The organism is Streptomyces sp. HNM0645 (genome assembly GCF_030056615.1).
Classification (GTDB): Bacteria; Actinomycetota; Actinomycetes; order Streptomycetales; family Streptomycetaceae; genus Streptomyces; species Streptomyces marianii.
The window spans coordinates 54,939-110,646 of record NZ_JASHLT010000010.1 but is presented as its reverse complement, the minus strand read 5'-3'; the positions used below and the strand labels follow the sequence as shown (position 1 = coordinate 110,646).

Genomic DNA, 55,708 nt, shown 5'->3' with positions numbered 1-55,708 from the left:
AGCACCAGTTCGCCGCGCAGCGTCCGCCATGCCTCGTCAAGTCGCGCGTCCGCGCCCGCGGCCGCCTCGATCTCCGCCCGGAACGCCTCCAGGGACTCCGGCTCGCGGGCGAGCGCGCGGAGCACGTCGAGGGCGTTGACGTTGCCCGAGCCCTCCCAGATGCCGTTCAGCGGAGCCTCGCGGTACAGCCGCGGCATGCCGGACGCCTCGTCATAACCGTTGCCGCCGAGGCACTCCAGCGCCTCCGCGACCGCCGCGGGCTGCCGCTTGCAGACCCAGTACTTCCCGACGGCCGTGGCCAGCCGGAGGAAGGCCCGCTCCTGCGCGTCGCCGCGCTGCGCCCGGTCCGCCGCGCCCGCGACCCGGAGCGCGAGCGTCGTCGCGGCCTCCGACTCCAGCCCCAGGTCGGCGATCACGTTCCGCATGAGCGGCTGGTCGATCAGTTTGGCGCCGAAAACGGCCCGGTGGCGTACGTGGTGTGCGGCCTGCGCCAGCGCCGCACGGGTCCCCGACGCCGAGCCCAGGATGCAGTCGAGCCGCGTCATGGTCACCATGTCGATGATCGTCCGTACGCCCTGCCCCTCCCGACCGACCAGCCAGGCGACGGTGTCGTCGAACTCCGGCTCGCTGCTGGCGTTGCTGCGGTTGCCGAGCTTGTCCTTCAGCCGCTGGATGCGGAAGGTGTTGCGCGAGCCGTCCGGCAGCACCCGGGGGACCAGGAAGCAGGACAGCCCTCCCGGCGCCTGCGCCAGCACCAGGAACAGGTCGTTCATCGGAGCGCTGGTGAACCACTTGTGCCCCCGCAGCCGCCAGCTGCCGTCCGGTCGTGCGGTGGCCGTGGTGGTGTTGGCGCGCACGTCCGTGCCGCCCTGCTTCTCGGTCATGCCCATACCGGCGAGGAGTCCCCGCTTGCCGCCCGGCGCCCGCAGACCCGGGTCGTACACCCGGCTGGTGAGCAACGGCTCGTAGACGGCGGCGAGTTCGGGTGCCGACCGGAGAGCCGGCACGACGGCGTACGTCATGGACACCGGGCAGCCGTGGCCCTGTTCGGCCGAGCTCCACACCATGAAGCCCGCGGCACGGGCGACGTGTGCGCCCGGCCGGTCGTCCGCCCACGGCGCCCCGCCCAGGCCCTCGCGGATCGCCACGTCCATCAGCGAGTGGTACGAGGGATGGAAGTCGACCTCGTCGATCCGGTTGCCGTAGCGGTCGTGCGTGCGCAGTTCCGGCTCGTGGCGGTTGGCCTCCTCGGCCCAGCGCAGCACCTGCTCCGATCCCGCGAGTCTCCCGAGTCGGTGCAGGTCGTCGGCGTACCAGCCGGCACCCTCGCGCCGCAGTCCCTCCAGCAGTACGGGGTCCTCGGCGACGTCGTGACCGGTGAGCGGCGGCGGCTGGTTGGTCACCTCGTGCGTGCGGGCGGTGGGGTTGCTGAGCGGGGTCGCGTCCGTGGTCGCGGTCATGAAGGTCCTCCGTCGTCGTCGCGCCATGCCGCGGGCCGGGCGCCCGCACAGCGCAGGGACATCGCCACCAGTTCGTCCACCAGCCGGCCGGCCTCGGGCCCCTCCGCCGGAGCGGCGAGCGGGTCCACCAGCACCTCGCCGATCGCACCGGTCAGTGCGGCCGCGGTGATCTCCGGGTCCTGGCGGGGGAGCAGCCCGGCGTCGACGCCCTCCCGGACGACCTCGGCGAACACGGCGCGGTAGCGGCGCCGGAACTCCAGTCGCTCCCGGCCGACGGCCGGCTCGGCCGGTGCGGCGAGCAGCGCGTGCGCCAGTCCGCGCCGCTCCATGGCGCGGCGCGCGAAGACGCTGACACCGAGGGCCAGCCGCTCCACCGGGTCGCCGCTGCCCTCCCGGAGCACCTCGCCGAGGACGTCGACCTCGTGGCCCGAGGCCCGGCGGAACACCTCGACGGCCAGCGCCTGCTTGGAGGGGAAGTGCTGGTAGACGGAGCCGACCGACATGCCGGCGGCGGCGGCGACCGCGGTGACGGACGCGTTCGCCCATCCGGCCTCGGCGACCACGGACGTGGCGCGTTCGACCAGATGCTCCCTGGCGGCGGCCAGACGGTCCTCGACGGCGGGCGTCCTGCGGTACGGCATGGAAACAGTGAACCACTGTTCAGTGCTTCGTGCCAGACCTGCCGGACGGGGCCGGGGCGGGTGTGCTCCGCAGGCTGCCCGGCCGTGCCGTCCGGGCCGGCGGGACCCGCGCTCCTCGCCGGTCGCCGGGACGGTGGCCCGGCGACCGGCGACCGGGAAAACATCGAACGAGCGGGAGTGTCGGCCTCACTCGAAAGCCCCGTGAGGCCCGAAGTGGTCACCCGGCAGGCGGCTCCAGGTGCTCGGGCGGCGGGTTTCGACCGGCGTCTTCCGGCCGGGTGCGCCGCGGACGCCCGCCCGCGGCGCACCCGGGCCCTTCAGTCGCCCGCTCGCCCGGCCCGCGCCGTGACGTCCGCGAGCACGGCCTCGATCCGCCGCCACGCGGCCTCGTCCCTCGGGACGGCGGGCAGTTCGCGGCCGCGTCCCGTACCCCACGCCGTCGCGACGGCCACCGGGTCCCGCCCGTTCGCCGCGCCCGCTGCGAGCGCGGCGGCTCCCAGCGCGACGAGTTCCTCCGACTCCGGGATCAGTACGGCGCGGCCCGACAGGCGGCGCACGGTGTCGACCCAGAACCGTCCCCGCGCGCCGCCCCCGATCAGTCTCAGGGGCCGCTCGTGCGCGCCGGAGCCCTGCGGACCGCCGCTCGCCGCCCCGTCGCCGAGGGTGGTTTCGTCGAGGGGGAGCCGGTCGAGGGCGTGCAGCACCGTGAACACCGCGCCTTCGTAGGCCGCGCCCAGCAGTTGCCGCGGTGTGGTCGTGTGCCGCAGTCCGGTGAGCAGCCCCGAGGCGTGCGGGAGGTCGGGGGTGCGCTCGCCGTCGAGGTACGGCAGCAGTACCGCCTCGCCGCCCGGTTCGGCGTCCTCGCGGTCGAGCCCGAGCAGGGCGGCGACCTTGTCGACGGCGAGCGTGCAGTTGAGGGTGCAGGCGAGCGGCAGATGGCCGCCGTCGGTGGTGGCGAAGCCGGCCAGTGCGGGCGACGAGGGGCGGGTGCGGGTGGCGGCGAAGACCGTGCCGGAGGTGCCGAGGCTGACCACCGGGTGGTCGAGCAGCCCGGTGCCGCCGAGGCCCAGCCCGACGGCCGCCGCCATGTTGTCGCCCGTTCCCGCGGCGACGGCGATGCCCTCCGGCAGTCCCAGTGTCTCGGCCGCGGAGCGGGTCAGGGATCCGATCCGATCGGCGCCGCTCGCGGCGACGGTCGGCAGCAGCGCCGGATCGAGGCCGACGAGGCCGAGAAGTTCGGGGTCGTATGCGCCGGTGGCGACCGAGTACCAGCAGGTGCCGGAGGCATCGCCGGGGTCGGTCACGGCGGTGCCCGCGAGCCGCTCGGTGAGGAAGTCGTGGGGGAGCCGTACGGCGGCGGCGGCGTCGGCGGTCCGTGGTTCGTTCTCGCGCAGCCACTGCCACTTGGTCGCCGTCATGGAGGCGACGGGTGCCGAACCCGTGCGGGCCGCCCAGGCGTCCGCGCCCCCGAGGACGCGGGCAAGGGCGGCGGCCTGCGGGGCGGACCGGGTGTCGTTCCAGAGCAGTGCCGGACGCAGCGGGCGCCCCGCGGCGTCCAGGGCGACGAGTCCGTGCTGCTGTCCGGCGACCGCGATCGCCGTGACGGCGGAGGCCGGGGTCCCGGACGCGTCCAGGGCCGAGGCGACGGCCTCCCGGAGCGCCCGCCACCACACCTCGGGATCGGTCTCCCGCGCCCCGCCCTTGCCCGTGACGGTGTGCGGCGAGCGCCCTGCGGCGAGCAGACGGCCGGAGTCGGCGTCGATGACGACGGCCTTCGTGGACTGCGTGGAACTGTCCACGCCGATGACGACGGGCGATGACGGCACTGCGCACCTCACTGGCCAATTTTGACTGTCGTAAAAACAAAATATGTCGAGGCCGTCAGGAGACGTCAAGCCCTGTGCAACGGGGTAAGCGCGGCCTCCCGACCCATGGGGTGGGTCTTGGCAGAGGGCGAGCTCTGAGGTATTGGTTAGAGGGAAAACAAATTCCTGACAGTCGTCTCCCAAGGGGCAGCACCATGTCGGAGAAGTACGCTCCCACCGCGCAGGACAGGTTCACCTTCGGTCTGTGGACCGTCGGCTGGCAGGGTCGGGACCCCTTCGGCGGGGCGACCCGCCCGGCCCTCGACCCGGTCGAGTCCGTCGAGCGGCTGGCGGCGCTGGGCGCTTACGGCGTGACCTTCCACGACGACGACCTGATCCCCTTCGGCGCCGGTGACGCCGAGCGCGAGGCAGCCGTCAAGCGCTTCCGCTCCGCCCTGGAGCGCACGGGCCTGGCCGTGCCCATGGCGACCACCAACCTCTTCACGCACCCCGTGTTCAAGGACGGCGCCTTCACCGCCAACGACCGCGACGTCCGGCGCTTCGCACTCCGCAAGACGATCCGCAACATCGACCTCGCCGCCGAGCTGGGCGCCACCACCTATGTCGCCTGGGGCGGCCGGGAAGGCGCCGAGTCCGGCGCGGCGAAGGACGTGCGGGTCGCCCTGGACCGGATGAAGGAGGCGTTCGACCTGCTCGGCGAGTACGTCACCGAGCAGGGCTACGACCTGCGTTTCGCCATCGAGCCGAAGCCCAACGAGCCGCGCGGCGACATCCTGCTGCCCACCATCGGCCACGCCCTCGCCTTCATCGAGCGCCTGGAGCGCCCCGAGCTGGTCGGCGTCAACCCGGAGACCGGCCACGAGCAGATGGCCGGGCTCAACTTCCCGCACGGCATCGCCCAGGCGCTGTGGGCGGGCAAGCTCTTCCACATCGACCTGAACGGCCAGTCCGGAATCAAGTACGACCAGGACCTCCGCTTCGGCGCCGGCGATCTGCGCCAGGCGTTCTGGCTCGTCGACCTCCTGGAGACCGCCGGTTACGAGGGCCCCCGCCACTTCGACTTCAAGCCGGTGCGCACCGACGGCTTCGACGGGGTGTGGGAGTCGGCGAGGAACTGCATGCGGAACTACCTGATCCTCAGGGAGCGCGCCGCCGCCTTCCGCGCCGATCCCGAGGTCGGGCGGGCGCTGGCCGCGTCCCGGCTCGACGAACTCGCTCGGCCCACCGCAGCCGACGGTCTCCGGGGCCTGCTCGCCGACGCCTCCGCCTACGAGGAGTTCGACGTGCGGGCGGCGGCCGAGCGGTCCATGGCGTTCGAGCGTCTCGACCAGCTGGCGATGGAGCACCTGCTCGCCGTGCGGTGACGGCGGGATAGGTTTCCCTGTCGCCCTTTGACGAGCCGAAGTCCCCCGCCGGAACCACACGGCCGGGGCGGATGGGGAGCGTGAACGTGTCACAGAGCGCCGCGGGAGCGGCCGCCCGCGGCCCGGGCCGGGCACCGGCCGACCAGATGGCGGTCCGCCGGGCCAACCTCGTCCGCGTCCTCGGCGAGGTACGCTCGGCCGGTCCGCTGTCCCGGGCGGCCGTGGCCCGGCACACCGGGCTGACACGGGCCACGGTGTCCAGCCTCGTGGCGGAGCTGATCGAACGCGGGCTGCTCCGGGAGACGGACTTCCAGCAGGACGGGAGTGTCGGGCGTCCCGGGCGCCGTCTGGAGATCGACGGACGGGCGGTCGCCGCGCTGGGGCTGGAGGTCAACTCCCGCTATCTCGCGGCCTGGTCGACGGATCTCGCCGGCGGCACCCGGCAGGAGCGGCGCCTCGTCCACGACGCCACCCGTGAGGGCCCCGAGCGCACGATCCGCGCACTCGCCGGGATCGCGGCCGAACTGCTCGACGAGGCGCGGGCCGCGGGAGCGCACACGGCGGGCGTCGGCGTCGCCGTGCCCGGTCCGGTGGACGCCGCCGACGGTTCGGTGCGGGCCGCGCCGAATCTCGGCTGGCGGGACGTTCCCGTCGCCCGGCTGCTGCGCGATCTCCTCGGACTGCCGGCCGAGGTGCCCGTTGTCGTCGACAACGAGGCCAATCTGGCGGCACTGGCCGAACGCGGCCGCGCCGGCTCCCGCGCCGCCGATCTGGTGTACGTCACCGGCGAGGCGGGCATCGGCGCCGGCATCGTCGCGGACGGCGGGCTGCTGCGCGGTGCGGGCGGCTTCAGCGGCGAGCTGGGCCATCTGCAGGTGGACCCGGCGGGGGAGAGGTGCGCCTGCGGGCGAACCGGCTGTCTGGAGACCAAGGTCGGGCTCACCGCCGCGATCCGCACCGCCGCGCCGGATCTGGCGGCGGACGGGCCGGGGGGCGCGGGCGCCCTCGACCCCAAGGAGCTCGCGGCGGAGTTGCTGCGACGGGCCACCGAAGGGGACCCGCGGGCGCTGGGCGGGCTGGACGAGATCGGCCGCTGGCTCGGCATCGGCCTGGCCATCCCGGTCAATCTGCTCAACCCCGAGGTGATCGTGCTCGGCGGCTACTTCGCGACGGTCGCCCCGTACCTGCTGCCCGCCGCGATGCGGGAGCTGAGGGAGCGGGCCGTGGCCGGCGACCCCGCGGTCGCCCGGGTCACCGGATCCGCCCTGGGCTTCACCGCCGCGGTGCGCGGAGCCGCGGGCGTCGTCGTGGAGGAGGTCTTCGCCGACCCGGCCCGCCTGATGCCTCCTGCTGCCGGGGCGGCGGTTCCGGGCCCGCAGGGCTGATGCCGGGGACGGCGCCGGACCGGTCGGTGGGCGGCTCACCAGGAGGCAGGCGGCGGCGTCCGAACGCATGTGCGCCCGGACGTCGCACCGGTGCCCCGCGGGTCGGTCAGCCCCTGATCGGCCGGCTCGGCCGCCGGGTGCTCCGCCGGCGGCCCGTCTGCCCGGAGGTCCCGTAGCGGCCGGCCCGCAGGCGCCGGCCGCGCGGGCACGAAGCCCCGTGCCGGCAGCCGAAACGTCCGCGGTCCCGGGGGTGGTCCGTCCGGCGGGTGGCGAGTTCCCGGCACCGGACGAAACGTCAGGTCCGTTACAGCCGCGGCCCCTTGGGAGGACGTCCGGCCGAACTCCGGGCCGGCCCGCCCGCGCCGCCCGCCGTGCCGGCCGTATCCGGGCCCGCGGACGCTTCGGCTGCCGTACCGGCCGTATCCGGCCCGCCCAGGACCCCGGTATCCGCGTCCGGCCGGGAGATATGGGCGTTGCGCTCGTCGGCCCAGCTCTGCAGGGCGGTCATGCACGCGTGGTCCAGATGGCGCACCCCGGAGAGGTCGAGCTCCACTTGGCGCCGCGGCAGGGCGTCCAGGGTGTCCAGGATGCGGGGCAGCCGCAGGAACGTGGCGTTGCCGCTGAGCCGGACCCGGACCGGCCCGGTGCCGCTGTCGGACACGGAGATGTGGACGTGGGACATGGCCCAGGCCGTCTTGACGACGGCGAGGAGCAGACCGATGAGCACGCCCTCGAACATGTTCGTCGTCACGATCGCCGTCGCGGTGACGACCAGGATGACCGCCTCGCCGCGGTGGTCCCGCCACAGCGGCCCGATCTCCTTCACCGGGATCAGCTTCCACCCCGCGTGGATCAGGACGCCGGCGAGCGCGGCGGTCGGGACGTAGGAGAGCGCCTGCGGGAGGAAGGCCGCGAACAGCAGCAGCCACACGCCGTGGAGCACCCGGGAGAGCTTGGTGCGCGCACCGGCCCGGACGTTCGCGGAGCTGCGCACGATCACCGCGGTCATCGGCAGGGAGCCGAGCAGACCGCAGACGCTGTTGCCCGCACCCTGCGCCATCAGCTCCTTGTCGTAGTCGGTGCGGCGGCCCGAGTGGAGCCGGTCGACGGCGCTCGCGCTGAACAGGCTCTCGGCCGAGGCGATCAGCGCGAACGCCACGACCGTGGCCGCGAGTCCCACGTCGGCGAGCCGCGTGGCGTCGGACAGGCCGGGCGGCTGGATCGCGTGCAGCAGCCCCGTGACCTCGACCCGTGCGATGGGCAGGTCGAACAGGGCGGTCAGAGCGGTCGCGATGCCCACCGCGACCAGCGCTCCCGGCACCACCCGTGCCCGTCCCGGGACGCGCGGCCACACGGCGATGAGCCGCGCCGTTCCCACGCCCACGGCGAGGGCCAGAAGCGCGTTCTGCGAGGTGACGGTGGCGAGGACGAGCCGCGGCAGACCCGCGAGGTCGGCCAGTCCGCCACCCGGAGCCTTGGCGTCCGCCAGCGCGTAGAGCTGGCCGGCGATCAGGACCAGCCCGATACCGGCGAGCATGCCCTGGACGACGGCCAGGGAGATCGCGCGGAACCACCGGCCGAGCCGCAGGGCGCCGAGTACGAGCTGGATCAGCCCGGCGCCGAGCACGATCACGCCGAGGGCGGGCAGCCCGTAGTCGGACACCGCCGTGAAGACGAGGACGGTCAGTCCGGCGGCGGGGCCGCTGACCTGGAGGCTGCTGCCGGGCAGCAGCCCGGTGACCAGACCGCCGACGATGCCGGTGATGAGGCCGAGTTCGGCCGGGACGCCGGAGGCGACGGCCACGCCCACGCACAGCGGCAGGGCGACGAGGAAGACGACGAGGGAGGCGGTGACGTCGGCGCGGAGGGTGCGCCGTTGCTCTGCAGTGATCAGGGGCATGGCGTTCTTTCAGGAGGTGAGGAAGGAACGTCGTGGGCGTCCGGGCGGGAGCGGCGGGCGCCACGGTGCGTGCGGCCGCCGGCGCCGATGGCCGGGGTGTCGGCCCGGATCACAGGGGCCGGAAGGTGCGGCCGTCCGCCGCGCAGGCGAGGACCTCGCCGGACTCGACCGTGTAGAACCAGGCGTGCAGCCGCAGCCGGCCCGAGTCCAGCCGCCGGGCGACGCAGGGGTAGGTCCGCAGATGGCCGAGCTGGGTGAGGACGTGCCGCTGCACGGCGGGCGTCAGTTCCTCGTCGGTGGACGGCGCCGGCGTGTCGTGCCCGGTGCGGTGGCCCGCCCTGGTGAGCCAGCGCCGCACCAGCGGCATGCTCCGGACGTCCTGCTCCCGCAGCAGGCCCTTGACGGCGCCGCAGTGCGAGTGCCCGCACACGACGATGTCGGGCACCTCCAGGGCCTCCAGGGCGAACTCCAGGCTGCCCCCGACGGCGCAGGCCGCCTGCGGCCGCCAGGGAGGGACGATGTTCCCGGCGGTGCGGACCTCGAACACGTCGCCGGGCCGGGCGCCGGTGATCAGCGAGGGGATCACCCGGGAGTCGGAACAGGTGATGAACAACGCCTGGGGCCGCTGCCCCCGCGCGAGCGCCGCGTAGGCGTCCTGCTGGCCGGCGATCCGCGCGGGGAACTGCCGGGCGTGCTCGATGAGTGACTGCATGGTCGTACCTCGGTCTCTTCGATGCGGAGCGGGTCTGCCTGGTCGAAGAGGGGTGCGCCGCGGCGGCCCTGACGCCTCGTGACGACGGCGCCGGCCCGCACCGGACGTCCGTCCCGGCGCTCGCCGGGGCTGTGCCCTGGCGGCTCGGGGATGGGCGGTGTCCGGTGGCGCACCTGCCGGTCAGCAGCGGAACGACTGCAGGGTGCTCAGGGTCGGCGCCGGTACGGCGCCCGGGTTCCGGCTGTGTCTCGCGGTCCCGGCCGACGTGCCGCGCGGAGGGCCCGTCGTCTCGTTCGGGGCGCCGCCGCCGTGGCCCGTGTTCCCGTAGCCGGGGCCGGCGGGGCCCTGGGCGCCGAGAGGGGTCAGCCGCGAGGGATGGTTGCGCGGGTCGTACTCGTCGTGGTGGAGTCCGGCGCCGTCGGCGCGGACGACCACGGCCGCGGTGTGGGGGGTCCTGTTCTCGGTCGAGACGACGGCCGCCTCGGCCCGGGGCGCGTCGGGGGTGGCGCACAGTGGAGTCACCACGTGCAGCAGCACCGCGCAGATCAGCAGAATGCCCGCTGACACACGTGAGATCACCGCCGGACTCCTTGGATGTCAGTGCTGCGCCGGGCCGAACATTACCGTTCCTTTGCCTCGTTTTCCGGTTGATTACTGCGTCTTTTGCAGTATGTGGTGTTATCAGCCTGGTTCGCCCGGTGTTCGGGTGCCACCGGTGGGCGTCCGTTCGCGTTACGGCCGACGGCCCTTCGTGGTCCCGGCCGAGGGGCGTGACGGGCCGTCCGGGCCGCCGGATCCGGACGCGGCGTGGACACGGCGCGGGATTCTGCGATGATGTCCGCCGTAAAAGGCGACGGCGGAACGAGGAAGCCGGTGTGAATCCGGCGCGGTCCCGCCACTGTGATCGGCGAGCGGACCCCGAACGGACCACTGCCCGGATGCGGGTGGGAAGGCCGGGGCGAGCGGAGACCCGAGAGCCAGGAGACTCACGCGGTCGCCTCCTCGAGCTGACTGGGGCGGATTTCCCCGGAGAGGAGAGCTTGTCGTCGTGCCCAGGGGACCAGTGGACACCGGCCCGGTGCCGTGCCGGATCGTCGTGTGCCGGGACTGCTGCTGCGGCAGTCCCAAGGTGACCGGAGTCGACCACGCGCAGCAGACCGCGCGTCTCGCGGAACAGGCGCCGGTGCGGATCTCCGACTGCCTGGACGTGTGCGACCAGGCGAACGTCGTCGTCGTGCAGCCGTCGGCCGAGGGCCGGGCCGCGGGCGGGCGTCCGGTCTGGTTCGGACTGGTGAACGATCCGGCCGCGACCGAGGACGTGGCCGCGTGGGTACGCGCGGGCGGGCCGGGGCTCGCCGAGATGCCGGACATCCTCGGGCTGTACGCCTTCACCCCGCCACGGCGCGTCCGTTCCGGGCGGCTCCGTGACGCCGGCTGAGCCGGCGGGCCCCTCGCCTCACGAGCGCGCCCTGCTGACGTACGACCGCGTCAGGCGGCGTACGCACGCTTCCGACTGACGTCCCACCACTTCCGCCGACCGTACCGACCGTTCCTCCGGAGCGGCGCCGGCAGCTCCTCCTCGGCGGTCCAGCGCGACTGCGCCCGGACCCGCCGGGGCCCGGCCGCCCTCCGGCTCCTTACCGCGGTGAGAGGACCCACTCCCATGATGGGCATACGCCCTGAGTTCCTGCTGTCCGCCCTGGCGGCGGCCCTGCTGGTGTCCGGCTGCGGCGCCCCCGGTGCCCGGGAGGACGCCGCCCCGGCGGGTCCCGCCGCCGAGGGGTTCCCGGTCACGGTGACCAACTGCGGGGTGAGGACGACGTACCAGCGTCCGCCCCAGCGGGCGGTCTCGCTGAACCAGCACGCGACCGAGGTCATGCTGGCCCTCGGTCTGGAGAAGTCCATGGTGGGCACCGGTTACCTCGATGACCGGATCTTGCCGGAGTACCGTCCGGCCTACGACCGGATCGAGGTGCTGGCCGAGGAGTACCCCTCCTTCGAGACCCTCCTCTCGGCCGAACCGGACTTCGTCTACGGCGGGTTCGCCAGCACCTTCGACGAGAAGGAGGGCCGCAGCCGCGCGGCTCTGGCGAAGGCGGGGATCGACTCCTACCTGAACGTCGAGGAGTGTCCGGCCGGGCCGGTGACGATGGCCGCGATGGATCAGGAGATCCGCAACGTGGCCCGGATCTTCGGTGTGCCGGAGCGTGCCGAGCGGGAGTTGGAGCGGCTGCACGCCGTGCTCGACCGGGTCGAGGACCGGCTCTCCGGGGTGAAGCCGGTCGAGGTCTTCGTGTACGACAGCGGCGACAAGACCGCGTTCACGGCGGGCGGGGCCGGGGTCGGCAACGAGATGATCAGGCGGGCCGGCGGGGTGAACCTCTTCGCCGATCTGGACAAGGCGTTCGGTGATGTGTCGTTCGAGCAGGTGGCCGAGAGGGCTCCCGAGGTGGTGGTGATCTACGACTACGGGGACCAGTCGGTCGAGGAGAAGAAGCGGTTCCTGCTGGCGCACCCGGCGCTGAAGGACGTGCCCGCGATCCGGGACAAGAGGTTCGCGGTGCTGCCGTTGTCGTCGACGGTCCTGGGGGTGCGGGTGCCGGCAGGCGTCGACTCCCTGGCCCGCCGGCTCCACCCGGAACGCTTCAAGTGACCGGCACGGGCACGAGTTCGGGTCCGACGGCGACCACCGGGCCCGCCCGGGGCGGGGCCGGCACCGGGAGCACGGCGAAGGCGACCGCCGGCCAGGTGCACGACGGGGCTCCCCGGGCCCCGGGCCGGCGCAGGGCTGCCGTCCCGTACGCGCTCGTGCTCGCCGCGCTGGGCGCGCTGGTCCTCGGGGCGGTGACCTTCGGCATCGCCGTGGGATCCATCGGCGTACCGGCCGGACAGGTATGGGGCATCCTGCTGCACCGGGTGCATCCCGCACTGGCGGAGCCCGACTGGACGCAGGTCCGCGAGACCATCGTCCTCGAGGTCCGGCTGCCCCGCGTGCTGCTCTGCGCGGTGGTCGGAGCAGGCCTCGCCGTCTGCGGGACGGCGCTCCAGGCGCTCGTGCGCAATCCGCTGGCGGACCCCATGCTGCTGGGGGTGTCGTCCGGGGCGTCCGTGGGCGCGGTGACGGTCGTCGTCTTCAACGTGAGCCTGTTCGGGGTGTTCTCGCTGCCCGTCGCGGCGTTCCTCGGCGCGCTCGCCGCACTGGTGGCCGTCTATCTCCTGGCTCGCTCCGGCGGGCGGATGACCACGGTGCGGCTGGTGCTGGCCGGGGTGGCCACGGCCGAAGTGCTGTCGGCGGTGGCGAGCTTCCTCGTCGTCACCTCGAACGACCCGCGCAAGACCCAGTCGGCGCTGCGCTGGATGCTCGGCGGCATGGCGGGCACGACGTGGACGACGGTGTGGATTCCCGCCGGGGCCGTGCTGCTCGGCACGGCCGTGCTGCTCGGGGTGTGCCGCTCGCTGAATCTGCTGCTGGCGGGGGAGGAGGCGGCCGTCGCGCTCGGCCTGGACGTGCACCGCTTCCGCGCCTCGCTGTTCACCCTCGTCGCCCTGATGATCGGCACGATCGTCGCGGTGAGCGGGCAGATCGGCTTCGTCGGACTGATCATGCCGCACGTGGTGCGGCTGCTCGTCGGCGCCGACCACCGGCGCGCACTGCCCGCCGCCGCACTGCTCGGCGCCGCCTTCCTCATCGTCACCGATCTGGCCGCCCGTACCCTCATGAGTCCCGAGGAGATCCCCGTGGGCATTCTCACCGCCCTCGTCGGAGGGCCGTTCTTCCTGTGGCTGATGCGCCGGAGGACGGCATGACGGGGACCGGAGCCGTGGGCGCGCCGGGAAGTCTGACCGTGGAGGACGTCTCGGTGGTCCTGGACGGCAGGGCACTGGTGGAGGGCGTGTCGCTGAGTGCGTCCCCCGGCGAGATCGTGGGCCTCGTCGGCCCCAACGGCGCGGGGAAGTCGACCCTGTTGCGCACGGTCTACCGGGCGCTGCGCCCCACCACGGGGCGGGTGCTGCTGGACGGGGAGGACGTACGGCGGATGCCGGGCAAGCACCTGGCGCGCCGACTGGCGGCCGTACTGCAGGAGTCCCCCGGGGAGTTCGGGCTCACCGTGTACGAGGTGGCGGCCATGGGCCGCACCCCGCACAAGCGGGCCTTCGAGGGGGACACCCCGGACGACCGCGCCGTCGTCATGGCCGCGCTGGCGGAACTCGGCGCCGCCGGACTGGCTTCCGCGCCGTTCGGACGGCTGTCGGGCGGAGAGAAGCAACGGGTGCTGATCGCCCGGGCCCTGGCCCAGCGCGCGGGGACGATGGTGCTGGACGAGCCGACCAACCATCTGGACCTGCGCCACCAGCTCGACGCCCTCGGGCTGGTCCGGCGGCTGGGCGTCACCGCCGTCGTCGCCCTCCACGACCTCAACCTGGCGGCGGCGTTCTGCGGCCGGATCTGCGTGATGGCCGGCGGCCGCCTCGTCGCCCAGGGGACACCGCGGGAGGTCCTGACCCCCGCCCTCCTGGCCGAGGTCTACCGCGTGGAGGCGGACGTGACCGAACACCCCCGGACCGGCGTACCCCACGTCACCCTGCTCGCCGGTTCCGAACGGCCGCGTGCGGAGCGGTGAGTCGGGACCACCCGGGGCCGGTACGGCGCCCGCACGGGGCCCCGCGCGGTAGTGGGGGGCGGGGTGGGCGGAGGAAGGGGACCCCGCGCGCCTCGCGCCGCCGGTTCCCCGTCCCGGCCGGCCGTGCCGCGGGGAGTGCGGGCAGCGGTGCCCGCGGCCGGGCCGGGCCCGCCGGAATCCCGTGCGGACCGCCTCAGCCGTCCACCGGAAGTCCCCGGGCTTCCTTGATGCGCTTCATGATGATCTGGGAGTTGACCTCGGTGACGCCGGACAGCGCCGTCAGCTTCTCGATCCACAGCCGTTCGTAGGCTCGGAGATCGCTCACCGCGATCCGCAGCAGGCACCCCGGGCTGCCGAACAGGCGGTACGCCTCGACGACGTCCGGGATGTCCTGAAGGGCCGCCTCGAAGGACTCGACCACCTCGCGGTCGCGCGCCACCTCGATGGAGACCAGCACCTCGAAGCCCCGGTCGACCGCATCGGGGTCGACCACCGCCCGGTAGCCCTGGATCACGCCGTCCTGCTCCAGCTGCCGTACGCGGCGCATGCAGGGCGACGGGGTGAGGCCGACGCGCTGCGCCAGCTCCTGGTTGCTCAGCCGGCCGTCGTTCTGGAGCTCGCGCAAGATTGCCCTGTCGATCTCATCCATGGCGCAATTATCCACCACGTCTCTCGGGTCGGCAGGGCTGAAGTGGCGATCAAATTGCGCCCCACAACTCCTATGATTGCGTCGACTGCTCCGGCCACCCCCCGGAGTCAGCCATGGGGCGCTGCCCGGCCGGAGCCATGAGCGAGGCCGGGCCGCGTGCCCCGTCGGAGGAGCCGCCCCACTGCGGCACGACACGGTATGAAGGAGGACGCACCGTGGGACGCTTGGTCGTCATCAGCACCGGAGGGACGATAGCCAGCCGCTGGCAGGGTTCCGGTTTCGCCGCCGACGCGAACGGCGGAGAGGTCATGGCCACCGCCCCGCTGCCGGAGGGCGTCAGCGTCGAGGTCGTGGACCTCTTCAGTGTGAACAGCCCCCGGCTCACCACCCACCACCAGCTGACCCTCCTCCGCACGGTCCACGAGGTGCTCGCGGATCCCGGCGTCGACGGAATCGTCGTCACCCACGGCACGGACACCCTCGAGGAGTCCGCCTTCCTCGTGGACCTCCACCACGACGACCCGCGACCGGTGGTCTTCACCGGCGCGCAGCTCCCGCTCGGGGCGACGGACGGCGACGGTCCCGGCAATCTCCACGACGCCCTGCTGACCGCCGCGACGACCCGCGGTCTGGGCGTCGTGATCGCCTTCGACGGCAAGGTGCACCCGGCCCGCGGCACGGTCAAGACGCAGACCCTCGCCCCCGACGCCTTCGCCGACCCGTCCGGCACCCGCCTCGGGAGCGTCGGCTTCGGCCGGGTGTCCGTACTGCGCCGGCCGCAGCGCCCCGCCGCGCTCGCGCTGCCCGCCTTCCCGGAGACGGCCCCCCGCGTCGACATGGTCATGCACCACTGCGACGCAGACGCCCTGCTGTTCAACGCCGCGCTGGACGCGGGGGCCCGGGGCGTCGTCCTGGTGGCCACCGGGGCCGGGAACGCGACCCCGGAGATCGCCGAGGCCGTCGCCGCCGCCACCTCCCGCGGCGTGCTCGTCGCCCTGACCACCCGGGTCCAGGCCGGCCCGGTCACCGAGATCTACACGCACGGCGGCGCAGTCGACCTGGTGGCCGCAGGCGCCGTGCCGACCGGCACGCTCCGGGCCGGGCAGGCCCGGATCGCCGTGCTGAGCGCGCTGCTCGCCACCGCGGACCCCCAGGAGCGGGGACGGGTGCTGCGCCACGCGCTCGGCGAACCGGCGGCCGCGGACGTCCGGCCCGCGGACCTGGCGCGGGTGTAGCACCCGTGCTCGCCCGCACCCCGAACCGCCCCTCCCTCGCCCCCTCCCCCGCGTAGTCACCCGACACGAAAGTCCCCAGCGCCATGCCCACGCACGACCAGGCCCACCCCGACGACCCGCGCGACGAGGCCCCCGGCGCGTTCCGCCGCGAGCACGATCTGCTCGGCGACCGCGACGTCCCCGCGGACGCCTACTACGGCATCCACACCCTGCGGGCCGTCGAGAACTTCCCCATCACCGGCACCACCGTCTCGGCCTACCCGGACCTCGTCACCGCCCTCGCATCCGTCAAGCAGGCCGCGGCACTCGCCAACCGTGAACTCGGGCTCCTGGACGCCGCGAAGGCGGACGCGGTCGTGGCGGCGTGCGAGGAGATACGGGCCGGGAAGCTGCACCGCGAGTTCGTCGTCGACGTGATCCAGGGCGGTGCCGGCACCTCGACGAACATGAACGCCAACGAGGTCGTCGCCAACCGGGCCCTGGAACTCCTCGGCCACCGCAAGGGCGAGTACGCCCGGCTGCACCCGCTGGAGGACGTCAACGCCGGCCAGAGCACCAACGACGTCTACCCCACCGCCGTGAAGATCGCCCTCGACCTCGCCGCCCAGCGGCTGCTGGACGCCATGGAGGTGCTGCGCGGGGCCTTCGACTCGAAGGCGGCGGAGTTCGCGGACGTCCTCAAGATGGGCCGTACGCAGCTCCAGGACGCGGTCCCGATGACCCTGGGCCAGGAGTTCGCGACGTACGCGGTCATGCTCGGCGAGGACCACAAGCGGCTCACCGAGGCCCGTGAGCTCATCCGGGAGATCAACCTCGGCGGCACGGCCATCGGTACCGGGCTCAACGCCCACCCGCGGTACGCGGCGCTGGCGGCCCGGAACCTGCGAACCATCACCGGCCTGCCGCTGACCGTCGCCGAGGACCTCGTCGAGGCCACCCAGGACGCCGGCGCGTTCGTCCAGCTGTCCGGCGTCCTCAAGCGGATCGCCGTCAAGCTCTCCAAGACCTGCAACGACCTGCGGCTGCTGTCCTGCGGCCCGCGGGCCGGCTTCGCCGAGATCAACCTGCCGCCGGTGCAGGCGGGTTCGAGTATCATGCCCGGCAAGGTGAATCCCGTGGTCCCCGAGGTCGTCAACCAGATCGCCTTCGAGGCCATCGGGAACGACATGGCGGTGACCATGGCGGCCGAGGCGGGGCAGCTCCAGCTCAACGCCTTCGAACCGCTGATCGCCCACAGTCTGCTGAAGAGCCTGACCCATCTGCGGGCCGGCTGCCTGACGCTCGCCGAGCGCTGCGTCACGGGCATCACCGCCAACCGGGACCACCTCGCCGCCCTCGTCACCCGCTCCATCGGCCTGGCGACCGCGCTCAACCCGCACATCGGCTACGAACAGGCCACCGCCGTCGCCCGGGAAGCGCTGAGCTCCGGCCGCAGCGTGCACGAACTCGTCCTCGCCAAGGGCCTGCTGACGGAGGAGCAGCTCCGGCTCGTCCTGCTGCCGGACAACCTGGCCCGCCCGCACGGCCGCCGGCCGGTCCGGGACGCCGTCTCCTGAGGCCGTTCCGACCGCGGCGGCCGCAGACGCGGTCGTACCCGGGGATGCCGACCGGCCGTTCTGGATGCGGGCCGGTACGGCTCCGGCCGCTCCCGCGTGGCGCCGGGGCGCGGGACGGGAGGCCGGACGGCCGACTCGGAAGGGCCGGAGAGCGGGCGGGGCGGCGGATGGACCGGTGACGGGGCGCCGGCCCCGCCTCCGCGTCAGTCGCCTCGCCAGATGTTGTCGAACGCGGCCTGCTCGACGGAGCGACGCTGCCTCATGGCCTCCAACTGCGTCAGCGCGTCGAGCACGGCCGCGAGCACCGTGTCCACGTCGTCGGACACGCCCGGGAAGCCACCGGAGCCCTCCAGGAGCCCTCCCGTCCCGTTCCCGTCGCCCGCCCTGCCGCCGCCCTCGCCCCAGGTTCCGGCCTCGCTCCCGGTCCCGTTCCGGCCCTCGTACCCGGATTCCGGGTTCTCCGGGTTCTCCGGGTTCTCGGGGTTCTCGGGGTTGCCGGGTCTCTCGCGGTCCGGCCCGTCCTCGCCGCCGCCCACGCCGTCGTCGCGGACTCCGACGGCCGACGCCAGAGCGGCAAGGACCGGCTCGTCCGAGGCCAGACGTTCCGCCGCCGCCCGCCGCTCCGCCGAATCGGCCGGTGCGTCGCGGCCGGCCCGGAAGCGCAGCCCTCGGCGGCGTGGCCGGCCGAACAGCCCCTCCGCCTCGAGCGCGACCAGATACGCCGCGGACAGGCCCCTGCCCCGTCGCCAGAGCCAGTCGCCGACGAGCTCGTACGGCGCCTCGCGGACCAGCGACGACACGGCCTGGTCCAGCAGTGGATCGCCCGTGGCGGGTCCGAGACCGGGCACGATGCGATCGCCGACCAGGGTGACGGCCTCGGCGGCGAGCAGGTCGACGACCTCCGCTCCCGCGAGCGCGAGCGACAGATCGCCCTGTGTGACGGGGCGGCTGGGCGCCACCTCCATGGCGGTGATCATCAGGTCCCGTGCAGTGGTCATGCGTCACGTCCGCTCGAGAGGGTGCAGGGGAAGCGTCGCGGCCGGTGCCGCTGCCAACAGGCTCGCACGGAGCGGGCCCGGGGGCGGCTGGGTCGGCGCATCGCCGAGGGCCGGCCCGTCAGCCGGGGGTGAGCACCATGCGGAAGCGCGCGCTGCCCGACATCATCTTCCGGTACGCCTCGTCGGCCCGGCCCAGCGGCACGGTCTCGATCGTCGGGCGGATCCCGTGCAGGGCACTGAACTCCATGGTGTCCTGTACGTCCTGCGCCGTGCCGGACGGGTGACCGCGGACGACCCGGCCGCTCATCAGCAGTTGCACCGGGTTGATCCCCAGGGCGTCGGGATCGGCGCCGACCACCACCAGTTCACCGCGCGGCGTCAGCCCGTCCACGGTGGCCGTGATGGCGGCGGAGTTGGAGGCCGTGGCGAGGACGGCCCGGGCGCCGCCGAGGGACTGCAGGGCGTCGGCGACGGATGTGCCGGCCGTGCTGTCGACGTAGTGGTGGGCGCCGAGCTGTTTGGCGAAGTCGGCCTTGTCGGCGCCGCGGGCGATGGCCACGGTCTCGAAACCCATCGCGACCGAGTACCTCACCGCGAGGTGGCCGAGACCGCCGATGCCGAGCACGGCGACCAGATCTCCCGGCCGGGCGGAACTGCGTCGCAGGCCGTTGTACGTGGTCACTCCCGCACAGGCCATCGGCCCGGCGTCGGCCGCCGTCAGCGAGTCGGGGATCCGGGCCAGGGCGTCGACCGGCGCGACGACGGACTCCGCGAACCCTCCGTCGTATGCCCAGCCGGGCACCTTGAGGTTCTCGCACACGATGAAGTCGCCCTGTCTGCAGGGCGTGCAGTGGCCGCAGCTGCCGCCGAACCAGCCCACGGAGACCCGGTCGCCGATCTGCCAGCCCCAGTCCTCGATGCCCTCGCCCAGCGCGTCGACGCGTCCCGCGATCTCATGACCGGGAACCACCGGGAACGTGACGCCCGGCAGCGCGGCCGTCACGAAGAAGGCGTCGCTGTGGCAGATACCGCAGGCCTCGACGGCGATCCGGACGTGACGGGGACCGGGCTGCGGCACCTCACGCTCGACGATTTCGAACGGACTGCCGGCAGTGGGGACCTGCGCGACTCGGTACGTACTCATCCGGATCTCTCCCAGGAAAGCTCGGACGGCCCCCGCAATCCAGCAGACCAGTTCCGGCCCGATCCCGCGCGCCGAGGGCGGGGGCCGGGCGGAACCGGTCGGAGGCCGGGGTGGAGGCCCGGGGCGGGTGGCGCGGGCGGCGACGGGCCGCAGGCTCGCGGGATCACGCGCTCTCGAGGGCCACCGGCCCCTACCGGCGGCCGCGCCGTGCGGTCGGGGCGCCCACGGGGGACCCACGCGCGGACGCGCTCCTCCGTGCCACCCTTCCGTGCCGGGGCTTTCGCAGGCAACCCGCCGTCATCCGTCGCACACCAGCCTGAATACGACGTGCCGGGTTCAGGCAGGGGAGCGCGGGCCGAGGGGGAGCAGGACCGTGATGCTCTTCCCCTCGCGCAGCGGGGCGATGTGGATGCGCGTGGCGAGCCGTTGGACGAGAGGCCAGCCGTAGCCGCCCACCGGGAACGTCTGCCCGTCCGGGCGGCATCGCACGACGGGCACGGCGGGGTTGCGGTCCCGCACCGTCAGCTCCAGCCCTTCGTCGGTCACCCGTGCCGCGAAACCGGTGACCCCGTCTCCGTGCCGGATCGCGTTGGTCACCAACTCCGAGGTGACCAGCAGAGCGTCCGTCAGAACCACGCCCTGCGGCCGGTGTCGGGGCGCTTCGCGGAAACGGTCCTCCAGCAGCCGTTCGACCCGATCGCGGGCGGCGGAGGCGCTCGTCGGCACCGAGGGCCGCGAAGGCTGGTGCCGCTCTCCGGCCACGTCGCCTGACAGCATGTCCACCCCCGCGCAATTCTTCGTTCGCGAACGCCGCTTACCCGGAAGGATGCCTTCTTCACCCACCGGCCGAAGGGTGTTCGCACGGTGTCGTCCGCCTCGGGCGGTTCCCCGAGGCCGTACTGCCGGCCCGCCGATCGCCCCCGAGGGAGCGGAGCGGCGCGTCCCCGACCAGGGGACGCGCCGCTCCGGCGTCGCACGTGGGCCGTGGGGCCGTTCTCCACGGAACCGCGTCGGACGGGCGGACCTCACGGGCACACGGCTCCCACGTTGGCGTGGATCCCGTCGAACGGCGGTCTCACGACGCGCTGACGGCGCATCTCACGGACGTACGGGCCTCACGGAGGTACGGATCTCACGGACGTACGGGCCTCACGGACGTACGGCTCTCACGGACGTACGGCTCTCACGGATGGAGGGTTGCCGAGCGCTGCGGCGGAACCCGCCGGGCCGGGAACCTCCGCTGCGGGACGGAGGCGATGTCGGGGACGCGGGGCGCCGCGGCCAGCAACTCCGTGAGCAGCGCGCGGCCCGCCAGCATGGCCTGTCGCAGGCTCTCCACGTCCGCGTTCCCCGCCGCCGCCTGCCCCGAGGCGGCGCGCAGTCGGTCGGCGGCCTCGGCGTGACCGGGGAAGAGGGCGCCAAGGGCGCGCGTCCGGAGTTCGTGCGAAGCGGTGGGGAGGCCGCGCGCGGTGGCCACCGTCTCAAGCAGTTCATGGGCCCTGATGGTCGCCCCGCCGGGAGACTCCACGAACTGGCCCGAGATCTCGGCCCATTGGGCCAGGTACTGCTCGGCCTCGCTCCGGCTCATCGGCTTGAGCCGCGGCGCGACGAGCCGGCGACGGAAGCGTCCGGGGTGTGCGCGCCGCACGGGCCGTGCCATGGCGAGCGCGAGGATCATGACGGCCGCCACCCCGAGGATGGCCAGCGCACTGATCGACATGACTTCCTCCTCTGCGGGGATCTGCTCCCAGGGATCTGCCGGTGAGGGATTCATCTCTCTCGGTGACCGTGTACTACTGAGCGTTACCAGCGTCGCTGCGGGTAAACATCCGCTCCACGAAGGGTGTTCACCGAGATGGAACGGGTTGCGTCCTGGGAAGTGGTGTACGGGTTCGACCTGATCCGTGGGTTCGCTCCGGCATCGGGAGGGTGCCCGCATGGATGAACGGCCAAGGCTCGGCTCGACTGCGGGGCACCCGAAGGCGGAAGGGGTGCCCGGGAGCCACGGAGCGCCCGGAGACCGCGGAGCGCCCGGGAGCCACGGGGCGTCCGGGAAGGCGTCGGGTTGCGTCCGCGTACCACGGGTGCCCGGCCGGTACGGCCCGCCCGGGCCGTACGCCGTGCCTCAGGCCAGAGAGATCAGCACACTCACGCGCTTCCCCCCGTGTGCCTCCGGGGTGATCGTGATGCTCCGCGCCAGCCTGCGGATCACGCGCCAGCCGTGACCCCCGACGCGGAGCCTGCCGCTGCCGTCCCGGGAGGATGCGAGCTCCGGGAGCCGGTCGCTGCGGTCGCCGACGCTCACCCGGCAGCCCTGGTCGGTCATCTCGACGTCGAAGCTGGTCAGACCGCCGCCGTGGCGGAGGGCATTGGTCACGAGTTCGGACGTCACGAGGACGGCGTCGCCGACCGCGTGCGTGCCGTCGGGAGCCCCGCCGGCGGGCGGCAGCCACTCCCGCAGCAACGCCTCCACCCTGGTGCGCGCCTGTGAGGGGGTGCGTGGCAGCACGGCTTCCGGGTGGTTCGTCCCGGTCAGTTCATCAGCAGACATCCTCCACCGCTCCTTGCGTACGCGACGATACGTACGTGTTCTGCGTCTGACCGGGGGTGCATGGCGCAAACCTCGGCCGGGCCGCTGCCTGCGGCCGTCCCGAGCGCCGCTCGGCACGCTCCCGACCCCGTCCCGCTCGCGCGGCAACGGCGGAAGGCGGCCCGCCGGCCGGCCGGGAGCAGGCGGGGCACCGGTGGAGCGGCCCGCGTCGGGGCTGCGTGGTCCCACGCGGTTTCCGGGCGGGACCGCAGCGCATCCGCCGTCCCTCCCCGAGCGGAAGCACTCCGCAGAGGGCAAGGTGACGGAGGCAGGCCGGAGGGGGGGATCAGCAGCGGAGCGCCGCCCCGCGGGAATCGGAGGTTCGAATGAGCGGACAGGGCAACGGCCGGAACACCGAGGGCCCGCGCTGTCTCGTGACCGGTGCGACCGGCTACGTCGGCGGCCGGCTGGTGCCCGAGCTGCTGGACGCCGGATTCCGGGTCCGCTGCATGGCCCGCTCGCCGGAGAAACTGCGCGACCATCCATGGGCGGGGCGGGTGGAGACCGTACGGGGCGACGTCACCGACCCGGACTCGCTCGGGGACGCGCTGCGCGGCGTCGACGTCGCCTACTACCTCGTGCACGGGCTGCGCTCCGGGCCGTCCTTCGAGGAAGCCGACCGTGAGGCGGCCAGGGCGTTCGCCGGGCGGGCGGGTGAGGCGGGCGTGGGGCGCATCGTCTACCTGGGCGGGCTGACGCCCGCGGAGGTACCCGGCCATGAGCTCTCACCGCATCTGCGCTCCCGCGCCGAGGTGGGCGAGATCTTCCTCCGCTCACCCGTGCCCGCGACGGTGCTGCGTGCCGCGGTGGTCATCGGCTCCGGCTCCGCCAGCTTCGAGATGCTCCGCTACCTGACCGAGCGACTGCCCGTCATGGTCACCCCCAGCTGGGTGAGCACCCGCGTCCAGCCGATCGCCGTCCGGGACGTGCTCCGCTACCTCGTGGGGAGCGCCCGGATGCCGGCGGACGTGAACCGGTCCTTCGACATCGGCGGGCCGGACGTGATGACGTACGAGCGGATGATGCGGCGCTACGCCGAGGTGGCCGGGCTGCCGAGGCGCCTCATCCTCGGCGTGCCGATGCTGACGCCGAGGCTGTCCAGTCTGTGGATCGGCCTGGTCACGCCCGTGCCGCCCGCCCTCGCCCGGCCCCTCGCCGAATCGCTGCGCCACGAGGTGGTCTGCCGCGAGCACGACATCGCCCGCTACGTCCCCGATCCGCCCGGCACCCCCCTCGGCTTCGACCGGGCCCTGGAACTGGCGCTCCGGCGGGTGCGCGACGCGCAGGTCACCACCCGGTGGTCCTCCGCCGCGCCGCCCGGGGCTCCGAGCGACCCGCTGCCGACGGATCCGGACTGGGCCGGGGGCAGTCTCTACACCGACCGGCGCGCGCTCGACGTCGACGCCTCGCCGCAGGCCCTGTGGCGCGTCATCGAGGGGATCGGCGGCGACAACGGCTGGTACTCCTTCCCGCTCGCCTGGGCGGTACGAGGCTGGCTCGACCGGCTCGTCGGCGGCGTGGGGCTCCGCCGAGGCCGGCGGGACGCCGCACGGCTGAGGGTCGGCGACTCGCTGGACTTCTGGCGGGTCGAGGAGATCGAACCGGGCCGGATGCTGCGGCTGCGGGCCGAGATGAGGCTGCCGGGTCTCGCGTGGCTTGAGATGCGCGCCGAACGCGGCGAGGGGGGCCGCAGCCGCTACCGCCAGCGGGCCCTGTTCCATCCGCGCGGACTGCTCGGGCACGTGTACTGGTGGACCGTCTCCCCTTTCCACGCCGTCGTGTTCGGCGGCATGGCACGCAACATCGCCCGCGCGGCCGCGAAGGCCGGCCCCGACGGTACCGGGCCCGCGCCGGACAGCACCCCGTCGGCCCGTGTCCGCTGACCGCCGTCCTGCCGTGCGGCACGGCAGGACTTCGTGCGGCCTCCGGGACCTTCCGCCGACCTTCCCGCGACCCCCGGGAACCTTCCGCCGCCTCCCCGCCTCCCCGCCTCCCCGCCGCCTCCGCGGGCCTCCGGCGACTTCGCGGGACGCTCCGGACACCGTGCATCCGGCAGGCGCCTGCCGGCGGAAGAACCGTACGGGAGCGTCCCGCGGCGCGTGAGTCGGTTCCCCGGGGCGCACCCCGGACGGCCCGTCCACACGGACGTCCCGAGGTACGCGCCGCCGGGGCCGGACGCCGCCCCACCCCCGGACGGCCGGTGCCCACGGCCCACCGTCCCCGCACCGGACCGTCCCATCCGCGCCATCCATCCCTTCCGTCCCAGCCTGGAGTCCCATGAACGCCGCGGTCGTCCTGTTCACCTCCGACCTGCGTCTGCACGACCATCCGCCGTTGCGCTCCGCACTCGCGGCGGCGGACCGGGTGGTGCCGCTGTTCGTACGGGACGACCGGGTCGAGGCCGCGGGATTCGCGCCTCCCAACCGGCGCGCGTTCCTCGCCGACTGCCTCACCGACCTCGACGAAGGACTGCGCGAACGGGGCGGGAGGCTCGTCGTCCGCTCCGGTGACGTCGTCGAGGCGGTCCGTGCGGTCGCGCGGGAGGCGGACGCCGGCGAAGTGCACATGGCGGCCGGCGTCAGCGGCTACGCCCACGCACGCGAGGGGCGGCTGCGCACCGCGCTGGAGGAGGACGGCCGCGCGCTGCGCGTCCACGACGCGGTCGTCACCGCCCTCGCCCCCGGGGCCGTCGTCCCGTCCGGCGGGGACCACTTCGCCGTGTTCACGCCGTACCACCGCCGCTGGTCGCAGCAGGAGATCCGGGGCGTGCTCGCGGCGCCGCGCACGGTCCTGGTGCCCGACGGGATCCGCTCCGAGCCGCTACCCTCCCGCACGGATGCCGAGAAGGCCGGGGGAGTGTCGGAAGGGCTCGCCCACGGTGGCGAACGCGAGGCGCGCAAGCGGCTGAGCGCCTGGGCACGCGGCGGTCTCTCCCGCTACGACGAGCGCCACGACGACCTGGCGGGCGACGCGACGTCCCGGCTCTCGCCCCATCTGCACTTCGGCACCCTCTCCCCGGCCGAGGCCGTCCACCGGGCCCGGGCGGCCGGCGGGCCGGGTGCCGAGGCCTTCGTACGACAGGTGTGCTGGCGCGACTTCCACCACCAGGTGCTCGCCGCCCGGCAGGACGCGGCCGCCGCCGACTACCGGCCCCGGCACGACCGCTGGCGCTCCGGGAAGGAGGCCGGGGCCGACATCGAGGCGTGGAAGAACGGCCGCACCGGCTATCCGGTCGTCGATGCCGCGATGCGCCAGCTCCGCCACGAGGGCTGGATGCACAATCGCGGCAGGCTGCTCGCCGCGAGTTTCCTCACCAAGACGTTGTACGTCGACTGGCGCGTCGGCGCCCGGTACTTCCTGGAGCTGCTGGTCGACGGCGACCTCGCGAACAACCAGCTCAACTGGCAGTGGGTCGCGGGCACCGGCACGGACACCAGGCCCAACCGGGTGCTCAACCCCGTCCGCCAGGGCCACCGTTACGACCCCGACGGCACCTATGTGCGCCGCTGGGTGCCGGAACTGGAGGGCGTCGGAGGATCCGCCGTGCACGAACCCTGGAAACTGCCCGGCGCCGACCGTGCCCGGCTGGACTACCCCGGTCCTATCGTGGCGCTCGGTGACGGACTGACCCGGTTCAGGGAGGGCCGCGGCACCCGCTGAGCGTACGCGCGAGCGCCACAGGCGGCCGGTGCGCACCCGGCGACGCGGCGAGGGGTACCGGAACCGCCGTGGAGTACCGGACCCCCGGACGGCACACCGGCACCGAGCCGCACACCCACCACACACCGAGGACGGTGACAGTGATGAAGAGGCCCCACGGGACGCACACCGACGTGATCGTCGTGGGAGCCGGCCTGGCCGGTCTCACCTGCGCCCTCGACCTGACCGCGGCGGGCCTCTCGGTGGCCGTGCTGGAGGCCTCCGACGCGGTCGGCGGCCGGATGCGCACCGACCGCTACCAGGGCTTCCTGCTGGACCGCGGCTTCCAGGTGTTCAACACCTCCTACCCCCAGGTCAAGCGTCGGCTGAGACTGGCGGACCTGCGGCTGCGGCCCTTCACCCCCGGCGTCCTGGTGCACACACCGAAAGGCAGGATCCGGTTCGGCGATCCGACCCGCCGGCCCCGCGACGCCGCCGCCCTCGTCACCGGTCGCCGCGTCCCGGCACGCGACCTGCTGGCCCTCGGTGCCCTGACGGCCCGTGACACCCTGCTGCCACCGCGCGTGCTCAAGGGGCTCCCCGAGCGCACGACGCTCACCGAGCTCTCCCGGGCCGGTGTGTCCGAGGAGGTCGTGGACGGTCTCGTGCGCCCGTTCCTCGCCGGCGTGTTCCTGGAGGACGAACTGCGCACGACCAGCAGGATGTTCCACCTGGTCTGGCGCAGTTTCGTCCGAGGCAGCATGACGCTGCCCGCCGCCGGTATCGGGGCCGTCCCCGCCCAGCTCGCCGGCGGACTGCCTGCGGGCACCGTGGAGACGGGGACGCCGGTGTCCGCCGTCACCGACGGCGGTGTCACGCTGGCCGACGGATCGGTGCGCACCGCACCCTCCGTGGTGGTCGCCACCGACGCCGCCACCGCCTCGGCCCTCGTCCCCCGCACGGACCCGCCCCGCACCCGCACGGTGACGACGTACCACCACGCGGCGGCCGCCCCGCCGCTGGGGGAACCGACGCTGCTGCTCGACGCGGCGGGCCGCTTCCTCAACACCGCGGTGCTGTCCGAGGTGGTGCCGGGCTACGCGCCCGACGGCCGCGCGCTCCTCTCGACCTCGGTGCTCGGCGCCGACGCCCCCGGCCGCGAGGAATCGCTGCGCGACGTGCTCGCCGAGGTGTACGGGACGGAGACCGGCGGCTGGGAGCTCCTCGCGGCCCGCACCGTGCGGGGCGCTCTCCCCGCCATGGACCCGCCGTGGCCGCTGAGCCGCACCACGAGGATCGCCGACGGGCTGCACGTCTGCGGCGACCACCGGGCCACGGGTTCGGTCCAGGGCGCCATGGCCTCCGGGACCCGCGCGGCCCGGGAGGTACTGGCCGGGCGGGCACGGTGAACGGCCGCCCGGACCGCAACGGCGGCCCGTCCGCCGCGGCGGTGGGCCGCACCCGGCGCCGTACCATGGGCCTGGTGAAGGCCGACGGCGGCCCGGAGGGCCCGGCAGAGGACGGCGTCACCGCCGCGCTCAGCACCGGCGCGGTCGCCCGCAGGCTCGGTGTCGCGCCCACGACCCTGCGATCCTGGGAACGGCGCTACGCGATCGGCCCCGCCATGCGCGAGGACGGCAGGCACCGCCGCTGGACGCCCGAGGACATCGCCCGGCTCGAGGAGATGTGCCGGCTCACCGCCCAGGGCGTCCCGCCCGCCGAGGCCGCGCGCGCGGCGATGAGCACCCCCGCGACGTCGCTGCGCCGCGGACCGGCCGCGCCGACCGGGCAGCGGAACGCCCCCGCCTCGCACACGCCGGGCGGACCCAACGCCCTGCCCCTCGGGGACGTACGGCAGGAATGCCGGGGGCTGGCCCGCGCCGCCGTGCGTCTCGACGCCCCCGCCGTCGACGCCCTGCTGGACGCCGTGCTCGCCGAGCACGGTCTCGTCGTCGCCTGGGAGGAGGTCATCGCCCCGACCCTGCACGCCGTGGGGCGCAAATGGGCGACGTCCGGCGAGCGCTACGTCGAGGTCGAGCACCTGCTGTCCTGGCACGTGTCGTCGGCACTGCGCCGGGTACGGCCCGCGGCGGAACGGCCCGACGCGCCGCCCGTGCTGCTCGCCTGCGTACCCGGTGAGCAGCACAGCCTTCCCGTCGAGGCGCTGGCCGCCGCCTTGGGGGAACGCGGTCTTCCCGCCCGGATGTTCGGGCCCGCACTGCCCGCGGACGCGCTCCACGAGGCCGTACGCCGTCTGGGTCCGGCCGCCGTGGTGCTCTGGGCCCAGTCCCGGTCGACCGCAGACCGCTCACTGGTGCGGATCGTCTCCGGCATCCACTGGGGCGTGAAGGGCGCGCGGAAGCGCACCTCCGTGCTCCTCGCCGGACCCGGCTGGTCGGGCGGCGCGTACCCGGGGACCCTGCGGCTGCACGGCCTGGGTTCCGCGGTGGACGTCGTCGAGGCACTGTTCCCGCGCTGAGAGGAGCGCCCATGTCCGGTCGTGCACAACGCCCCCGTACGCCCCGTGGACACCTGCTCTTCGGGGACCAGCTCGGCCCCCGCTTCACCGAGCCCGGAGTGGACGGACCCGACGAGGACGCGCCGATCGTCATGATCGAGTCCCGTGCCGCGTTCCGCCGGCGGAGCTTCCACCGCGCCAAGGCCCACCTCGTGCTCTCGGCCATGCGCCACCGCGCCGCCGAACTCGGCGACCGGGTCCGTTACGTGAAAGCCGACACCTACCGGGAAGGGCTGGCCCGCGTCGCGGGGAGGAGCCGTACGACGGTCCGCCACCCGACCTCGCACGCCGCAGCCCGGTTCGTCGCCGGGCTGCCGGACGTCGACGTGCTGCCCGCGCGGGGCTTCCTCGTGCCCCGCGAGGACTTCGCCGCCTGGGCGGCGGAACGGCGCGGCGGGAGCCTGCGGCTGGAGGACTTCTACCGCTGGGTGCGCCGGCGCCACGACCTGCTGATGGACGGCGGCGAACCGGCGGGCGGCCGCTGGAACTTCGACCGGGACAACCGCGAACCGCCCCCGCGGGGCCGCTCGACCCTCGGCGCTCCGTCGCCGTGGACGGCCCGGGAGGACGAGATCGACGAGGAGGTCCGGCGCGATCTGGACTCCTGGGAGCGCGCCGGCGACGTCTCCTTCACCGGCCGCGACGGTCCCCGCCTCTTCCCCGCCTCCCGCGCCGAGGCCCTGGCCGCGCTCGACCGCTTCGCCGAACACCGGCTGGCCGGCTTCGGGAAGTACGAGGACGCCGTCCTCGCCGACGACCCCTGGATGAGCCACAGCATGCTGTCCGCGCCGCTCAACCTGGGACTGCTCGATCCCGCCGAGTGCGTGGAACGCGCCGAACGGGGATGGCGCGAAGGCGGGGTGCCGGTGGCGTCGGCCGAGGGATTCGTCCGCCAGATCGCCGGCTGGCGCGAGTACGTCTGGCACCTCTACTGGCACTTCGGCGAGGACTACCGGCGCCGCAACGTGCTGCGCCACCGGAGGTCGCTGCCGGACTGGTTCGCCGGGCTGGACGCGGACGCGGTCACCGCCCGCTGTCTGTCCACCGTGCTGGCCCAGGTCAGGGACACCGGCTGGACGCACCACATCCCGCGGCTGATGGTCCTCGGCAGCCGCGCCCTGCAGGACGGCTGGGACCCGGTGCAGGTCACCGACTGGTTCCACCGCAACTTCGTCGACGGCCACGACTGGGTCATGCTGCCCAACGTCATCGGCATGTCCCAGTACGCCGACGGCGGGCTCGTGACCACCAAGCCGTACACCTCGGGCGGCGCCTACATCAACCGGATGAGCGATCTGTGCGGCGGATGCGCCTACCGGCCCGCCGAACGCGTCGGCGACCGGGCCTGTCCGTACACCGCGGGCTACTGGCTGTTCCTCCACCGGCACCGGGAGCGGCTGTCGCGCAACCACCGCATGGCCCGGCCCGTCGCCGGCCTCGACCGACTCCCCGATCTCCCCGAACTCCTGGAGCAGGAGCGTCGGCGCGGGCGGTCGGCGCCCTGAGCCGCCGGCCGCGGCGCCGCACGGCACGGCGTGGTGGGCCAGACGGCGGGGTGGGCGGCCGCGGGGCCTCGTCCGGGGGCGGAGACGGCCGCTGTCCGGTGCCGCCCGGCACCGGGGTGTTGAGCGGCTGCCGCCGATGCGGGGCGAGGGGACGTGGGACGGCCCCGTCGCCCGGCGAATGAGGCAATCGGGCGGAAGCGGGCTCCCGTCCGCCCGTGTGCTGCCGTGGATGGCGCCGGGGCGTGGTCGACTGGTCGGCACCGGCCTCCGCGCCGCGCCGTGCCGGGCGCATCCGAACGCCACCCCTCCGCGGAAGGACGAGTGACAGCTGCCGACCGACGCGGAGGACCGCATGTACCGACCGGGGCCACACACACCGACCCCGACCGGGCCGAACCCCGGGACGGCCCTGTACCCGGGGACAGCTCCGAACCGTGAGACGGCTTCGAACCCCGGGACGTCTCCGCGCCCCGGGACGGCTTCGGCCCGTACGACCGACCCGACCCGTGAGACGGACCGGAACCGTGAGACGGACGGGCCCTCCTGCGGGGCGGGGGGCGCCGTCGCACCGGCCGCCGTGGACGCCGACGTACCCGCCGCGGTGGGACGGGAGCTGGACCTCCTACTGAGGGAACGGGTGGCGGGCGCCGCCGTATTCGACGGCGACTTCGCGGCAGACGTGGCCGCGCCCGTCGCACGGTTCACCCTGGACGGGGGCGGGCGGATGCGCTCCCGCTTCCTGTGGTGGGCGATGCGGGCCTGCGGCGGAGCGGCGCCGGAGACGCCCGCTGCGCTCCGCACGGCCGCGGCGCTGGAGCTGATCCAGACCTGCGCCCTCGTCCACGACGACGTGATGGACGGCTCGCCGCGCCGCCGGGGCGGGCCCTCGTTCCACGCCCGGCTGGCCGCCCGGTACCCCTCCGCCGTGTCACCGGCCACCGCGGCGGCCCCGTTCGCGTCCTCGGCGGCGGTCCTGGCCGGCGACCTCGCCCTCGCCTGGGCCGACGACATCGTCGCCGGGACGGACTTCGGCGGCGACGCCGTCCGCAACGGAGTGCTGGAGAACTGGCGGGCCATGCGCACCGAGATGGTGGCGGGCCAGTACCTGGACCTCCACGGGCAGGCGACCGGTTCCCGTTCCGCCGCCCGGGCGATCCGCACCGCCTGCCTCAAGACCGCGCTGTACTCGGTGGCCAGGCCGCTCGCCCTCGGTGCGGCGGTCGCGGGTGCCGACCCGCGGACGGTCCTCGACCTGTGCGCGGCGGGCCGGTACGCCGGTACCGCCTTCCAACTCCGTGACGACATCGAGGGCGTCTTCGGCGACCCCCTCCTCACCGGCAAACCGTCGGGTGACGACATACGCTCCGGGAAGCCCACGTATCTCGTCGCGGTCGCCCGGGCCCGGGCCGGGTCCCGCCGGGACCGCGCGGCACTGTCCGTCCTCGAAGGCGCCTTCGGGAACGCGGATCTGACGGAGGATCGGCTGCTGCGGGTGCGTGAGGTCCTCACGGACACCGGTGCCCTGGAGGCCGTGGAGAAGCGGATCGGGCGGCTGCTCGCGGCCGGTGAACGCCGGCTCGCTGCGGCCGCCCTGGAACCGGCCCCGGCCCGTCGGCTGCGGGCACTGCTGGCCGCGGTGGCCGCCCCCACCGGTCCCACGGCCGGTCCGGCGCCCGCCGTACCGCCGCGTTCGGCGGCGCAAGCGCCGCCCGCCGGGCGGCCTGTACCCGAGGCCGGGGCCACGTCCGAGGCGTCCGCCGCGCAGGGGTTCCCGGCGACGGACGACGGCGTGACGCCTGACGAGGCGGTGTCCGCCCCGTCCGCCGGGCCCGGGCCGTGCGGAGCGCCCGTGCCCGCCCGTCCGGTGCCGTCGGCCGCCGCCGAGGGGCCGCCCGTGGAAGCTCCCGTGGCGTCTGCGGCCGCCGGGCCGGTGCACTCGGCCGCGGACGCTCCCGAGACGCCGACTGCCGCCGAGCCCGCGAACCCCGTTGCCCACCCGCACCCGGCCGCCCGGCGTGTCCGACCGGGCGGTGGACCGGCCGCGCGGCGCCCGAGGGGTGCGGCGGCCGACAGGAGCAGCCGATGAGGACCGTCAGGGGGCGCACCGACCACGTCGTGGTGGTGGGAGCCGGGCTCGCGGGCCTGTCCGCCGCGCTGCACCTCCTCGGTGCGGGCCGCAGCGTCACGGTCGTCGAGCGCGACCTCCTGCCCGGGGGCCGGGCGGGCCGGATCGAGCAGGGCGGCTACCGCTTCGACACGGGACCGACCGTCGTCACCATGCCCGGTCTCCTCGCCGACGCCTTCGCGGCGGTCGGCGACACGCTGGAGGAGAGGCTGGAGCTCGTCCCGCTGCACCCGGCGTACCGGGCGACGTTCGCCGACGGCGGCGTCCTGGACGTGCACACCCGGCCCGAGGCCATGGAGGCCGAGATCGAGCGCTTCGCCGGCGCGCGCGAGGCGGTCGGCTACCGGCGTCTGCGCGGCTGGCTGGAGAAGCTGTACCGGGTGCAGATGGGCCGGTTCATCGACGCCAACTTCGACTCGCCGCTGCAACTGCTCACCCCCGACCTCGCCCGTCTCGCCGCCCTCGGCGGCTTCGGCCGTCTCGACGCCCGGGTGGGTCGCTTCCTCCGTGACGAACGGCTGCGCCGGGTCTTCTCCTTCCAGTCCCTCTACGCCGGAGTCGCCCCGTCCCGGGCCCTCGCCGCCTACGCGGTCATCGCCTACATGGACACGGTCGCCGGGGTCCACTTCCCGAGGGGCGGAGTGCACTCCGTGCCCAGCGCCATGGCCGGCGCCGCGGCCGACGCGGGCGCGACCCTCCTGTACGGGCGGACGGTCACGCGGCTGGAGCGCACCGGCGAACGCGTCACCGCCGTGGTGACCGACCGGGAGCGGCTGCCCTGCGACGCCGTCGTGCTCACCCCCGACCTGCCGGCCACCTACCGGCTCCTCGGCCGCGAGCCCCGGCGGCCCCTCGCGCTGCGCCACTCGCCGTCCGCGGTCGTCCTGCACGCGGGCACCGACCGCACCTGGCCCGGCCTGGCGCACCACACCATCTCGTTCGGCGCCGCCTGGAAGAGCACGTTCCGCGAACTGACGCGCACCGGGCGCCTGATGACGGACCCGTCCCTCCTCATCACCCGGCCCACCGCCACCGACGCGGGCCTGGCGCCGCCCGGCCGGCACGTCCACTACATCCTGGCCCCCTGTCCCAACACCGACGTCGGCCCCGGCGCGGCGCAGTGGCAGGATCTCGCCCCCCGCTACCGGGCCGGTCTCCTCGCCGAGCTCGAACGCCGCGGCCTCACCGGCATCGACGCGGCAATCGAGGAGGAGTGCCTGGTCACGCCCGCTGACTGGACCCGTGGGGGCCACGCCGCGGGCACCCCGTTCTCCGTCGCGCACACCTTCGCCCAGACCGGACCGTTCCGGCCGCGCAACCTCGTGAACGGCACCGAGAACGCCGTCGTCGCGGGCTGCGGCACCACGCCCGGAGTCGGCGTGCCCACCGTGCTGATCTCGGGGAAGCTCGCCGCCGCCCGCATCACCGGTGCGCACCGGGCCGCGAAGGGAGCGCACCGTCCGCCCGCTTCCGCGAACGGCAGTCGGGACACCGGTACGTCCCGGCCCGGCCCGGCACCGGCCGACACCCTCCGCACTCCGAAAGGCGGGACCGCATGACGCGCCGGGAACTCGACGCCGCCGGGATCACCGACCCCGATCTGCGCGCCGCCTACACCGACTGCCGCCGGCTCAACGCCCGCCACGGCCGGACGTACTTCCTCGCCACCCGGCTGCTGCCCGTCGAACGCCGCCCCGCCGTCCACGCGTTGTACGGTTTCGCCCGCTGGGCCGACGACATCGTGGACGACCTCGACAGCGACGCCACCACCGTCGAGCGCGCGGCCGCGCTGCGACGGCTGTCGGAGCGCCTCGACTCCGGGCTGCGCGTCGGCCGCAGCCCGGAGCCCGTCGTCCACGCGCTCGCGCACACCGCCCGCCGCTACGGCATCGACCACCACCACTTCACCGACTTCCTGGCATCGATGCGCAGCGACCTGGAGGTGACGGACTACGCCGACTACGGCGAACTGCGCCGCTACATGCACGGTTCCGCCGCCGTGATCGGACTGCAGATGCTGCCCGTCCTCGGCACGGTCGTCCCCCGCGAGGAGGCGGCTCCGCACGCCGCCGCCCTCGGAGTCGCCTTCCAGCTGACCAATTTCCTGCGCGACGTCGGCGAGGACCTGGACCGCGGACGTGTCTACCTCCCGGCCGATCTGCTCGCCGCGCACGGCGTGGACCGGGACCTGCTGCTCTGGAGCCGTGCCACGGGCCGGCGCGACCCCCGCATCACCGGGGCCCTCAGGGCCGCTGCCGCGCTCACCCGGAGCGTGTACCGGGAGGCGGCACCGGGACTGCCCATGCTGGACCCGGTGTCCAGGCCCTGCATCCGCACCGCGTTCGTCCTGTACGGCGGCATCCTGAAAGCCATCTCCGACGACGGGTACGCGTGCGTGCACCGCCGAGCCGTCGTCGCTCCGGCCCGCCGGGCGGCGGTCGCCCTCGACGGTCTCGCCCGGGTGGCGGCCGCCCGTCTCGCCGCATCGCGCCGTCCGGCGGAGCCGGTCCGGCCCGAACGGTCGCACCGGCACGAGGCGTTCGCACCGACCGTGGAGGAGACGACCGTATGACGCGCCCCACCGCGCCCGGCACCGGCCCGCGCCGCGGCCGCCTGCCCCTGCGGCTGCGCCGCCCCGCCACCGTGTGGGAGCGCCAGCGGCCCACCTGGCCGGACGCCCGCCCGGCACTGATCGACAGCGCGCTCAAGCGCGCGCTCGCCCGTCCGTCGGGGAACTGGTACGTCCTCGGCGACGCCCGCGCCGTCCGGCCGGGCGCCCCCTTCGGCCGGACCGTCGCCGGGGTCGAAGTCGTCGCCTGGAGGGGTTCCGGCGGACGCCTGGTCGCCGGACCCGGCGCGTGTCCCCACCTCGGAGCGCCCCTGCGCGACAGCCGTGTCCGGTGCGGAACACTCATCTGCCACTGGCACGGACTCGCCCTGGACGGCGGGCCGTTCGCGGGCTGGGAGCCCTTCCCGGCGTACGACGACGGTGTGCTCGCATGGGTCCGGCTGGACGAGGTCGGCGGCGAGGAGCCGCTGGAACGGCCGGTGCTGCCGGCACGGCCGCGGCCGGCGGCGTCGGTCGCGGCCGTGTACACCGGCGCGGGAGTCTGCGAGCCGGAGGACGTGGTGGCGAACCGCCTCGACCCCTGGCACGGCTCCTGGTTCCATCCGTACTCGTTCGTCGACCTCACGGTGGCCGACGCCCCGGGCCCCGGCACCGGTGGGGGCCCCGGCACGGCGGATGAGGGCGACGCGTTCACGGTCGAGGTGTCGTTCAAGGTGGCGGGACGGGTCGTCGTCCCGGTCACGGCGGTCTTCACGGCACCCGAACCCCGTACGGTGGTCATGCACATCACCGGCGGCGAGGGGGAGGGCTCCGTCGTCGAGACCCATGCCACGCCGCTCGGAACCGACCGCCTCGGCAGGCCGCGCACCGCGGTCGTCGAGGCGGTGGTCGCCGTCTCCGGCCGCCCCGGCTTCGCCGCGGCCCGCGCCGCCGCCCCCGCCCTGCGTCCGCTGATGCGCGCCGCGGCGGCCCGCCTCTGGCGCGACGACCTCGCCTATGCGGAACGCCGCTGGCACCTGCGCAGCACGGGCCGCTTCCCGGGCTGACGGCGGGTGGGGCGGCGCTGTTCCGGGCGGCCGTCGCTGCGCTCGCGTCGCCCCGTGGGCGACGGTGGCGGTGACTGCGGGCCGGTGCCGGTCAGCCTGTGACAGCGACGGTGACGGCCGGTCGGTGGCCGCGCCCTTCGGCCGCTGATGCCGGTACGAAAGATGGCCCCTCGGCACTCCCCGGTCGTCCCCCGTAGGCCTCACCGGGCCCCCAGTCTCACCAGGGCCCGCAGCAGCGCCGAGCGGCCCATGGCGGGGACCGTGCGCAGCGGGTGGCCGCGCACGCCCCAGCGGGCGAGCAGGGCGTTGGCCGCCAGGAAGCCGCTCGTGGCCGCGCGCTCCATGAGGGCGACCGGCAGGTTCGTGCGGACCAGGTCCCCGGCCACCATCAGGGCCGGGTCGGGGGTGCGGACGGTCGGCCGCGCCCCGTGGCCGCCGACGGCGAACAGCGGGCAGTCGTCGCGCCATTCGTGCCGCTCGTCGACCACCCCGGCGCCGCGGGTCTCCGGGTACACGCGGTGCAGCTGCCCCAGCAGCCGGTCCCGTACGGCCGCCCGGCCCCTGTCGGTGCGGGCCACGTAGGCGTGCAGCTCCACCACGGAGCCTCCCGTCCGCAGCGCCCACCGGTGCGCCTCCCCCTCCCAGCGGTCGAGGACGCTGATGTTGTCCAGGTCGCCGTAGCCGCTCGTACCGAGGAACCCGGGCCGGTCCGCGGCCACGGGCCGGTCCAGCCAGAACCGGGACACCAGGAAGGGGGGCGCGGTGCGCAGCGCCGCGACGCCCGCCTGCCACTGCGCGCTGCCCAGCCCGGGCGACGCCGCGGCCACCTGCCGCAGGCCCGCCGTGTCCAGCGCGAGCACCACCGCGTCGTGCGTGGCCGTGCCGCCCGCCGCGGTGACCGTGAGCCGTCCGTCGCGCGCGGGTTCGACCGAGTCGACCGGGGTCGCCGTACGGATCGTGGCCCCGCGGCGGTGCAGATACTCCGCCAGCGGTTCCCACAGCGCCTGCGGGAAGGGCTCCCGGGGGACGTCGAACAGCAGCCCCTCGCTGGAGCCGAGGAAGTAGATGTGGAACATCAGCGCCAGTTCCGCCGCCGACAGCTCCCGCGGATCGGCGAAGAAGCTGCGGGAGAACACCTCGAACGCGAGGTGCTGCGCGGCCTCGGGGAAGCGGATCCGGGCGAGGAAGTCCGCCGCGCTCACGGAGTCGAGCGACTCGTAGATCCGGGGCACGCGCACGTCCAGCAGCGGCAGCGCGGCCCCGGGGTCCATCCGCAGGAGGCCGCGCCAGCCGAACGACGGGCTCTGCGCGACGAAGCCGAGCGCACTGAGCGGGGGAGTGCGCGGCACGCGCGCGAAGCTGTCGAGCATGCCGCCGCTGTGCCGCAGCGGATAGTCGGGCAGCGGGGTGAGCGAGTGCAGTCCCGGGTCCGTCCGGCGCAGCAGCGCGCGCAGGTTGTAGTACTGCCGGAAGAAGGCGTGGAAGCCCCGGCTCATCGTGGCGACGGAACCGTCGGCCAGTTCGACGGGCCAGCCGGCGAGCCTGCCGCCGAGCCCGTAGTCGCGTTCGTAGAGCGTGACGGCGACACCGCGCTCCGCCAGGGCCGTGGCAGCCGCGAGACCGGCGATGCCGCCGCCCACGATCCCGGCGTGCGGGGCGGATCCGTCCACCCGTGCCCGGCCGGGCCGGGCGGGAAGCACGCGCGAGCGCCGGTCCCGGCCGCGGGCGACGGCGCCCCCGTCGGGGTCCGCGTGAGCCCGGCCGTCCGCGCCGCCGTTCACGCGCCCCGGTCCTCCGCCGGTGTGCCTGCTCCCGTCGTTCACTCGCCCTCGCCCTCCGCGGCAGGCACCCTCGCCACGAACGTGTGCGTGATGCCCGTGTGCCACCCGGGCAGCGGAAGGATCCGTACCCCCGTGAACCCCGCCCGCTCCATCCGCGCCGCGAACGCGTCCGCCGTGTCGAACCGGACGACGCTGCGCCACAGATGCCCGTACAGCGAGCCGTCCCCCGCGCACCGGGCGACGGGCAGCACCAGCCCCCGGCACACGGCCGTCCACAGGGCGCGGTGCGCCGGCCGCCCGCTGAGCGTGTACTCGTGGACGGCGAGGCGTCCGCCCGGTGCCAGCAGACCGCGCACCCGGGCGAGCACCTCGTCCGGGTCGGAGACGTTGCGGAACAGATAGGCCGCGAGGACGGCGTCGAAGGGCCCCGTCACTCCGGCCCCGCCCAGCCCCTCGGCGGCGGCGTGCACGAACGAGACGCTTCGGGGCCACGACTTGCGCCGGGCCCGGGCCAGCATCCCCTCCGACGCGTCCACCGCCGTGATCTCCGCGTACGGGGCGGCCGCGAGCAGCGCCGCGGTCGACGCCCCCGTCCCGCAGCCCAGGTCCAGCACCCGCATCCCCACGCCCCCGCCCGGCAGTCCGAGCCGCCGGGCGGAGCGCCGGAGCTGGCGGTGGTAGCCGGGATTGGCCGCGACCATACGGTCGTAGGAGCGGGCGGCGTGGTCGAACGCCGCCGACAGGTCGGCGTCGTGCAGCAGGGACATCGGCAACTCCTCGGACGGCGGACGGGGACGGGTAGCGGGCCAGGGCACGGGGCCTAGTGGTCGGGCTGCCGGGGTCCGGCGGACCCGGTGGGCCCCGCGAACCCGCCGGGCACGTGGGCGCGGCGGGGGAGCACGGGCAGTTCGAGCACGGTCCTGAGCATCGGCCGTACAGGGGTGCGCAACCCGATCAGGACGTCCTCCCACCAGCGGGTGCCGCCGTCGAGGAAGCGCAGCAGGCGGTGCGCCGGCACCTCGCGGAAGAGCCCGGTGAAGAACGCGGCGCCGTCCACCCGCCCGGTGTCCAGGGCGCGCAGCAGCACCGCGTCCATGAGCCGGGAGCGGGGGGAGTGCGGCGCGGGGACCAGCGGGGTGCGGCCCCGGGCCAGCGCGTCCGCGACGGCCCGGGTGTGGCGCTGCGCTGCGGCGAAGGTGTAGCCGGTCGAGGGCCGGGTCGCGCCGCCCGCCGCGCCGATGGGGAACACGGACCTGCCCGCCCTGCGGGGGAGGCGCGCGTCGGTCATGGGGATCACGCCCTGCTCGGCGGCGGTGACGCGGAACGGGCCGAGGCCCAGCACGTCCTCGGTGTAGTGGCGCAGGGCCCGTTCGTACGCGGCGGTGCCGAGGACGGCCGGGGAGAACTCCGTGTACTCCACCAGGGCCTCCCGCGGGCCGAGCGGCAGGACGTAGCCGAACGCCAGGCCCCGGCCGGGCTGCGGTGTGCGGAAGTCCATGAGGTCGGCGACGCCGTCGTCGAACCGCGGACGGGCGGTGCGGACGAACCAGCCGCGGAAGTGCTGGAGCAGCGTCGTCCGGGCGGCACCCGGCCGCCGCGGCGGCCGCGAGTCGAACGCCCAACGGGCCCGGAGCCGGAACTCCGCGCCGGTGCCGTCCCGCCCGCGGACCTCGGCGCCGCCACCGGGCAGATCCCGTACCCGGTCAACGACGGCCTCGTACCGCAGGCAGCCGGACCGGGAGAGCAGGGTGCCGGTGCGCTCCTCGAAGTGCGTGGAGCGGATCATCTTGTAACGCAGTGGCGCGGGCCGGACGGTCACCGCCGTACCGTCCGGGGCGGTGACCCGCAGGCGGTCCCAGCTCGCAGCGAGGACGTCGTCGTACTCGCCGCCGGTCTCCTCCCAGAAGCACCAGGTGCGCGGCGGCGGGCGCAGTGGCCCGGCCGGGGCGTCGACCAGCGCGACGGACAGGCGCGAACCGGATCCCGCCTGCGGTGCGGTGAGCCGGCGGGCCAGGGACAGACCCGCCGCACCCGCACCGACGATGACGACGTCCACGTCGTGCACGGTGGTCCCTCCCGCGGTGGTGACGGCACGGCGGCGGCCTTCCCGGGCGGGAAGGCCATGCCGTCGATGCTTCCGCGAAAGGGCTGCCGTCGGATGCAGTCACGAGGCGCGTGTCGCGGACCGAGCGACGCGAGCACGCCTCACGCCGTCGTCGCGAGCGAGCGGCGAAGGGACAGCAGCGCGCGGCGCATATGGCTCTTGACCGTGCCGAGGGGGAGTCCGGTCCGCTCGGCGATCTGGGTCTGGGTGAGGTCGGCGTAGAACGCGAGCCGTACGACGTGCTGCTGGGCGGAGGGCAGATCCTGCAGGGCGCGCAGTACGAGCACCCGGTCGACGACCTGCTCGGGTCCGGCACCGGCGGCGGGCGCGGGCGCGGGGGCGAGGAACGCACCGGCGGCGGCGACGAGTTCGGCGCGCCGGCTACGGGCGGCGAGGGCGTCCGCGACCTTGTGGCGGGTGATGCCGACCAGCCAGCCCGCGAGCCCGCCCCGTCCCGGCCGGTAGCCGTGGCGTCCGCGCCAGGCCGCGAGGAAGACCTGCTGCGTCACGTCCTCCGCCTCGCGCTCGTCCCCCAGGGTCCGCCGGGCGAGGGTGTACACGAGAGAGCCCCAGCGGCGGTAGACGACCTCGAGCGAACCCTCCTCGCCGGCGACGAACCCGGCCGCCAGCGCGGCGTCGTCGCGGGGGTCGCCCGGGGCGGTTGCGCTGCCGGTCCCGGGGGCCGGGCGAGGGCCGCGGGCCGCGGGCGCCCGGCCGGGGACGTCGGCTCCGGGCGCCGGGTGGGACACGTCGACTCCGGGTGCCGGGCGGGAGGCACCCGGCCCGGGAACCGCGGAAGGGCGGTGGGGCCTTGCGGATCCGACAAGGACCATGATCTCGGCTCCTCGTGCCGGGCCGTCCGGCCCGGCGCTGGTTCCGGACACGGGCCCGTTCGCTGGGACCGGGCCTGCCGTGCCTGGGCGCTTCCGTGCGCCGCAGCACCGTCAGACTCGTCACCGCGCCGCAGCCCCACAACTTGCAACGTTTCTGCGTCGCAATCCTCGGAGGGCGGCGCCTCCGGGCATCCCCCGTCCGCCCGGTCCGCCCGTCCGCATCCGGCCGCCGTCCTCCGCGGGAACGGGGTGTGGGGGCCTCCGGTGCCCCGCCCCGCCCCGAGCCGAGACGACAGGACATCCGAGATGACAGGACGCGTCGATATCGCAGGACGTTCCGTGCCGAGACGCCGCGGAACCCGCAGCGGGTGCCCGCATGGCGGCGAGTGCGGGGAGCGCGCGCGGGGTCGCCGTACGTCCGGGGCCCCGCGGCCCGCGCGCACGGTGACCGGTGACCGGTGACCGGATGACGGGGCATCCGGATCCGGCGGACCTGGCCGAGCTCGCGCTGGCGGGCGGCGTGCTCGACGAGGCGGCTCCGTGGGTGCGGGAGCACCTGCGGACGTGCGGCGCCTGTCGCGGGGAACTCGACTCGCTGCGCCGCCTCGTCCGGGCCGTCCGCTCGGCGACACCTTCGGACCTGGTCGGACCGCCGCCGCCGGGGGTGTGGGCCCGCCTCGCACGCGAGACGGGCGAAGGGGGGCTTCCCGTTCCGGGGGGCCGACGGCCTGCCACGCCGGACGAGGGACGGTCGCCCGTGCCGGAGGCCGGCGGGCCCGTCCCGCGGGCACGCACCGGCCGTGCCGCACTCCGGATCGCTGCCGCCGTGCTCGCTGTGGCCGCGGGGGGAGGCGCCGCCGCGTGGCGCCGCCGCCGGCGAGCGGCGCGGGCGAGCGGCCGGCGATGAGACAAGACCCACTCCGTTCCCGGGCATGAACCGTGCGGCGCCGAGGCGCGGACCGCCTGCGAGGCGTGACCTCCGCCACGTTTCCGGAATCTCAGCGTCCGTTCGGCCCGGGGTGAATCCGGGTGCCCGCCGCCGGACCGCAGGCCACGGCCGGTGCGGGGCCTCCGCCCGGCCAGGGTTCACTTTTGGCCACACGGCCCGGGGTGCCGCCCGCCGCCATCGCCGTGCGAGGGTGAACGAGCAAGATCCACGCGCCGTTTGACCTGATCGGGACGGTACGGTCGAGCAGGAGCCACGCGAGTGCAATTATTCGCGAGCGGCAAGTATTCTGCATGCGCCCCACGGCCCGCGTGCGGCCGAGGGTATGGGGAGGTCGGCTGTGAGGAGCCCTGTCGGAGGGCAAGGCCAGGAGGTGCCGGGGCCGAGGGCGTCGGTCCCGCAGGTGCCTCTGGCGCGCGTGTCACCGGCCGGCCTCGCGGCCGACGGCGACTCCTTCCTCACGATCCTGCTCGTCGAGGACGACGACGGCGACGCGCTCCTCGTCGAGGAGACCCTCCGCGACAGCGGTCTCGCCGTCCGGCTCGCCCGCGCCCGCTCCATGGCCGAGGCGCGGAGGGAGCTGAGCGGCGAGCACGGCCCTCCCGCCCAGTGCGTGCTGCTCGATCTGCACCTGCCCGACGCCCAGGGACTGGACGTCGTCGGTCAGGTGCTGGCCGAGGCGCCCGGCGCCGCGGTGGTCGTGCTGACCGGGCTGGCCGAGGAAGGCGTGGGTCTCTCCGCCGTCGCGGCGGGCGCCCAGGACTACCTGATCAAAGGTGTCTTCGAGCCCACCGTGCTGGCGCGATCGGTCAGATACGCGGTGCAGCGCCGCCAGATCGAGCAGGCGGCGATGGCCCTGGAGGCCAGCCGTATGCGCGCCCAGGAGAACGCCCGGCTCGAACGGGGACTGCTGCCCTCGCCGCTCCTGCACGGCGCCGGGGTGCAGGTCGTGTCCCGGTACGAACCGAGCAGGTCCCTCGGTCTGCTCAGCGGTGACTTCTACGACGTCGTGGAGACTCCGGACGGCACGGTCCACGCCGTCATCGGCGATGTCTCCGGACACGGCCCCGACGAGGCCGCGCTCGGAGTGTGCCTCAGAGTCGCCTGGCGCTCCTTCACCCTCGCCGGTGTCACCGGCACCGGTGTGTGCGAACTCATGCAGAAGGTCCTGGTGGCCGAGCGGACCGGCGCCGAGATCTTCGCCACGGTCACGACCGTGGAACTGCCCCCGGGTCTCACCAAGGCCAAGGTCGTCCGCGCCGGTCACCCGCCGTTGCTGCTGCGGGAACCGGGGGGAGTGCGGCTCGTGGAGACCGCCGTCGGGCCGGCGCTCGGCCTGCTCCCCGACGGCCGCTGCCACTGGCGGGAGGACCATCTGGACCTGCCTGCCGCGGGGGGCCTGGCCCTGTTCACCGACGGACTCTTCGAGGGGCGCGTCAGTTCCGACGGGGGGCGGCTCGGCGAGGACGGCCTGCTCGCGCTCGCCGGCCGCTACACCGGCCGGCCCGCCGAGGAGTTCGTCACCGCAGTGATCGCGGAGACGCGCGCCCTCTCGGCCGACCACGGCGGCCACAGCGACGACGTCGCCCTCCTCCACCTCGAATGGAACAAGCAGAAGTGACCAGCCGCCAAGAACCGCTGCCCCCCACCGGCGCACCACCCGCGCGGGACCGTCGCACCGCGCTGACCGTCCCGATGTGGCTCGGGATCGTCCTGGCCGCCATCCTCGTCGTGGTGACGGGCTTCGCCGTGGTGGGGGCGCAGCTGCTCTCCCGGACGGCCGCCGAGTCCGACGACCTCGTCGACCGCATCCAGCCGGCCCGGGTGGACGCGTACCGGATGCAGAAGGCGCTCATCGACCAGGAGACCGGGGTGCGCGGCTTCGTCCTCAGCCGGGACACCCGCTGGCTGGAGCCCTACGCCCAGGGGCAGAAGGAGGAGGAGTCCGCCGAGCGGGCCCTGCGCGAGGCGCTCGCCGGCGACCCCGCCCTGCTCTCCGTCGTGTCGGCGGCGGAGGAGGCGGCCGAGGCCTGGCGGACCGGCCACGCCGGGCCGCTCGTGGAACGGGCCCGCCAGGGCACTCTGCCCGCGTCCGCGACGACGGAACTCCAGCGGAGCAAGGTCGCCTTCGACCGGCTCCGCGAGCGGTTCGACGAGCTGAACGAGACCCTCACCACGGAACGGACCACCGCCAGGGCGGAGATGCACCGTACCCGCACCGGCCACAACTGGGTCCTCGCAGGGATGCTGGCGGCGTTCGTCGCGTTCGTCGCGGTGCTGGTGGTCGTGCTCCACCGGGCCGTCGGACGGCCGCTGGACGGGCTGCGCACGGCGGCCCAGCGGGTCGCCGACGGCGACTTCGAGCACAGCATCGAGCCCGGCGGGCCTTCGGAGACCCGGCACCTCGCCGTCGCCGTCGAGGCGATGCGCGTCCGCGTCCTCGACGCCCTGAGGGCCTCGCAGCAGCGAGAGGAACTGCTCGCCCAGCGCACGGCCGTCCTCGACGAACAGACGGTGGAACTGCGCCGCTCCAACGCCGAGCTGGAGCAGTTCGCCTACGTCGCCTCGCACGACCTGCAGGAGCCGCTCCGGAAGGTGGCCTCGTTCTGCCAGCTCCTCGAGAAGCGGTACGGGGACCAGCTCGACGACCGGGCCAAGCAGTACATCGACTTCGCCGTCGACGGCGCCAAGCGCATGCAGGTCCTGATCAACGATCTGCTGACCTACTCCCGGGTGGGGCGGCTCAACGACGCCAGTGACACCGTCGGAATGGACTCCGCGCTGGACGGGGCGCTGGCCAACCTCGGCACGGCCGTGGAGGAGGCGGGGGCCGTCGTCGAGCGCCCGGACGACCTCCACTCCACGACCGGCGATCCGATGCTGCTGACGATGCTGTGGCAGAACCTGATCGGCAACGCGGTGAAGTTCCGGGCCCCCGGCCGCCCGCCGCTCGTCCGCGTCACCGTCGAGGCGGAGGACGACGGCGAGGTCCCGGGCTGGCACTACCGTGTCGACGACAACGGCATCGGCATCCCGGAGGAGTTCGCGGAGAAGGTCTTCGTGATCTTCCAGCGGCTCCACGGCCGGGACGCCTACACCGGTACGGGCATAGGCCTGGCCCTCTGCAAGAAGATCGTGGAGCACCACGGCGGCCGGATCTGGATCGACACCGACCAGCCCGAGGGGACGCGGATCCACTTCACCCTGCCGGCCGTCCCCGCGGAGGAACCTCCCGCGGAGACGGAGTCCACGGGCGCGGCACCGCGGCACCCCGGGGCGGGCCCGTCCCCGGACGGCCACGAGCCCCTCACCACTGGAGATCACGTATGAACGCCACCAAGCCGATCGAGGTCCTTCTCGTCGAGGACGACCCGGGCGACGAACTGATGACCCGCGAGGCGTTCGAGGACAACAAGATCGGCAACACGCTCCACGTGGTGCGCGACGGCGAGGAGGCGCTGGACTTCCTCTACCGGAGGGGAGCCCACCGGGACGCCCCGCGCCCCGACCTGATCCTCCTCGACCTCAATCTGCCCAAGTACGACGGACGGCAGGTGCTCGAGCGCATCAAGGCCGACTCGGACCTCACCCACATCCCCGTGGTGGTGCTGACGACGTCCGCGGCGGAGGAGGACATCCTGCGCAGCTACCGGCTCCACGCCAGCGCCTACGTCACCAAGCCGGTCGACCTGGAGCAGTTCATCGCCGCGATCAGGAAGATCGACGACTTCTTCGTCACCGTCGTGCGGCTGCCCCGCTCCTGAAGCACGTCGCCCCCACGCGGCGCGCGGTCCCGGGCGGGGGACGCAGGGCCTGGATCCGACCGGAAGCGACCCCTTGCGTTCGCCGCCGGTTCGTTTTCCGTCCGCCGGGAGGTGCCGTCGCGCGGATTCGGGGTAGGAGAGCGCCGACCCAGGGACGGCAGGCACGAACAGGACGACCAGCAGATGAGTTCGAGTGTGATCGGGACGGGCCGCGGAGCTGCCGCGGCATGGGCCGGCGACGCGTGGGCGGGCGCCGTGTACGACGGCGGCCCGGGGAGCATCGCCGAGGCCCGCGGCTTCGCCACGCGGTTCCTGGTGGACAGGCACGGCTTTGAAGCCGCTTCGGAGACGGTGGGGGCCGTCCAGCTGATCGTGTCGGAGCTGGTGACCAACGCGTACAAGTACGCCCACGGGCCGTGCGCGATGGACCTGGAGAGGATCCCGTCGGGCATCGAGGTCACCGTGTGGGACAGCAGCACGACGCTTCCCCTCGCGCGGGCCGCGGACCCGGGGCGCGTCGGCCAGCACGGACTGGAGATCGTTCTGGCACTGTGCGAGGGATTCACCGTCGAGCGCGAGCCGGTCGGCAAGCGCATCACGGTGCGCGTGTCCTGCCCCTGACCGCGTGCGCGCCGGACCGTCCGCCGCGCCGCGACCGCCGCGCTCCGGCCGCTCCGGAGCGGCGGCGCCCCATCAGGGACGGGGCACGGCGTCCAGGTCGTCCCTGACGTCCAGGACCTGGTCGGCCCCCGTGATCTCCAGCAGCCGCCGCAGCTGGGGCTGCGGCCTCGCGACGCGCAGGTGCGCGCTCTGATGGACGCGCAGCAGCAGGTTCAGGAAGGCCGAGTCGCCGAAGGTGACGCCGGAGACGTCCAGGATCACCTGGGAGTGCTCCGCGGACGCGACGGTCAGCGCGGCGTCCAGCGGCGGAAGGCTGGTCAGGTCCAGATCGCCCCTGGCGGCGATCACCCAGGCACCTCCGGCCGCGTACTGGACGCCCACCGGACCCTCTCCGTCGTGCCGGAACCCGACGTCGGTGGGGGGCTGGTCTTCGCTGCTCGCGTCCATGGTGGCGAGTATGCCCGTCCCCGCACAGCGCCGGTAGTCACGAGGCCGCCGTCCGGGCGGATCCGGCCGCTTGGGACGCAGGCGGGGTGGTACGCCTCACCCGGCGCTCCGTTACGCCCGGGGCCCAACCCGCCGTGCCTCGCGGATTTCCCGGACGGATCCCGGGCAAACGGCTCCAGGGGAAAGGGAAATCACTCTCGCGTGTACTGGGAGAACGCGGGCAAGTGGATTCCGGGAGGTTGATGAAAGTGGTTCCTTCGCTGCTCGTTCTGCTGCTCGCCCTGATTCTCTTCGGCGCGGGCTTCGCACTCGAGGCGTTGTGGTGGATCGCGGTCGTCGTGCTGGTGGTGTGGCTGCTCGGTTTCGTGATCCGCCCGGCGGTGACCGGCGGTCGCCGCGGCCGCCGGTACCGCTGGTAGCGGCCGCACGCGCGGTGCGTGCGTGAACATCGGGGCTCCGGCGCGAGGTCGGGGCCCCGATTCCTTTTCGCCCGCGCAGTTCCCGGACCGTGTTTGCCGTCCATTCGGTCAGAGATGTTGGGCCGGGGCATCCGGAATGTGCACGGGATTTCCGACGAACGGAAACTGGGGTGGCCGGTCATGGTCGGTGAAGTCGTCGAGTCGTTCCCTGCCGGCGGCCCGCGCGGCTCGTGGCCCGCGGAGCAATGCGCCGCCAGGCGGCGTGAGCGGGGCGTGTCCGCCACGGTGGTCATGGACCTGGAAGGTGACGCGTTCCTCGTCGTCGAGTCCCCGGAACCCGCGGAGTACGGCGGGTCCTGACGCTCGAGCGGTGGTGAGGCGGGAGGGAGGGCGCGGCCGGGCCGCGACCGGTGGCGCCGGGCGAGGAACCTGGTGCCGCGGCGTCCGGTGATACGGCGCCGGACGCCGCGCCGCCTCCCCGGTCGCCGGCCCGGACGGGCCCTCCCGCGCGCACCCGCACGTCCCGTCCTGGGCCGACGGCCCAGCGGTACCCCACCACGCCGAACGGCGGTGGCCCCCTCGCCCTTGCCGGGCCGGGGGCCACCGCCGATCGTGCATGTGTCTGCTGTCTGCTGTCTGCTGTCTGTTGTTTGCGTCCGGCGGCTCAGCCGGTGCCGGTCTCCAGCAGACCGGCACGGAGCCGCTTGATGATGCGGGTGAGCAGCCGCGAGACATGCATCTGGGAGATGCCCAGCTGTTCGCCGATCTGAGCCTGTGTCAGCTCCTCCACGAAGCGGAGGTGCAGGATCCGGCGGTCGCGCTCCTCGAGCTCGGCGATCAGGGGGGCGAGGGAGTGGAAGTCCTCGATGAGCTCGAGCGCCGCCTCCTCCTCGCCGATGAAGTCGGCCAGGGCCGCCTCGCTGTCCTGCGTGTTGTCGCCCGTGAGGGCGGCGTCCAGGGAAGCGGAGTTGTAGGCGTTGGAGGCCTTGCGGGCCTCGATGACGTCCTCCTCGGAGAGCGACATCAGCTCGGAGAGTTCCCTCACCGTGGGAGTCCGGCCGAGCCGGCTCCGCAGCTCCTCGGTGGCCTTGGCCAGCTCGACGCGGGCCTCCTGGAGCCGCCGGGGGACGTGCACGGCCCAGCTGGTGTCCCGGAAGAAGCGCTTGATCTCACCGACGACGCAGGGCACGGCGAAGGTGGTGAACTCCACCTCGCGGGACAGGTCGAACCGGTCGATGGCCTTGATCAGACCGATCGTGCCGACCTGGACGATGTCCTCCATCTCGTCCGCGCCCCGGCTGCGGAAGCGACCCGCCGCGTACCTGACCAGCGACAGGTTCATCTCGATGAGGGTGTTGCGCACGTACTGGTACTCGTGCGTGCCCTCCTCGAGCTGTGCCAGCCGGGCGAAGAACTGACGGGAGAGGTCGCGTGCGTCCTGCGGAGCCACCTTGGACGGGTCCGCGATGTGCGTGAGGCCGATCGCCCCGGCTGTCGACGTCGTCTCCGGTGCCGCGGTTGTCACTGCGGTCACGGCTGCCATGCCATCCACCCCTGTCGTCCGTGTCTCCAGCCCCCGTGCTCGGTCCGCGTACCCGGGATACCGGAGCGCATTCCTCGTCGCTCGCCCATCGGCCGGTCGGGTTCCGCGAACCGCGTCCGACGACGGCCCGCCTGCCACTTCCACCCCGCTCACACCGGCTCCGTACGGCCGAACAACCCCGCGTGGCCTGGGGGGAGTTGGGTCAGAATACGGCGCAGCAGGGCGTCGTCCGCCACCTCGGCGACGATGCCGAGCACGGCCGTGACGGCGCGCCGTGCCTCGCCGAAGTCGCCGTGGTCGCGGGCCGCGACCGCTGCGACGAAGCCGCGCGGGGTGAGGGGTTCGCTTGCGGGTGGGCCGCCCGTCAGCAGCGGGCCGCACTGGTGGGGCAGCAGTCGGGCGAGATCGCTGCGGTCGTCGCCCACGAGATGGGCACCCAGGACGTCCAGGACGCTCTCGACGGCCCTGGCCGCCTCCTGCCGCCTGACGTAGCGGCCCCGTTCCCGCACCTGGTCCAGCAACGCTTCCAATCGGCTCTTCATAGCGCGCTCCTTGCCGTGGTCGTTCTGCCGGCCCGCGCCGGCAGTGCGGCCACTGAACGTGATCGACCGGCTACCCGTGATGGCGGACGGTAATCGCCGCGGCCGGTCCGGCGTGACCCGAACGGCCCAGGGCGTGTTGCGCGAGCAGCACCGTCCGCCTGCTGGGCGGTGCTCCGGACGGGAGCCGTTCGGCTCCCGTCCGGTCCGCCGGAATGTGCCCGATGCGGGACGGAACGGGCGGAACGCACATGAGGCATTCGGGAGCGTGGTAGACGAACGGGCATCCCCGGGGCGTCCGGAACATGCGTCCGGGACGCGCCCGCGGGGCTGCCGCCCCACGGCAGCCACGGCTGAAGGGAATTGAGCATGCTGGAGGAACCACCGTCGATCGTCCATGACGTCTCGGTCGCCGCGGCAGTCGGCCGCCGGACCCTGCCGCAGCGGTTGTGCGCCGCCTTCACCCAGGCGCTGGGCGCCCAGCGGGCAGCCCTGTCGCTCCTGCCCCGCATGGAGCACTGGAGGCTGCTCCACGCCACCGACGAACCGGCCCTTCGCGGCGAGGCAACGCAGTTCACCCTGGGCGGCGGGCCGTCCGTCAGTGCCGCCCTGCGCATGCGGCCGGTCCACGTCCGGGACGTGCGCGGCGGGCCGTGCCGCGCGGGATCGCCGCTCCACGAGGGACTCGCCGACGTCCACCAGATGCTGGCGTTCCCGTTGCACGTCCAGCGCGCGCCGGTCGGCGTGATCTGCCTGTACTACACCGTCCGCACCGAAGTGACGGATGCTCATATCGCCGAGGGGCTGCACGCGGCGGGCCTCGCGCTCGACGCGCTGCTGCGCTGGCGCCCCGTCCACGGCAGCGACGAGTGCGACTGCCCGGTCTGGGCCACCGACACCCGGGCGGCCCGCTGGGAACGCATCCACCGGGCGGCCGGGTATCTCGCGGCACGCGAGGACTGTCCCGTCGCCGAAGCGCTGTCGATGCTCCAGGCCGCCGGCGCGAGGGACGGACTCTCCCTGCTCGACGTCTCCGACGCGCTGCTCCAGCCCCGGGGCGCCCTCGCGCACGACGTGCGCGTACCCCGCGCGGACGGGCCGGTGTCGGCCGTCTCCGGTCCCGGGGCACGCGCGGCGGTTCCGTAGCCGGGGCGGTCGCCCGGCCGGCCGGGCGACCGCAGTCCGGGACGGCGGCCGCGGCCGCGCACCGGGGCTCCGGCGCGGCGCCCGAGGCGCGGGGCGGAGGGGCCCCGGCGCACGTGGCCCGCACGCCGGGGGTCGCTGCGGCGGCGCGGTGCCGGTGCCGGGTCGGTGCGGGCCCGGAGGGGCCGGTTCGCTCAGTCCCGCGTCAGCTCCGTGCGCAGCCGGGACAGCGCGCGCCGCAGCAACCTGGACACGTGCATCTGGGAGATCCCCAGTTCGGCGCCGATCCGGGACTGGCTCATGTCATGGACGAACCGCAGGGTGAGGATCGTCCGTTCGCGCTCGGGCAGCGCCGCGAGGAGCGGACCGAGCGCCGTCAGGTCCTCCACGCGCTCCAGTTCCACGTCGTCGAAGCGGACGTGGTCGGCGAGGGCGTCCGCCGCTTCGCCGTCGTCGACGGGGGCGTCGAGCGACGCGGCCCGGTACCCGTTCGCCGCCCGCAGTCCCCGGTCGACCTCCGCCGCGTCGAGGCCGAGATGCTCGGCGAGTTCGCTGCACGTGGGTGTCCGTCCCAGGTCCTGTTCCAGCGCGGATCCGGCGGACCGCAAGGTCTGCCGGAGCTCCTGCAGCCGGCGCGGCACCCGTACCGCCCAGACGTTGTCGCGGAAGTACCGTTTGATCTCACCGGTGATGGTGGGCAGGGCGTACGTGGTGAACTCGACCCCGCGCGACGGGTCGAAGCGGTTGATGGCCTTGATGAGCCCTACGGTGCCCACCTGCAGGACGTCCTCCCAGGACTCGCGGCGGACGGGCAGGCGCCCGGCGGCATGGCGCACCAGGGTCAGATTGAGCTCGACCAGCGTGTTGCGGACGTACGAGTACTCGGGTGTGCCTTCCTCCAGCGTGGCCAGTCGGTCGAACAGCGGTCCGGACAGAGCGCGGGCGTCGGCCGGTGCGACCTCGGTGAGGTCCGTGACGCCGTCGAGTCCGTCCGGTCCGCCGGGGGCGGTCCGCCGGGCGGTGCGGCACCCGCCGGGCCCGGTGTCCGCCGGGCCCGCTGCCGTGTCCCCGCGCCGCCCGGGTGAAGGGTTGCGCGGGCTGTCCGTCGTCGGGCTCGTCATCGCACGCTCCATTCCTCACGGGCGCCCGCGGCCGCCACGAGCGCGACACGCGGGCGCGGCTACCCAGGGAGAGGGTGTTTACACGCAGGGTCACGGAGCGATTCCCGTCCGGGGCCGCGGCGCTTGCTCCCCGACGAGGGCGTCAGGCGATGTCCGTTGGCACCCGGGACGGCTTCTCGTGCACCTGCTCGCGGCTCAGCCGCCCGGGCCACCAAGCCGTGCGGCCGATGTCCCTGACGAGGGCCGGGACGAGCAGGGACCGGACGACGAGGGTGTCGAGCAGGACCCCGAAGGCGACGATGAACGCGATCTGGACCAGGAACGCCAGCGGGATCACGGCGAGCGCGGCGAAGGTCGCGGCGAGCACCACGCCCGCGGAGGTGATGACCCCTCCGGTCGCGGTGAGACCGCGCAGGACGCCCTCGCGCGTCCCGTGCAGCAGGGACTCCTCGCGGACGCGGGACATCAGGAAGATGTTGTAGTCCACGCCGAGGGCCACCAGGAACACGAACCCGTACAGCGGCACCGAGGCGTCGGTGCCCGAGAAGCCGAACACGCCCTGGAACACCAGCGCCGAGACGCCCAGTGTCGCGAGGAAGTTGAGGGCGACGGTCGCGACGAGCAGCACCGGCACCAGCACGGACCGGAGCAGTGCGACCAGGATGAGCAGGATGACCACGAGGACCACGGGCACGATGAGCAGGCGGTCGCGCTCGGCGGTCCGCTGGGTGTCGTACTGCTGTGCCGTGTATCCGCCGACGAGGGCGTCCGCACCGGGCACGGCGTGCACCGCGTCGCGCAGCCGCACCACCGTGTCCTTGGCCGCGTCGCTGTCGGCGGCATCGTTCAGGGTGACGTCGATGCGGACCTTCCCGTCCGCCACCAGTGGCTCTCCCGCGCCGGGGCGCCCGGAGGCGGTCGCGGGAGCCGCGGAGTCCACACCGTCCGTCGCCGCGGCGGCGGCCGTCACGTCCCCGACCCGGCCTGCGTCGGCGATGACGACGGCCGGGTTGCCCGAACCGCCGGGGAAGTGCTCGCCGAGAACGGCCTGCGCGGTGACGGACGGGGCGTCGTTGACGAAGATCTCGTCCAGGGGCACCCCCTTCGAGACGAGTCCCGGGGCGAACGCGGCACACGCCAGCAGCCCGGCCAGTGTGGCCGCCCAGACCTTGCGTGGGGCGCGGTCCACCAGAGCGGCCACGCGCGTCCAGACGCCCCGGGCCGAAGAGCCCTCGCCGGCCGGCTGCTTGGGTCGCGCGGGCCAGTACGCGGCCCGCCCGAGCAGGACCAGTACGGCCGGCAGGAAAGTGAGGGCGCTGAGCACGGCGCAGACGATCCCGACGGCACCGACCGGCCCGAGGGACCGGTTGTTGGTCAGATCGCTGAAGAGGAGCGCGAGGAGCCCGAGGGCGACGGTGGCCGCACTCGCCACGACGGGGCCGGCGGAGCGACGCAGCGCCGCCCGCATGGCTGTGAACCGGTCCGCGTCCCCGGCCAGTTCCTCCCGGTAGCGGGCCGTCAGCAGGAGCGCGTAGTCGGTGGCGGCGCCGATGACCAGGATCGAGAGGATGCCCTGCACTTGGCCGTCGACCCGCACCACGTCCCCCTCGGCGAGCGCGTAGACGACGGCGCAGGCCAGGCCGAGGGCGAGGACCGCGCCGGCGATCACCACCAGCGGCAGCAGCAGGCTGCGGTACACGAGCAGCAGGATCAGCAGCACGGTGGCGAGGGCGACGCCGAGCAGCAGTCCGTCGATCCCCGCGAACGCCTCGGACAGATCGGCCTGCGTGGCCGCCGGCCCGGCGATGTGGACCGTCGTGCCGGGCACCCGGTCCGCCGCCTCGCGCACCGCCGCCAGGACGGCGGGGAGTTCGTCGCCCAGGTCGGGACGCAGTTGGACGACGCCCTGGAGCGCCCGGCCGTCCTCGGCGGGCAGGGCGGGGGAGGCGGCGCCCGCGGTCCCGGGGGTTCCCTCGATCGTGGCGAGCGCCTCGGTCGCCGACCGCCGCACCGCCGGGTCCACGCCGCCGTCGCCCCCGACGGTCCAGACCACGACGGCCGGGAGGGTCTCGTCCTGCCGGAACGCCTCCTGGGCGTCGACGGCCCGCGTGGACTCGGCGCTGCGGGGCAGGAAGGCCGCCTGGTCGTTGGTGGCGACCTCGCCCAGCCTCCCGGCGTACGGGCCGAGGGCGGCTCCGCAGGCGAGCCAGACGGCCAGCAGCAGGAGGGGTACCAGCCTGCGGGCCGGTCGCGAGGAGGGGGACATGGCACTCCCGGTCGTGTGCGGTTGATTCATCCGGTACTTCACCCCGACAAAGTGTTTCACTCATCGACTATCTCAATGATTGAAACAGTTTGGCACGCTCCGGGTGCGCTGCGCGGAGGGGCCACCCCGAGCCGTCCGCACGGGGCGGTTCGGTCGTGACGGTGCGGCGCCGTGCCGTTCTCCTCTTCGGCGGACGGGCCGCCGCCGGATGCCCCGCGGCCCGACGGACCCGCGCGGAGTCGCCGCAGGGGTCAGTCGCGGCCGGAAAGCCGGTCCAGTTCCTCGTTCATCGCGTTCAGGAAGCGCAGGACGACGCCCAGTTCGGCGCCGCTGAAGCCCTCCTGGGCGCGCGCCGTCGCCTCGGCGAGCGGCAGGAAGTGCGCCCGGGCCGCGGACCTGCCGCGTGCCGCGTAGTGCAGATGGACGACCCGGCGGTCCGTGCTGTCGCGGGACCTGCGGATGTGGCCGGCCCGTTCCAGCCGGTCGAGGCAGGCCGTCACGGCGCCCGATGTCAGGCCGAGGTGCTCCCGCAGGCGACCGGGGGTCAGGGGGGTGTCGGAGTCCAGGATCGCGGCGAGCGCCTGGACGTCGGTGGCGTGCAGTCCCTGGGTGGCGGCGAACCCGTGGATCAGCCGGTTCATCTCGCCGTTCATGCGGCGCAGTTGCACCGCGAACGCCCTCAGGTCGCTGCCCGCGGCCCCCGCGGCCGCGCCGCTCCCGGTGGAGGTGGTGGCGGCGTCCGCCGGCCCCGTCTCGTTCGTACTCGCCACGCGCTCAGCCTATAGAGCGGCGGACGGCGTTCTTCGTCGCAGGTCACCGGGAACCCCGCCGGGCCGGGAGGGAGAGGTGCGCGGGGCGCGGTCCCGGATGCCCGCGATGAACGACGCAGCACCGATGCGACTCGTCCGCCGCTCCGCGGTGGCGCAGTCTGCAGTCGAAGGCCGGTCCGGGAGCGGAGGACAACCGGACCGTGACGGAGCGGAACGCGAATCCGGCCGCGGGTGGAACGAGAACCGCTCCGGCCGGGGAGGAGTGCACAGTGAGGCTCAGGGACGAACTTCCCGTCGACCACGCTCTCGCCACCGTCTACCGCGTGGGCGCCGCCCTCTGCGGTGCGGTCCTGCTGGTCTTCGGCTGCCTCGGTTTCGCCGACGGGCTCGGCTTCTTCGAGACCGACGGCGCGCGGGTGGCCGGAATGTCCAGCAACGGCCTGCTCAGTCTGATCTCCCTCTGCGTGGGTCTGCTGCTGCTGGGCGGCGCCGTCGTGGGCGGGAACGCCGCGAGCACGCTCAACATGATCGTGGGCGCGTCGTTCCTGCTCAGCGGGTTCGTGCACCTGTTCCTGCTCGGCCGTCCCGCCAACATCCTCGATTTCGGCATGTCCAACGTCGTCTTCAGCTTCGTGATGGGCCTGCTGATCGTCACCTTTGGCATGTACGGACGGGTCAGCGGCGGGCTCCCGCACGACAACCCCTACTGGCGCAGCCGCCATCCGGAACAGGCCCGCCGCGAGGCCGGCGTCCGCGGGCCCGCCGTCGGGGGGCCGGTGTCCACCCGCCCGCGGAGTGCCCTCCCCGCCGGCCCGGCCCGAAAGGCCGAGGGGCGTCGGTGATCTCTCGGCTCCCGCGACCGCCTCGCGCCGGCCGTCCCGCCCCGGCGCGAGGTCGTCGTCGGAGGGCCGGGCCCCGCGTCCGTCAGGGATCCGGGTGCGTCACGGCCGTGCCCCCGCCCGCTCCACGGCGGTGAGCGCCGCCTCGACGTCCTCGTGGACCGCCGTCGTCAGGCTCAGGCCCGTGAGGTCGAACAGCTTGGCGACGGGCGGCGTGGGTGCGGCCAGGTGCAGATCGCCGCCCGTCGCCCGGGTCTCGCGGGTGGCCCGTATCAGCACGTTCAGTCCGGAGGAGTCCATGAAGTCCACGGCGGACAGGTCCAGTACGAGGTGGCGGCGGCCGTGGAGGGCCTGGTTGGCCAGGTGGTGGTGGAGGAGCGTCGCCGTGTCGACGTCCAGTTCGCCGCGGATCGTCACCAGCGCCGTACCGGGGTCGTGGATCTCGACCTCGACGTCCAGGTTCTGTTCCATGGGGGACATGCCTCCGCTTTCGGATGGTTCGTTCGGCCGGCGCGTCCGTGGCGGGCGCCGCGCGGTGTGGGTCGCACACCCGTGCTGACCGGAGCACGTGTGCCCCGTGTCGCCGTTCGCACACCTCCCCGGGTTGAGTTGCCGCCCGTACATCATTGTCGCGTGACAAATGTTGCTTTCGGTTCGTAGAATCACGTGTTCGTGCCCGGCGTCCGTGGCTTCGGAGTCCGTGGATGCGTGCACACTGACGGCATGCTGGGCTTGTACCCCCGGCACGACGAGAATCGGATGACGTGGACAAGTTCGCTGCCCTCGAGCAGGCCCTGCGCGGTGCCGCTCCCCACACCCTGCTCGACGTGGTGGGCGCCGCTCTCGACGAGCGGTACGGCACCGCCGGGGTGGAGCTCCGGCTGGCCGACTACGGACTGCGCTCTCTGCAGGCCGTGGACCCCGGAACCGGCACGTCTGAACCGGTGCCGATCCACGGCACCCCCGAGGGCCGCGTCTTCGGCTCCCAGGAGCCGTACGTCGCCGAGGACGGCGGCGGCCGGATCGCCGTCCACCTGCCCGTCACCGTGCGCGGTGACCGGCTCGGCGTGCTGACCGTGCGGATGGCC

Annotated in this window: 49 protein-coding genes and 1 riboswitch (2 of these 50 only partly in view); of the genes, 26 read left to right on the top strand and 23 right to left on the bottom strand. The window is 74.2% G+C overall.

Annotated elements, in window-relative coordinates; genetic code table 11:
• The 3 genes from QMZ92_RS08760 to xylB form a co-directional block, all read right to left on the bottom strand.
• On the bottom strand, nt 1-1,460 hold the 5' portion of the coding sequence (locus tag QMZ92_RS08760; RefSeq protein WP_283296661.1) for an acyl-CoA dehydrogenase family protein. 214 nt of this gene lie to the left of the window's left edge; the window shows 1,460 of its 1,674 coding nt (coding positions 1-1,460); its start codon is at nt 1,458-1,460; its stop codon lies off the left edge, out of view.
• Nucleotides 1,457-2,101: a TetR/AcrR family transcriptional regulator gene (locus QMZ92_RS08755; RefSeq protein WP_283296660.1), complete on the bottom strand. Its 645-nt coding sequence runs from the start codon at nt 2,099-2,101 to the stop codon at nt 1,457-1,459. Before QMZ92_RS08755 ends, QMZ92_RS08760 begins: the two co-directional genes overlap by 4 nt.
• Nucleotides 2,102-2,418: 317 nt before the next feature.
• Nucleotides 2,419-3,927: a xylulokinase gene (xylB, locus tag QMZ92_RS08750; RefSeq protein WP_283296659.1), complete on the bottom strand. Its 1,509-nt coding sequence runs from the start codon at nt 3,925-3,927 to the stop codon at nt 2,419-2,421.
• 194 nt (nt 3,928-4,121) lie between these two features.
• On the opposite strand from xylB, the gene xylA reads away from it, so the two are divergent.
• Nucleotides 4,122-5,291 carry a xylose isomerase gene (gene xylA / locus QMZ92_RS08745; protein WP_283296658.1) on the top strand — a complete coding sequence of 390 codons (1,170 nt, stop codon included), beginning with the start codon at nt 4,122-4,124 and terminating at the stop codon, nt 5,289-5,291.
• Nucleotides 5,292-5,377: 86 nt separating this feature from the next.
• Complete coding sequence (locus QMZ92_RS08740) at nt 5,378-6,676, top strand: ROK family transcriptional regulator (protein WP_283296657.1); 1,299 nt, start codon at nt 5,378-5,380, stop codon at nt 6,674-6,676.
• A gap of 304 nt (nt 6,677-6,980) precedes the next feature.
• Here QMZ92_RS08740 and QMZ92_RS08735 read toward each other — a convergent pair whose 3' ends face one another.
• From QMZ92_RS08735 to QMZ92_RS08725, 3 genes are all read right to left on the bottom strand, one after another.
• Nucleotides 6,981-8,576, bottom strand: a complete 1,596-nt coding sequence (locus QMZ92_RS08735; RefSeq protein ID WP_283296656.1) for a SulP family inorganic anion transporter — start codon at nt 8,574-8,576, stop codon at nt 6,981-6,983.
• A 109-nt stretch (nt 8,577-8,685) separates the two neighbouring features.
• Nucleotides 8,686-9,288 (bottom strand): carbonic anhydrase, encoded by a 603-nt coding sequence (locus QMZ92_RS08730; RefSeq protein WP_283296655.1) that lies wholly within the window; start codon nt 9,286-9,288, stop codon nt 8,686-8,688.
• Between the two features lie 180 nt (nt 9,289-9,468).
• A complete protein-coding gene (locus QMZ92_RS08725) occupies nt 9,469-9,867 on the bottom strand; it encodes a hypothetical protein (RefSeq protein WP_283296654.1) in 399 nt (132 codons plus the stop codon).
• A gap of 242 nt (nt 9,868-10,109) precedes the next feature.
• Nucleotides 10,110-10,292, top strand: a riboswitch (cobalamin riboswitch).
• A 44-nt stretch (nt 10,293-10,336) separates the two neighbouring features.
• Here QMZ92_RS08725 and QMZ92_RS08720 point away from each other — a divergent pair.
• The 4 genes from QMZ92_RS08720 to QMZ92_RS08705 all read left to right on the top strand — a co-directional run bounded on the left by QMZ92_RS08720 (nt 10,337) and on the right by QMZ92_RS08705 (nt 13,910).
• Complete coding sequence (locus tag QMZ92_RS08720; RefSeq protein WP_283296653.1) at nt 10,337-10,726, top strand: (2Fe-2S) ferredoxin domain-containing protein; 390 nt, start codon at nt 10,337-10,339, stop codon at nt 10,724-10,726.
• Between the two features lie 225 nt (nt 10,727-10,951).
• The gene (locus QMZ92_RS08715; RefSeq protein WP_283296652.1) at nt 10,952-11,941 is read left to right on the top strand and encodes an ABC transporter substrate-binding protein; all 990 of its coding nucleotides are present in this window, start codon (nt 10,952-10,954) and stop codon (nt 11,939-11,941) included.
• The gene (locus QMZ92_RS08710; RefSeq protein ID WP_502962017.1) at nt 11,938-13,095 is read left to right on the top strand and encodes a FecCD family ABC transporter permease; all 1,158 of its coding nucleotides are present in this window, start codon (nt 11,938-11,940) and stop codon (nt 13,093-13,095) included. Before QMZ92_RS08715 ends, QMZ92_RS08710 begins: the two co-directional genes overlap by 4 nt.
• Entirely contained in the window at nt 13,092-13,910 is an 819-nt protein-coding gene (locus QMZ92_RS08705; protein WP_283296651.1) for an ABC transporter ATP-binding protein, read from the top strand. Before QMZ92_RS08710 ends, QMZ92_RS08705 begins: the two co-directional genes overlap by 4 nt.
• A gap of 193 nt (nt 13,911-14,103) precedes the next feature.
• Here QMZ92_RS08705 and QMZ92_RS08700 read toward each other — a convergent pair whose 3' ends face one another.
• Nucleotides 14,104-14,559 carry an Lrp/AsnC family transcriptional regulator gene (locus QMZ92_RS08700; protein WP_283296650.1) on the bottom strand — a complete coding sequence of 152 codons (456 nt, stop codon included), beginning with the start codon at nt 14,557-14,559 and terminating at the stop codon, nt 14,104-14,106.
• Between the two features lie 215 nt (nt 14,560-14,774).
• On the opposite strand from QMZ92_RS08700, the gene QMZ92_RS08695 reads away from it, so the two are divergent.
• Both QMZ92_RS08695 and aspA read left to right on the top strand, forming a co-directional pair.
• Nucleotides 14,775-15,794 (top strand): asparaginase, encoded by a 1,020-nt coding sequence (locus QMZ92_RS08695; protein WP_283296649.1) that lies wholly within the window; start codon nt 14,775-14,777, stop codon nt 15,792-15,794.
• 83 nt (nt 15,795-15,877) lie between these two features.
• Nucleotides 15,878-17,350, top strand: a complete 1,473-nt coding sequence (gene aspA, locus QMZ92_RS08690) for an aspartate ammonia-lyase (RefSeq protein ID WP_283296648.1) — start codon at nt 15,878-15,880, stop codon at nt 17,348-17,350.
• Nucleotides 17,351-17,553: 203 nt separating this feature from the next.
• Here the strand turns inward: aspA and QMZ92_RS08685 are convergent, their stop codons facing one another.
• From QMZ92_RS08685 to QMZ92_RS08665, 5 genes are all read right to left on the bottom strand, one after another.
• Nucleotides 17,554-18,348, bottom strand: a complete 795-nt coding sequence (locus QMZ92_RS08685; RefSeq protein WP_283296647.1) for a GPP34 family phosphoprotein — start codon at nt 18,346-18,348, stop codon at nt 17,554-17,556.
• 118 nt (nt 18,349-18,466) lie between these two features.
• Nucleotides 18,467-19,492, bottom strand: a complete 1,026-nt coding sequence (locus QMZ92_RS08680) for an alcohol dehydrogenase (protein ID WP_283296646.1) — start codon at nt 19,490-19,492, stop codon at nt 18,467-18,469.
• A gap of 336 nt (nt 19,493-19,828) precedes the next feature.
• Nucleotides 19,829-20,269, bottom strand: coding sequence for an ATP-binding protein (locus tag QMZ92_RS08675; RefSeq protein ID WP_283296706.1), 441 nt, complete (start codon nt 20,267-20,269; stop codon nt 19,829-19,831).
• Nucleotides 20,270-20,675: 406 nt separating this feature from the next.
• The gene (locus QMZ92_RS08670; protein WP_283296645.1) at nt 20,676-21,212 is read right to left on the bottom strand and encodes a hypothetical protein; all 537 of its coding nucleotides are present in this window, start codon (nt 21,210-21,212) and stop codon (nt 20,676-20,678) included.
• A gap of 405 nt (nt 21,213-21,617) precedes the next feature.
• Nucleotides 21,618-22,043 carry an ATP-binding protein gene (locus tag QMZ92_RS08665; protein ID WP_283296644.1) on the bottom strand — a complete coding sequence of 142 codons (426 nt, stop codon included), beginning with the start codon at nt 22,041-22,043 and terminating at the stop codon, nt 21,618-21,620.
• A 365-nt stretch (nt 22,044-22,408) separates the two neighbouring features.
• Here QMZ92_RS08665 and QMZ92_RS08660 point away from each other — a divergent pair, with 365 nt between their 5' ends.
• From QMZ92_RS08660 to QMZ92_RS08620, 9 genes are all read left to right on the top strand, one after another.
• Complete coding sequence (locus tag QMZ92_RS08660) at nt 22,409-23,965, top strand: SDR family oxidoreductase (protein WP_283296643.1); 1,557 nt, start codon at nt 22,409-22,411, stop codon at nt 23,963-23,965.
• Between the two features lie 394 nt (nt 23,966-24,359).
• Nucleotides 24,360-25,742, top strand: a complete 1,383-nt coding sequence (locus tag QMZ92_RS08655) for a cryptochrome/photolyase family protein (RefSeq protein ID WP_283296642.1) — start codon at nt 24,360-24,362, stop codon at nt 25,740-25,742.
• Between the two features lie 143 nt (nt 25,743-25,885).
• Nucleotides 25,886-27,130 (top strand): NAD(P)/FAD-dependent oxidoreductase, encoded by a 1,245-nt coding sequence (locus QMZ92_RS08650; protein WP_283296641.1) that lies wholly within the window; start codon nt 25,886-25,888, stop codon nt 27,128-27,130.
• A gap of 65 nt (nt 27,131-27,195) precedes the next feature.
• Entirely contained in the window at nt 27,196-28,200 is a 1,005-nt protein-coding gene (locus QMZ92_RS08645; protein WP_502962021.1) for a MerR family transcriptional regulator, read from the top strand.
• Between the two features lie 11 nt (nt 28,201-28,211).
• Nucleotides 28,212-29,744, top strand: coding sequence for a cryptochrome/photolyase family protein (locus QMZ92_RS08640; RefSeq protein ID WP_283296639.1), 1,533 nt, complete (start codon nt 28,212-28,214; stop codon nt 29,742-29,744).
• A gap of 577 nt (nt 29,745-30,321) precedes the next feature.
• On the top strand, nt 30,322-31,830 hold the full coding sequence (locus QMZ92_RS08635) for a polyprenyl synthetase family protein (protein WP_283296638.1): 1,509 nt from the start codon (nt 30,322-30,324) through the stop codon (nt 31,828-31,830).
• Nucleotides 31,827-33,428 carry a phytoene desaturase family protein gene (crtI, locus tag QMZ92_RS08630; RefSeq protein ID WP_283296637.1) on the top strand — a complete coding sequence of 534 codons (1,602 nt, stop codon included), beginning with the start codon at nt 31,827-31,829 and terminating at the stop codon, nt 33,426-33,428. Before QMZ92_RS08635 ends, crtI begins: the two co-directional genes overlap by 4 nt.
• Nucleotides 33,425-34,441 carry a phytoene/squalene synthase family protein gene (locus tag QMZ92_RS08625; RefSeq protein ID WP_283296636.1) on the top strand — a complete coding sequence of 339 codons (1,017 nt, stop codon included), beginning with the start codon at nt 33,425-33,427 and terminating at the stop codon, nt 34,439-34,441. The genes crtI and QMZ92_RS08625 overlap by 4 nt, the downstream gene beginning before the upstream one ends.
• On the top strand, nt 34,438-35,484 hold the full coding sequence (locus QMZ92_RS08620) for a Rieske (2Fe-2S) protein (protein ID WP_283296635.1): 1,047 nt from the start codon (nt 34,438-34,440) through the stop codon (nt 35,482-35,484). Before QMZ92_RS08625 ends, QMZ92_RS08620 begins: the two co-directional genes overlap by 4 nt.
• A gap of 200 nt (nt 35,485-35,684) precedes the next feature.
• On the opposite strand, the gene QMZ92_RS08615 is transcribed toward QMZ92_RS08620, so the two are convergent.
• The 4 genes from QMZ92_RS08615 to QMZ92_RS08600 form a co-directional block, all read right to left on the bottom strand.
• A complete protein-coding gene (locus QMZ92_RS08615; RefSeq protein ID WP_283296634.1) occupies nt 35,685-37,265 on the bottom strand; it encodes an FAD-dependent oxidoreductase in 1,581 nt (526 codons plus the stop codon).
• 38 nt (nt 37,266-37,303) lie between these two features.
• On the bottom strand, nt 37,304-38,032 hold the full coding sequence (locus QMZ92_RS08610; protein WP_283296633.1) for a class I SAM-dependent methyltransferase: 729 nt from the start codon (nt 38,030-38,032) through the stop codon (nt 37,304-37,306).
• Between the two features lie 53 nt (nt 38,033-38,085).
• Entirely contained in the window at nt 38,086-39,330 is a 1,245-nt protein-coding gene (locus QMZ92_RS08605) for a lycopene cyclase family protein (RefSeq protein ID WP_283296632.1), read from the bottom strand.
• A gap of 140 nt (nt 39,331-39,470) precedes the next feature.
• Entirely contained in the window at nt 39,471-40,202 is a 732-nt protein-coding gene (locus QMZ92_RS08600; RefSeq protein ID WP_502962016.1) for an RNA polymerase sigma factor, read from the bottom strand.
• Nucleotides 40,203-41,473: 1,271 nt separating this feature from the next.
• On the opposite strand from QMZ92_RS08600, the gene QMZ92_RS08595 reads away from it, so the two are divergent.
• The 4 genes from QMZ92_RS08595 to QMZ92_RS08580 all read left to right on the top strand — a co-directional run bounded on the left by QMZ92_RS08595 (nt 41,474) and on the right by QMZ92_RS08580 (nt 45,533).
• The gene (locus tag QMZ92_RS08595) at nt 41,474-42,769 is read left to right on the top strand and encodes a PP2C family protein-serine/threonine phosphatase (protein WP_502962015.1); all 1,296 of its coding nucleotides are present in this window, start codon (nt 41,474-41,476) and stop codon (nt 42,767-42,769) included.
• Between the two features lie 74 nt (nt 42,770-42,843).
• A complete protein-coding gene (locus QMZ92_RS08590; RefSeq protein WP_502962020.1) occupies nt 42,844-44,478 on the top strand; it encodes a sensor histidine kinase in 1,635 nt (544 codons plus the stop codon).
• A complete protein-coding gene (locus QMZ92_RS08585; protein ID WP_283296628.1) occupies nt 44,475-44,912 on the top strand; it encodes a response regulator in 438 nt (145 codons plus the stop codon). The genes QMZ92_RS08590 and QMZ92_RS08585 overlap by 4 nt, the downstream gene beginning before the upstream one ends.
• A gap of 183 nt (nt 44,913-45,095) precedes the next feature.
• Nucleotides 45,096-45,533: an ATP-binding protein gene (locus QMZ92_RS08580; protein ID WP_502962014.1), complete on the top strand. Its 438-nt coding sequence runs from the start codon at nt 45,096-45,098 to the stop codon at nt 45,531-45,533.
• A 72-nt stretch (nt 45,534-45,605) separates the two neighbouring features.
• Here QMZ92_RS08580 and QMZ92_RS08575 read toward each other — a convergent pair whose 3' ends face one another.
• Entirely contained in the window at nt 45,606-45,980 is a 375-nt protein-coding gene (locus QMZ92_RS08575; protein ID WP_283296627.1) for an STAS domain-containing protein, read from the bottom strand.
• 248 nt (nt 45,981-46,228) lie between these two features.
• Here QMZ92_RS08575 and QMZ92_RS08570 point away from each other — a divergent pair, with 248 nt between their 5' ends.
• Both QMZ92_RS08570 and QMZ92_RS08565 read left to right on the top strand, forming a co-directional pair.
• Complete coding sequence (locus QMZ92_RS08570; protein ID WP_283296704.1) at nt 46,229-46,399, top strand: hydrophobic protein; 171 nt, start codon at nt 46,229-46,231, stop codon at nt 46,397-46,399.
• Between the two features lie 180 nt (nt 46,400-46,579).
• Nucleotides 46,580-46,759, top strand: coding sequence for a DUF8839 family protein (locus tag QMZ92_RS08565; protein WP_283296626.1), 180 nt, complete (start codon nt 46,580-46,582; stop codon nt 46,757-46,759).
• Between the two features lie 304 nt (nt 46,760-47,063).
• Here QMZ92_RS08565 and QMZ92_RS08560 read toward each other — a convergent pair whose 3' ends face one another.
• Complete coding sequence (locus tag QMZ92_RS08560; RefSeq protein WP_283296625.1) at nt 47,064-47,942, bottom strand: RNA polymerase sigma factor SigF; 879 nt, start codon at nt 47,940-47,942, stop codon at nt 47,064-47,066.
• Between the two features lie 149 nt (nt 47,943-48,091).
• Nucleotides 48,092-48,484: a DUF2267 domain-containing protein gene (locus QMZ92_RS08555; protein ID WP_269727692.1), complete on the bottom strand. Its 393-nt coding sequence runs from the start codon at nt 48,482-48,484 to the stop codon at nt 48,092-48,094.
• 366 nt (nt 48,485-48,850) lie between these two features.
• On the opposite strand from QMZ92_RS08555, the gene QMZ92_RS08550 reads away from it, so the two are divergent.
• Complete coding sequence (locus QMZ92_RS08550) at nt 48,851-49,627, top strand: GAF domain-containing protein (RefSeq protein WP_283296624.1); 777 nt, start codon at nt 48,851-48,853, stop codon at nt 49,625-49,627.
• A 191-nt stretch (nt 49,628-49,818) separates the two neighbouring features.
• Here the strand turns inward: QMZ92_RS08550 and QMZ92_RS08545 are convergent, their stop codons facing one another.
• The 3 genes from QMZ92_RS08545 to QMZ92_RS08535 all read right to left on the bottom strand — a co-directional run bounded on the left by QMZ92_RS08545 (nt 49,819) and on the right by QMZ92_RS08535 (nt 53,781).
• Nucleotides 49,819-50,745: a SigB/SigF/SigG family RNA polymerase sigma factor gene (locus QMZ92_RS08545; protein WP_283296623.1), complete on the bottom strand. Its 927-nt coding sequence runs from the start codon at nt 50,743-50,745 to the stop codon at nt 49,819-49,821.
• A gap of 142 nt (nt 50,746-50,887) precedes the next feature.
• Nucleotides 50,888-53,011: an MMPL family transporter gene (locus tag QMZ92_RS08540; protein ID WP_283296622.1), complete on the bottom strand. Its 2,124-nt coding sequence runs from the start codon at nt 53,009-53,011 to the stop codon at nt 50,888-50,890.
• A gap of 251 nt (nt 53,012-53,262) precedes the next feature.
• A complete protein-coding gene (locus QMZ92_RS08535) occupies nt 53,263-53,781 on the bottom strand; it encodes a MarR family transcriptional regulator (protein ID WP_502962013.1) in 519 nt (172 codons plus the stop codon).
• Between the two features lie 269 nt (nt 53,782-54,050).
• Here QMZ92_RS08535 and QMZ92_RS08530 point away from each other — a divergent pair, with 269 nt between their 5' ends.
• A complete protein-coding gene (locus QMZ92_RS08530; protein ID WP_283296621.1) occupies nt 54,051-54,623 on the top strand; it encodes a DUF4383 domain-containing protein in 573 nt (190 codons plus the stop codon).
• Between the two features lie 99 nt (nt 54,624-54,722).
• On the opposite strand, the gene QMZ92_RS08525 is transcribed toward QMZ92_RS08530, so the two are convergent.
• A complete protein-coding gene (locus QMZ92_RS08525; protein WP_283296620.1) occupies nt 54,723-55,100 on the bottom strand; it encodes an STAS domain-containing protein in 378 nt (125 codons plus the stop codon).
• A gap of 284 nt (nt 55,101-55,384) precedes the next feature.
• Between QMZ92_RS08525 and QMZ92_RS08520 the strand changes: the two genes are divergently transcribed.
• On the top strand, nt 55,385-55,708 hold the beginning of the coding sequence (locus QMZ92_RS08520) for a PP2C family protein-serine/threonine phosphatase (RefSeq protein ID WP_283296619.1). The gene runs 873 nt beyond the window's last position; only the first 324 of its 1,197 coding nucleotides appear in the window; its start codon is at nt 55,385-55,387; its stop codon lies beyond the right edge, outside the window.

What these genes read in the sequence shown, in the direction of transcription:
- QMZ92_RS08755 (WP_283296660.1), bottom strand. Translation starts at nt 2,101, where the DNA reads ATGCCGTACCGCAGGACGCCCGCCGTCGAGGACCGTCTGGCCGCCGCC.
- xylA (WP_283296658.1), top strand. Translation starts at nt 4,122, where the DNA reads ATGTCGGAGAAGTACGCTCCCACCGCGCAGGACAGGTTCACCTTCGGT.
- QMZ92_RS08735 (WP_283296656.1), bottom strand. Translation starts at nt 8,576, where the DNA reads ATGCCCCTGATCACTGCAGAGCAACGGCGCACCCTCCGCGCCGACGTC.
- QMZ92_RS08730 (WP_283296655.1), bottom strand. Translation starts at nt 9,288, where the DNA reads ATGCAGTCACTCATCGAGCACGCCCGGCAGTTCCCCGCGCGGATCGCC.
- QMZ92_RS08715 (WP_283296652.1), top strand. Translation starts at nt 10,952, where the DNA reads ATGATGGGCATACGCCCTGAGTTCCTGCTGTCCGCCCTGGCGGCGGCC.
- QMZ92_RS08705 (WP_283296651.1), top strand. Translation starts at nt 13,092, where the DNA reads ATGACGGGGACCGGAGCCGTGGGCGCGCCGGGAAGTCTGACCGTGGAG.
- QMZ92_RS08700 (WP_283296650.1), bottom strand. Translation starts at nt 14,559, where the DNA reads ATGGATGAGATCGACAGGGCAATCTTGCGCGAGCTCCAGAACGACGGC.
- aspA (WP_283296648.1), top strand. Translation starts at nt 15,878, where the DNA reads ATGCCCACGCACGACCAGGCCCACCCCGACGACCCGCGCGACGAGGCC.
- QMZ92_RS08685 (WP_283296647.1), bottom strand. Translation starts at nt 18,348, where the DNA reads ATGACCACTGCACGGGACCTGATGATCACCGCCATGGAGGTGGCGCCC.
- QMZ92_RS08680 (WP_283296646.1), bottom strand. Translation starts at nt 19,492, where the DNA reads ATGAGTACGTACCGAGTCGCGCAGGTCCCCACTGCCGGCAGTCCGTTC.
- QMZ92_RS08675 (WP_283296706.1), bottom strand. Translation starts at nt 20,269, where the DNA reads ATGCTGTCAGGCGACGTGGCCGGAGAGCGGCACCAGCCTTCGCGGCCC.
- QMZ92_RS08670 (WP_283296645.1), bottom strand. Translation starts at nt 21,212, where the DNA reads ATGTCGATCAGTGCGCTGGCCATCCTCGGGGTGGCGGCCGTCATGATC.
- QMZ92_RS08665 (WP_283296644.1), bottom strand. Translation starts at nt 22,043, where the DNA reads ATGTCTGCTGATGAACTGACCGGGACGAACCACCCGGAAGCCGTGCTG.
- QMZ92_RS08660 (WP_283296643.1), top strand. Translation starts at nt 22,409, where the DNA reads ATGAGCGGACAGGGCAACGGCCGGAACACCGAGGGCCCGCGCTGTCTC.
- QMZ92_RS08655 (WP_283296642.1), top strand. Translation starts at nt 24,360, where the DNA reads ATGAACGCCGCGGTCGTCCTGTTCACCTCCGACCTGCGTCTGCACGAC.
- QMZ92_RS08650 (WP_283296641.1), top strand. Translation starts at nt 25,886, where the DNA reads ATGAAGAGGCCCCACGGGACGCACACCGACGTGATCGTCGTGGGAGCC.
- QMZ92_RS08645 (WP_502962021.1), top strand. Translation starts at nt 27,196, where the DNA reads ATGGGCCTGGTGAAGGCCGACGGCGGCCCGGAGGGCCCGGCAGAGGAC.
- QMZ92_RS08640 (WP_283296639.1), top strand. Translation starts at nt 28,212, where the DNA reads ATGTCCGGTCGTGCACAACGCCCCCGTACGCCCCGTGGACACCTGCTC.
- crtI (WP_283296637.1), top strand. Translation starts at nt 31,827, where the DNA reads ATGAGGACCGTCAGGGGGCGCACCGACCACGTCGTGGTGGTGGGAGCC.
- QMZ92_RS08625 (WP_283296636.1), top strand. Translation starts at nt 33,425, where the DNA reads ATGACGCGCCGGGAACTCGACGCCGCCGGGATCACCGACCCCGATCTG.
- QMZ92_RS08620 (WP_283296635.1), top strand. Translation starts at nt 34,438, where the DNA reads ATGACGCGCCCCACCGCGCCCGGCACCGGCCCGCGCCGCGGCCGCCTG.
- QMZ92_RS08610 (WP_283296633.1), bottom strand. Translation starts at nt 38,032, where the DNA reads ATGTCCCTGCTGCACGACGCCGACCTGTCGGCGGCGTTCGACCACGCC.
- QMZ92_RS08600 (WP_502962016.1), bottom strand. Translation starts at nt 40,202, where the DNA reads ATGGTCCTTGTCGGATCCGCAAGGCCCCACCGCCCTTCCGCGGTTCCC.
- QMZ92_RS08595 (WP_502962015.1), top strand. Translation starts at nt 41,474, where the DNA reads ATGGGGAGGTCGGCTGTGAGGAGCCCTGTCGGAGGGCAAGGCCAGGAG.
- QMZ92_RS08590 (WP_502962020.1), top strand. Translation starts at nt 42,844, where the DNA reads ATGTGGCTCGGGATCGTCCTGGCCGCCATCCTCGTCGTGGTGACGGGC.
- QMZ92_RS08585 (WP_283296628.1), top strand. Translation starts at nt 44,475, where the DNA reads ATGAACGCCACCAAGCCGATCGAGGTCCTTCTCGTCGAGGACGACCCG.
- QMZ92_RS08580 (WP_502962014.1), top strand. Translation starts at nt 45,096, where the DNA reads ATGAGTTCGAGTGTGATCGGGACGGGCCGCGGAGCTGCCGCGGCATGG.
- QMZ92_RS08575 (WP_283296627.1), bottom strand. Translation starts at nt 45,980, where the DNA reads ATGGACGCGAGCAGCGAAGACCAGCCCCCCACCGACGTCGGGTTCCGG.
- QMZ92_RS08565 (WP_283296626.1), top strand. Translation starts at nt 46,580, where the DNA reads ATGGTCGGTGAAGTCGTCGAGTCGTTCCCTGCCGGCGGCCCGCGCGGC.
- QMZ92_RS08560 (WP_283296625.1), bottom strand. Translation starts at nt 47,942, where the DNA reads ATGGCAGCCGTGACCGCAGTGACAACCGCGGCACCGGAGACGACGTCG.
- QMZ92_RS08555 (WP_269727692.1), bottom strand. Translation starts at nt 48,484, where the DNA reads ATGAAGAGCCGATTGGAAGCGTTGCTGGACCAGGTGCGGGAACGGGGC.
- QMZ92_RS08550 (WP_283296624.1), top strand. Translation starts at nt 48,851, where the DNA reads ATGCTGGAGGAACCACCGTCGATCGTCCATGACGTCTCGGTCGCCGCG.
- QMZ92_RS08545 (WP_283296623.1), bottom strand. Translation starts at nt 50,745, where the DNA reads ATGACGAGCCCGACGACGGACAGCCCGCGCAACCCTTCACCCGGGCGG.
- QMZ92_RS08540 (WP_283296622.1), bottom strand. Translation starts at nt 53,011, where the DNA reads ATGTCCCCCTCCTCGCGACCGGCCCGCAGGCTGGTACCCCTCCTGCTG.
- QMZ92_RS08525 (WP_283296620.1), bottom strand. Translation starts at nt 55,100, where the DNA reads ATGTCCCCCATGGAACAGAACCTGGACGTCGAGGTCGAGATCCACGAC.